At 63.4% G+C, this 57,261-nt stretch carries 48 protein-coding genes (2 of these 48 running past the window's edge); 13 read left to right on the top strand and 35 right to left on the bottom strand.

Translation table 11 applies throughout. The features are described from left to right. On the bottom strand, positions 1–1,284 hold the 5' end (the start) of the coding sequence (locus tag IC234_RS14540; RefSeq protein WP_190925875.1) for a 2-oxoglutarate dehydrogenase E1 component. Its footprint begins 1,635 nt before the window's first position; 1,284 of the gene's 2,919 nt are visible here — the first part of the coding sequence; the start codon lies at positions 1,282–1,284; its stop codon lies off the left edge, out of view. A 553-nt stretch (positions 1,285–1,837) separates the two neighbouring features. On the opposite strand from IC234_RS14540, the gene IC234_RS14535 reads away from it, so the two are divergent. Next, positions 1,838–2,266, top strand: a complete 429-nt coding sequence (locus tag IC234_RS14535; protein WP_190925873.1) for an RlpA-like double-psi beta-barrel domain-containing protein — start codon at positions 1,838–1,840, stop codon at positions 2,264–2,266. Positions 2,267–2,371: 105 nt separating this feature from the next. On the opposite strand, the gene IC234_RS14530 is transcribed toward IC234_RS14535, so the two are convergent. From IC234_RS14530 to IC234_RS14515, 4 genes are all read right to left on the bottom strand, one after another. Next, positions 2,372–3,553, bottom strand: coding sequence for an SMP-30/gluconolactonase/LRE family protein (locus tag IC234_RS14530; RefSeq protein WP_190925870.1), 1,182 nt, complete (start codon positions 3,551–3,553; stop codon positions 2,372–2,374). Between the two features lie 118 nt (positions 3,554–3,671). After that, a complete protein-coding gene (locus IC234_RS14525; protein ID WP_190925868.1) occupies positions 3,672–4,436 on the bottom strand; it encodes an SHOCT domain-containing protein in 765 nt (254 codons plus the stop codon). A gap of 26 nt (positions 4,437–4,462) precedes the next feature. Further along, positions 4,463–5,191: a hypothetical protein gene (locus tag IC234_RS14520; RefSeq protein ID WP_190925866.1), complete on the bottom strand. Its 729-nt coding sequence runs from the start codon at positions 5,189–5,191 to the stop codon at positions 4,463–4,465. 27 nt (positions 5,192–5,218) lie between these two features. Further along, complete coding sequence (locus IC234_RS14515) at positions 5,219–5,473, bottom strand: hypothetical protein (protein WP_168672096.1); 255 nt, start codon at positions 5,471–5,473, stop codon at positions 5,219–5,221. Between the two features lie 136 nt (positions 5,474–5,609). Between IC234_RS14515 and IC234_RS14510 the strand changes: the two genes are divergently transcribed. The 3 genes from IC234_RS14510 (at position 5,610) to IC234_RS14500 (ending at position 10,082) form a co-directional block, all read left to right on the top strand. After that, entirely contained in the window at positions 5,610–5,798 is a 189-nt protein-coding gene (locus IC234_RS14510) for a hypothetical protein (RefSeq protein WP_190925864.1), read from the top strand. Positions 5,799–5,919: 121 nt separating this feature from the next. Beyond that, entirely contained in the window at positions 5,920–7,980 is a 2,061-nt protein-coding gene (locus tag IC234_RS14505; protein WP_190925862.1) for a S9 family peptidase, read from the top strand. 161 nt (positions 7,981–8,141) lie between these two features. Next, positions 8,142–10,082 (top strand): sensor histidine kinase, encoded by a 1,941-nt coding sequence (locus tag IC234_RS14500; protein WP_190925860.1) that lies wholly within the window; start codon positions 8,142–8,144, stop codon positions 10,080–10,082. Between the two features lie 25 nt (positions 10,083–10,107). On the opposite strand, the gene IC234_RS14495 is transcribed toward IC234_RS14500, so the two are convergent. The 4 genes from IC234_RS14495 to IC234_RS14480 all read right to left on the bottom strand — a co-directional run bounded on the left by IC234_RS14495 (position 10,108) and on the right by IC234_RS14480 (position 14,162). Further along, on the bottom strand, positions 10,108–12,294 hold the full coding sequence (locus IC234_RS14495) for an FUSC family membrane protein (RefSeq protein WP_190925858.1): 2,187 nt from the start codon (positions 12,292–12,294) through the stop codon (positions 10,108–10,110). An 87-nt stretch (positions 12,295–12,381) separates the two neighbouring features. Further along, positions 12,382–12,672, bottom strand: a complete 291-nt coding sequence (locus IC234_RS14490) for a hypothetical protein (protein ID WP_190925856.1) — start codon at positions 12,670–12,672, stop codon at positions 12,382–12,384. 39 nt (positions 12,673–12,711) lie between these two features. After that, on the bottom strand, positions 12,712–13,602 hold the full coding sequence (locus tag IC234_RS14485; RefSeq protein ID WP_190925854.1) for a cyanophycinase: 891 nt from the start codon (positions 13,600–13,602) through the stop codon (positions 12,712–12,714). Positions 13,603–13,673: 71 nt separating this feature from the next. Continuing rightward, positions 13,674–14,162: an FAD-dependent oxidoreductase gene (locus tag IC234_RS14480; protein WP_190925852.1), complete on the bottom strand. Its 489-nt coding sequence runs from the start codon at positions 14,160–14,162 to the stop codon at positions 13,674–13,676. 352 nt (positions 14,163–14,514) lie between these two features. Between IC234_RS14480 and IC234_RS14475 the strand changes: the two genes are divergently transcribed. Then, the gene (locus IC234_RS14475; RefSeq protein ID WP_190925850.1) at positions 14,515–16,221 is read left to right on the top strand and encodes a T9SS type B sorting domain-containing protein; all 1,707 of its coding nucleotides are present in this window, start codon (positions 14,515–14,517) and stop codon (positions 16,219–16,221) included. A gap of 97 nt (positions 16,222–16,318) precedes the next feature. On the opposite strand, the gene IC234_RS14470 is transcribed toward IC234_RS14475, so the two are convergent. Both IC234_RS14470 and IC234_RS14465 read right to left on the bottom strand, forming a co-directional pair. Next, positions 16,319–17,251: a bestrophin family protein gene (locus tag IC234_RS14470; RefSeq protein ID WP_190925848.1), complete on the bottom strand. Its 933-nt coding sequence runs from the start codon at positions 17,249–17,251 to the stop codon at positions 16,319–16,321. Between the two features lie 75 nt (positions 17,252–17,326). After that, positions 17,327–17,749: a RidA family protein gene (locus IC234_RS14465; protein ID WP_190925846.1), complete on the bottom strand. Its 423-nt coding sequence runs from the start codon at positions 17,747–17,749 to the stop codon at positions 17,327–17,329. 172 nt (positions 17,750–17,921) lie between these two features. On the opposite strand from IC234_RS14465, the gene IC234_RS14460 reads away from it, so the two are divergent. From IC234_RS14460 to IC234_RS14450, 3 genes are all read left to right on the top strand, one after another. Beyond that, complete coding sequence (locus IC234_RS14460) at positions 17,922–18,734, top strand: energy transducer TonB (protein ID WP_190925844.1); 813 nt, start codon at positions 17,922–17,924, stop codon at positions 18,732–18,734. Between the two features lie 57 nt (positions 18,735–18,791). Continuing rightward, positions 18,792–20,291, top strand: a complete 1,500-nt coding sequence (locus IC234_RS14455) for a DNA integrity scanning protein DisA nucleotide-binding domain protein (RefSeq protein WP_190925842.1) — start codon at positions 18,792–18,794, stop codon at positions 20,289–20,291. Positions 20,292–20,356: 65 nt separating this feature from the next. Continuing rightward, on the top strand, positions 20,357–20,671 hold the full coding sequence (locus tag IC234_RS14450; protein WP_190925840.1) for a hypothetical protein: 315 nt from the start codon (positions 20,357–20,359) through the stop codon (positions 20,669–20,671). Here the strand turns inward: IC234_RS14450 and IC234_RS14445 are convergent. From IC234_RS14445 to IC234_RS14410, 8 genes are all read right to left on the bottom strand, one after another. Next, on the bottom strand, positions 20,604–21,182 hold the full coding sequence (locus tag IC234_RS14445) for a PaaI family thioesterase (RefSeq protein ID WP_190925838.1): 579 nt from the start codon (positions 21,180–21,182) through the stop codon (positions 20,604–20,606). The genes IC234_RS14450 and IC234_RS14445 overlap by 68 nt on opposite strands. Positions 21,183–21,325: 143 nt before the next feature. Next, positions 21,326–23,305, bottom strand: a complete 1,980-nt coding sequence (locus tag IC234_RS14440) for a DUF3857 domain-containing protein (RefSeq protein WP_190925835.1) — start codon at positions 23,303–23,305, stop codon at positions 21,326–21,328. Positions 23,306–23,460: 155 nt separating this feature from the next. Then, complete coding sequence (locus IC234_RS14435) at positions 23,461–25,401, bottom strand: DUF3857 domain-containing protein (protein WP_190925833.1); 1,941 nt, start codon at positions 25,399–25,401, stop codon at positions 23,461–23,463. A 70-nt stretch (positions 25,402–25,471) separates the two neighbouring features. Beyond that, on the bottom strand, positions 25,472–28,771 hold the full coding sequence (locus IC234_RS14430) for a tetratricopeptide repeat protein (protein ID WP_190925831.1): 3,300 nt from the start codon (positions 28,769–28,771) through the stop codon (positions 25,472–25,474). Between the two features lie 112 nt (positions 28,772–28,883). Continuing rightward, positions 28,884–29,438 carry a PPC domain-containing DNA-binding protein gene (locus IC234_RS14425; protein ID WP_190925829.1) on the bottom strand — a complete coding sequence of 185 codons (555 nt, stop codon included), beginning with the start codon at positions 29,436–29,438 and terminating at the stop codon, positions 28,884–28,886. A 38-nt stretch (positions 29,439–29,476) separates the two neighbouring features. Continuing rightward, on the bottom strand, positions 29,477–30,691 hold the full coding sequence (locus IC234_RS14420) for a hypothetical protein (protein ID WP_190925827.1): 1,215 nt from the start codon (positions 30,689–30,691) through the stop codon (positions 29,477–29,479). Continuing rightward, positions 30,688–31,428 carry a hypothetical protein gene (locus tag IC234_RS14415; RefSeq protein WP_190925825.1) on the bottom strand — a complete coding sequence of 247 codons (741 nt, stop codon included), beginning with the start codon at positions 31,426–31,428 and terminating at the stop codon, positions 30,688–30,690. Before IC234_RS14415 ends, IC234_RS14420 begins: the two co-directional genes overlap by 4 nt. Positions 31,429–31,566: 138 nt before the next feature. Further along, positions 31,567–32,139: an RNA polymerase sigma factor gene (locus IC234_RS14410; protein ID WP_190925823.1), complete on the bottom strand. Its 573-nt coding sequence runs from the start codon at positions 32,137–32,139 to the stop codon at positions 31,567–31,569. A 118-nt stretch (positions 32,140–32,257) separates the two neighbouring features. On the opposite strand from IC234_RS14410, the gene IC234_RS14405 reads away from it, so the two are divergent. The 4 genes from IC234_RS14405 to IC234_RS14390 all read left to right on the top strand — a co-directional run bounded on the left by IC234_RS14405 (position 32,258) and on the right by IC234_RS14390 (position 35,832). Next, on the top strand, positions 32,258–32,833 hold the full coding sequence (locus IC234_RS14405) for a hypothetical protein (RefSeq protein WP_190925821.1): 576 nt from the start codon (positions 32,258–32,260) through the stop codon (positions 32,831–32,833). A 99-nt stretch (positions 32,834–32,932) separates the two neighbouring features. Next, entirely contained in the window at positions 32,933–34,003 is a 1,071-nt protein-coding gene (locus IC234_RS14400; protein WP_190925819.1) for an NAD-dependent epimerase/dehydratase family protein, read from the top strand. 21 nt (positions 34,004–34,024) lie between these two features. Further along, entirely contained in the window at positions 34,025–35,095 is a 1,071-nt protein-coding gene (locus IC234_RS14395) for an NAD-dependent epimerase/dehydratase family protein (RefSeq protein ID WP_190925817.1), read from the top strand. Then, positions 35,092–35,832, top strand: a complete 741-nt coding sequence (locus tag IC234_RS14390) for a glycosyltransferase family 2 protein (protein ID WP_190925815.1) — start codon at positions 35,092–35,094, stop codon at positions 35,830–35,832. Before IC234_RS14395 ends, IC234_RS14390 begins: the two co-directional genes overlap by 4 nt. A gap of 79 nt (positions 35,833–35,911) precedes the next feature. Here the strand turns inward: IC234_RS14390 and amaB are convergent, their stop codons facing one another. From amaB to IC234_RS14315, 16 genes are all read right to left on the bottom strand, one after another. Further along, positions 35,912–37,516, bottom strand: a complete 1,605-nt coding sequence (gene amaB, locus IC234_RS14385; protein WP_190925813.1) for an L-piperidine-6-carboxylate dehydrogenase — start codon at positions 37,514–37,516, stop codon at positions 35,912–35,914. Between the two features lie 122 nt (positions 37,517–37,638). After that, the gene (locus IC234_RS14380) at positions 37,639–38,100 is read right to left on the bottom strand and encodes a hypothetical protein (RefSeq protein ID WP_190925811.1); all 462 of its coding nucleotides are present in this window, start codon (positions 38,098–38,100) and stop codon (positions 37,639–37,641) included. A 158-nt stretch (positions 38,101–38,258) separates the two neighbouring features. Then, a complete protein-coding gene (locus IC234_RS14375) occupies positions 38,259–39,449 on the bottom strand; it encodes an AAA family ATPase (protein ID WP_190925809.1) in 1,191 nt (396 codons plus the stop codon). Between the two features lie 304 nt (positions 39,450–39,753). Continuing rightward, positions 39,754–41,247 (bottom strand): S1C family serine protease, encoded by a 1,494-nt coding sequence (locus IC234_RS14370; RefSeq protein WP_223827680.1) that lies wholly within the window; start codon positions 41,245–41,247, stop codon positions 39,754–39,756. A 243-nt stretch (positions 41,248–41,490) separates the two neighbouring features. Next, positions 41,491–42,030 carry an Hsp20/alpha crystallin family protein gene (locus IC234_RS14365; protein ID WP_190925807.1) on the bottom strand — a complete coding sequence of 180 codons (540 nt, stop codon included), beginning with the start codon at positions 42,028–42,030 and terminating at the stop codon, positions 41,491–41,493. A 246-nt stretch (positions 42,031–42,276) separates the two neighbouring features. Then, on the bottom strand, positions 42,277–43,083 hold the full coding sequence (locus IC234_RS14360; protein ID WP_190925805.1) for a hypothetical protein: 807 nt from the start codon (positions 43,081–43,083) through the stop codon (positions 42,277–42,279). 36 nt (positions 43,084–43,119) lie between these two features. Further along, on the bottom strand, positions 43,120–44,316 hold the full coding sequence (locus IC234_RS14355) for a M20 metallopeptidase family protein (protein WP_190925802.1): 1,197 nt from the start codon (positions 44,314–44,316) through the stop codon (positions 43,120–43,122). Between the two features lie 146 nt (positions 44,317–44,462). Beyond that, a complete protein-coding gene (locus tag IC234_RS14350) occupies positions 44,463–45,029 on the bottom strand; it encodes a hypothetical protein (protein WP_190925800.1) in 567 nt (188 codons plus the stop codon). Beyond that, on the bottom strand, positions 45,010–45,678 hold the full coding sequence (gene deoC, locus IC234_RS14345) for a deoxyribose-phosphate aldolase (protein WP_190925798.1): 669 nt from the start codon (positions 45,676–45,678) through the stop codon (positions 45,010–45,012). Before deoC ends, IC234_RS14350 begins: the two co-directional genes overlap by 20 nt. Positions 45,679–45,711: 33 nt before the next feature. Continuing rightward, positions 45,712–47,520: a T9SS type A sorting domain-containing protein gene (locus IC234_RS14340; RefSeq protein ID WP_190925796.1), complete on the bottom strand. Its 1,809-nt coding sequence runs from the start codon at positions 47,518–47,520 to the stop codon at positions 45,712–45,714. 181 nt (positions 47,521–47,701) lie between these two features. Beyond that, positions 47,702–51,103, bottom strand: coding sequence for a preprotein translocase subunit SecA (gene secA / locus IC234_RS14335; RefSeq protein WP_190925794.1), 3,402 nt, complete (start codon positions 51,101–51,103; stop codon positions 47,702–47,704). 189 nt (positions 51,104–51,292) lie between these two features. Further along, positions 51,293–52,192, bottom strand: a complete 900-nt coding sequence (locus IC234_RS21875) for an SDR family oxidoreductase (protein WP_223827679.1) — start codon at positions 52,190–52,192, stop codon at positions 51,293–51,295. Continuing rightward, a complete protein-coding gene (locus tag IC234_RS21870; protein WP_223827678.1) occupies positions 52,182–53,564 on the bottom strand; it encodes a family 1 glycosylhydrolase in 1,383 nt (460 codons plus the stop codon). Before IC234_RS21870 ends, IC234_RS21875 begins: the two co-directional genes overlap by 11 nt. Positions 53,565–53,685: 121 nt before the next feature. Then, positions 53,686–54,864: a UDP-galactopyranose mutase gene (gene glf, locus IC234_RS14325; RefSeq protein ID WP_190925792.1), complete on the bottom strand. Its 1,179-nt coding sequence runs from the start codon at positions 54,862–54,864 to the stop codon at positions 53,686–53,688. Positions 54,865–54,922: 58 nt separating this feature from the next. Continuing rightward, positions 54,923–56,224, bottom strand: coding sequence for a glycosyltransferase family 1 protein (locus IC234_RS14320; protein WP_190925789.1), 1,302 nt, complete (start codon positions 56,222–56,224; stop codon positions 54,923–54,925). Between the two features lie 174 nt (positions 56,225–56,398). Beyond that, positions 56,399–56,932, bottom strand: a complete 534-nt coding sequence (locus IC234_RS14315; protein ID WP_190925787.1) for a GNAT family N-acetyltransferase — start codon at positions 56,930–56,932, stop codon at positions 56,399–56,401. 193 nt (positions 56,933–57,125) lie between these two features. Between IC234_RS14315 and IC234_RS14310 the strand changes: the two genes are divergently transcribed. Then, positions 57,126–57,261: the 5' portion of an MOSC domain-containing protein gene (locus tag IC234_RS14310; protein ID WP_190925784.1), read on the top strand. It continues 593 nt past the right edge of the window; 136 of the gene's 729 nt are visible here — the first part of the coding sequence; it begins with the start codon at positions 57,126–57,128; the stop codon falls past the right edge of the window.

Here is a 57,261-nt window from a genome sequence, read left to right as displayed (position 1 = left end):
CGAGTAAATCGACGAGCGGGCGTCCTCAAAGTCGGTGGTAAAACCAACCTGGTTGTTAATCACGAAGTGGATGGTGCCGCCCGTTTTGTAGCCCTCCAGCTGCGACATCTGCGTCACCTCGTAGCCAATGCCCTGGCCGGCCAGCGCGGCGTCGCCGTGAATGAGGATGGGCAGAATCTGGTGGTAGTCGCCGCCGTACTGGTGCTCGATTTTGGCGCGCACGAAGCCTTCTACCACCGGGTTCACGGCCTCGAGGTGTGAGGGGTTGGGGGCCAGCTTCAGGTTCACTTTCTGACCGCCGCTGGCTTCCACTTCCGAGCTGTAGCCCATGTGGTATTTCACGTCGCCGTCGCCCATGGTCAGGTCGGGTACCGCGGTGCCTTCGAACTCCGAGAAAATCTGCTCATAGGTCTTGCCCATGATATTGGCCAGCACGTTGAGACGGCCGCGGTGGGCCATGCCAATCATCACTTCCTTCACGCCCAGCTCGGCGCCTTTGCCGATGATGGCATCCAGCGCCGGAATGGTCGTTTCGCCACCTTCCAGCGAGAACCGCTTCTGCCCCAGAAACTTGGTATGCAGGAAATTCTCGAAGACAACAGCCTCGTTCAGCTTCTTCAGGATGCGCTTCTTGTACTCCACGCCGGGGTTGAAGGCCAGCGAGTCCTTCTCCACTTTGGCGCGGAACCAGTCCAGCACCTGCGGGTCGCGGATGTACATGTACTCGAAGCCGATGGCGCCGGTGTAAATCTTCTCCAGCGCCGCCACGATGTCGCGCAGCTTGGCCTGCGGGCCCAGGCCCAGGCCTTCGCCGTTTTTAAACACCGTGTCCATGTCGGCTTCGCCCAGGCCGAAGTCGCTCAGGTCGAGGCGGGGCTTGCGGTCTTTGCGCTCGCGTACCGGGTTGGTTTTGGCGCGCAGATGGCCGCGGCTGCGATAGGCGTGGATGAGGTTGCGCACGGCCGTTTCCTTATCGGAGGCCGTCTCGCCACTGCTGATGCCGGGCGCGTTGTTGGTAGAAGCCGCCGTTTGGAGCACGCCGTAGTCGGCTGGCTGCGGGGCAGCTGGCGCGGCGGCCTTGGGGCCTGCGGCGCCGTTGCCGTTCGTGGTGTTGCCACTGCCGGGCACTACGGGGGCGCCTTCCGGAAACTGCTGCGAGAAATCAAACCCTTCAAAGAACTTGCGCCAGCCGTAATCAACCGATTCTGGATTCTGCTGGTAAGCATGATAGAGGGTTTCGATAGCCGCGGCGTCGGCGTTGGCGATATACGAGTATGCGTCCATGAGAGAAGGAGCTTAAGTAAAGCTCAGCAAAAGTAACAGGCCTAATACAGAGCCAAAAACCTGAATTCGGGTTTACAAATAAGCCTTATAGTCAGGCATATTTACCCAAACGTGGTGCTACGCCTACCGGGCGGGCGAAGGGCAATTTATAGAATTTCGCGGGCTTGCCGTAGCAAGTAGATACGGGTGGGCACCGGCGATGTCTGAGTGCGACAGAAGAATTTGTTTCGCCGGCGGGCGTTTCGCGGGTCTCGGACGCCGCTTCTTCTATAAACTTTTTGCTATGTATGGGCCGACAGCTACTTCCAAGGCCGTTAGCAATTGGATAATTTATTTTTAGCAAACTTATCCAACGTGTTCAACGTTAACCTTTTTCGCCCTTGCCCAAAAAGCAAGGGTTTTGCCCATTCCGCCGGGCTTAACAGGCGGTTGAACGAACCCTGGATAAATGTATAATGCACGGTTATTTATAGATGTATTTCTAGCAGTTGCGACGCTTGCAGCGCCGCTTTTTAATTCGGCCAATTCGGCGCCCGCCGCCACGGCCACGGGCATGAAGGCCTTCCTCTCCACGCGCGGCATGGCCCGCCACACGGCCACCGTGAAGGCCAAAAAGGCAAAAGCGCTGGTGCCCCGCAGCCTCACCTACACGGTGACGGCCACCATCTACGAGGCCGTGCCCAGCCAGACGGACAACGAGCCGTTCATCACCGCCGACAATTCCCACATCAAGCGCCACTACGGGACCAAGAAGCGCTGGATGGCGCTTTCCCGGGACTTGCTCAAGCCCTGGGGTGGCAAGTTTGACTTTGGTGATAAGGTGCGGGTGCGCGGCATCTCGCCCGAGCTCGACGGCGTTTATACCATTCATGATACCATGAACCGGCGCCACCGCCACTGCATGGACATCCTGGCGCACCCGAGCGAGAACCTCGACATTTTTACCAAGGGCGTGAAGATTCAAAAAGTGGCCTTGCAGTAAGTTAAGCTAGCTCTATCCTATTTTATTCGCATGCTTATAGCAGAAAGCCCCGCCATTGCTGGCGGGGCTTTCTGGTTGTAGAGGAGGTTAAATCGAGCCCAATTTTTATTTGGGCAGGGCCATTTTGAAGATGCGGAACGGCTGGCGGGGCTGGCCCACGCCCTTGTTCCAGTTTGGCGTTTTGTGAATGCCGGAGTTGGTGACGTATAGCGTGCCGTCGGCGGTGAAGCTGTAGGTATCGGGCCACTGCAGGCGCGGGTCTTTCACGAGGGTTTCGATTTTGCCGGCCGGGGTGCGGCGCAGGAGCGCGCTTTGCTCGAAGGAAGTGAGGTAGACGTTGTTGGCGGCATCGATTTCCAGGCCATCGGTGCCGGGGATTTCGCCCACGGTTTCGACCTGCTGGCCCAGCTGGGCTTCGGTGAGGGCCGGGTCGCGGAGGGCGGCGGTTTTGATGCGGTAGAGCGTATGGCCGGTGAGGGGGCAATAGTAGAGGTAGGCATTGTCGGTGCTCAGGGCAATGCCGTCGGCGTTGAACTGGGCGGGCTTGCCCTGCAGGTCAATCATGGGGTGGCCTTCGGCTTTGATGACCAGGCCCTTCACGGCTTTGGTAGAAGGGTGCTTATCGAGCAGGCGGCGCGATTTCAGCGTTTTTAAGTCGACCACGACCAAGGCGCCGAGGCCCGATTCGGTGATATAGGCGTAGTTGTTTTGCAGGTCGATGCGCACGTCGTTGAGGTAGGACTTGCGCGGGGCCACCGCTTCGGGGAAGGGAATGGTGAGCAGCACTTGGCCGGTTTTGGGGTCGGTTTTGACGAGCTTGGGGCCGCCGGGCACCGTGAATTTCAGGCCGGGCGAAGCCGGGTCGAGCACCCACACCATGCCCGATTTATCGGCAAACACGCTTTGCGGGCAAATCCAGTGCTTGAGCGGCTCCGATTTCACGGAGTCGTTCCACATGCACCAGCTGGCGTTGGGGTACGGCGTGAGGGTGTTGTTGGCCCCCACTTTGGCAATGGGGTAAGACGGGTTCCAGTCCCAGCGCGGAAAGCAGGCAAACACCTGCCCGCCGGGCGCCACGGCCACGCCCACCATTTGCGGGTCGTTGAACTCGGCCACCACTTGCAGGGGTGAGTTGCCCGGGGTGGCACTGCCGGTAGTGGCGGTGGTATCGGATGCGGCCGAGGTGGCAGCGGTACCAGAGTTGCTGTCGGGCGACGAGCAGCCGCCGAGTAAGGCAGCCGCCAGCGCCGCCGACAAGCTCAGCGGATGAAAGCGGAGAGACGTCATCAAGGAAAACATTGGGATGGAAAGGAAACAGAAAATCCCGGCCGTGAGGACCGGGATTTTCACATACGCCCTTTCAGCCCGTGCGTTGAGGCAGGCCACTAAAAATCAGCCAGCGACTCTAGATGCCACCTGCCGAATCGGTGGGCGCCGTGACGGGGGCCGCCACCGAATCGCGCGCAGGCGGCGCCGGGCGGGGCTGAATAACCGGCGCCGGGTTGGCCGGGGCCACCCGAATGGTTTCGGGCGCGGCAGTAGCGGGCAGCTCCGCGGCCTGCGGGCCGGTTTCGATGGGCGCGGCCAGCGTATCGGCGGGCGTGAGGCTGGTGCTGGAAATGCGCTCAGAAGGCCGACGGTTCAGCGACAGGTACAGCACCAGCGACAGCAGCGCCAGCAGGCCGCCAATTGACAGAATCAAGGCCAGCGGGCTTTTGGCGGCGGGTGCCTGCGCCTCGGGAAATTCGTCGGCCACGTAGGCGGAATTCATTTCGGGTTCGGGCATGGGCTCGGGAACAAAAGCGGCCGGAGGCGCTACCGGCGGTGTTTCAGCCTCGAAAGCGCGGCGCACCACGGGCGGCACAAATTCGGGCTCCGGCTCGGCGGCATCGGAGGCGAGCGGATAGAACTGCGGCTGCACCGGCTCGGCCGGCGGAATGAATGGCGCGGCCGGCGGCGTGGCAGGAGGTGCCGGAGGCAACAGGCTGCTAGTGGCCGGGGGCGCCACGGGCGGCACGGCCGGCGGAGCCGGGGGCCCACTGGCCGGGGCGGCCTCCTGAAACACCAGCCGCTGCTTCAGCGCTTCGAACTCGGTGGGCGTGAGGGCCCCGGCGTCGAGCATTTCCTTGAGCTGGCGCAGCGTGTCGAGGGGCGAAGAGGGGTTGTCCATGAACCTGAATACGGCCGGCGGCGGGGCTAGTTTTTGCGGTCGAGCGCGGAGAGGCGGTCGCGGCGGCGCTGCAGGCGCAGGCGGCTCTCGTCGAGCAGCACCCGGTTTTTGGTTTGCGCCGCCGAGTCGGCGCGCGACTGCAACAGGTTTTCGGCGTTCTTTTTCTTCAGCTCCTCAATGCGGGCCAGGTTGGCTTCGGTGTTGGTTTTCAGGTAGGCCTGCTCTTTTTCGAGGCGCTCCTTTTCCTTTTCCACGGCCTTGAGCTTTTTCTCGGCTTCGGCAATCATGTCGCGGTAGGCCTTGAGGCGGGCGGCGCCGGCAAAGTTTTGCGCGATGGCGCGCAGGGCGTTGTATTCGGTGGCGGTTTTATCGGGGTCGAAGAAAGTGTTGTCGTCGAACCCGCCGAATAAAGACACTTCCGACACCGAATCAGACGGCGCAATGACGGTGGCGTACAGGTCCACGAGCTTGCCCGAAATGGTGCTGGCTGGCGTTTGCTTGGCCATCAGCACGTCGCTCTTGCCCATGCCCAGCACGCCGCCGGTTTTAAATTTCACGTTGTAGCTGCTCTTCATCCAGTCCTGGAAGAACTCGCGCACGTCGGTGGCTTTGCCGTCTACCTGCACCTTGAGGGCCGGGCGGGGCTTTTTGTTGTAGTTCACCTCGCCGGGGCGCACGTCGTAGAGCTGGGCCGAGGCCAGGGCCGGAGCCAGCCAGCCGGCCAGCAACAGCAGGAGGAAATAGACTTTTTGCATGAGAAAAGGGCGTGTGTGGCGTCGGAGTTAGCGCAGCTCGTGGCGGTCGAAGGCGGCCTGCAGGTCGGCGCGCATGGCCTGAAAGCGGGCAATGGCGGCGGCCAGAAATTCGTCGTCGAGCAGTTCGCGGGCTTCGGCATCGGTGCCGGTCAGCAGGTCGAGCTCGGCCACTTTGTAGGTCTGCTCCAGGTTGCCCTGTTCCAGTTTTAGCAGAAACTTGCCGTTCCAGGCCAGCAAGGTGATTTTGACGGCGGGGTGCGGAATGTCGGCAACGTGGCGCATAAACAACGAAAAAAGGCCGGGAGCCGGGCACGAAGATAGTAAGCTCAACCTAACTCCTCCCCCGCCCCGCGCGTAAAAAAATGCGTGGTGCGGCGCCCCGCACCCGTTCCTTTCCACCTTATACCTACTTATTGCCATGCCCCAGGGAGATAAGTCGAAATACACCGACAAGCAGAAGCGCCAGGCCGAGCACATCGAAGAAGGCTACGAGAAGCGCGGCGTGCCCAAAGACGAAGCCGAAGCCCGCGCCTGGGCCACGGTGAACAAAAACGACGGCGGCGGGAAACAACCCGGCGGCTCGGGCCGTAAAAAAGACAGCAAATGATTCTTACCTGCGCTTATGCGCTAGCAGGTGGCTGTAACCCACAGGAAGAAGCCCCGCCAATGCAGTTGGCGGGGCTTCTTTTTTGGCCGGTGCGGGCCGGGATGTTGTGTATTTTTCGGGCATGAACAAGCTCCTCACTGTGGGGTTGGCGCTGCTCCCGCTGGCCGCGTCTGCCCAAACCCCCACCGCCGTCCTCACCCCGGAAAAGCTCTGGCAGCTCGGCCGCCTGGGCGAAATGCAGGTCTCGCCCGATGGCAAAACCGTGGCCTACACCGTCACCAAGTACAACCTAGCCGAGAACAAAGGCAACGCTGACATCTGGACCGTGCCCGTGGCCGGCGGCGCGGCGCGCAAGCTGACCGACACGCCCGGCTCGGAAAACACCCTGAACTGGCGGCCCGACGGCAAGCTCACGTTCCTCTCGGGCGAAGGCGGCACCGACCAGCTGTACGTGATGAACGCCGACGGCAGCGGCAAAACCAAGCTCAGCGACTTCCCCGACCAGGGTCTGAGCAACTTGAAATACGCGCCCAAGGCCAATTTCATCCTCTACACGCAGGACGTGAAGGTGACGCCCACCACGCTGGACCTGTTTCCGGACCTACCCAAGGCCGACGCCAAAATTATCGACGACCTCAACTACCGCCACTGGAACGTGTGGGACGACCACCTGGCCAGCCACGTGTTCTTCCAGCCGCTGAATGCCGACGGCCGGCCCGAGGGCTACGGCAAAGACCTGATGCCCGGCGAGAAGTTCGACTCGCCGCTGATGCCCGACGGCGGCGCCGAGCAGCTGGCCTTCTCGCCCGACGGCTACCGCATTGCCTACACCAGCCGCAAGCTCACCGGCAAGGCCGAGGCCGTGAGCACCAACTCCGACATCTACCTCTACGACATTCACAACGCCCAGACCGTGAACCTGAGCGAAGGCCTGGGCGGCTACGACACCGAGCCCGCCTTTGCGCCCGACGGCCGGCAGGTGGCCTGGCTGAGCATGGCCACGCCCGGCTTCGAATCGGACCGCAACGGCATCGTGGTGTATGATTTCGCTACGAAGAAGCGCGTCGACGTCACCAAAGGCTCAGAGCTGAGCGCCAACAACGCCCGCTGGAGCGCCGACGGCAAAACCATCTACTTCATGGCCGTGGTGGCCGGCACCGAGCAGCTGTATTCAGTGCCGAGCAAGGGCGGCAAAATCAAGCAGCTCACCACCGGCGCGCAGAACTACAACTCGTTTGAATTGGTGGGCAACAACCAGGCGGTGGCCAACCGCACCACGCTGTCGGCCTTTGCTGACATCGTGCGGCTCGACCTGAAAACCGGCAAGGAAACCCCGCTCACCACCATCAACAAGGAGGAACTGGCCGGCATCCGGCTGGGCAAGGTGGAAGACCGCCGCGTGACCACCACCGACAACAAGCAGATGCAGGTGTTCGTGATTTACCCGCCCGATTTCGACCCCGCCAAGAAGTACCCCACCCTGCTCTACTGCCAGGGCGGCCCGCAAAGCCCCATCACCCAGAGCCAGAGCTACCGCTGGAATTTCCAGCTGATGGCGGCCAACGGCTACATTGTGGTGGCGCCCAACCGGCGCGGCCTGCCCGGCTTCGGGCGCGAATGGAACGACGCCATTTCGGGTGATTTTGGCGGGCAGCCCATTCGGGACTATCTCTCGGCGATTGATAAGATTTCGGAAGAGCCCTACATCGACAAGGACCGGCGCGGCTGCGTGGGCGCCAGCTACGGCGGCTACTCGGTGTACTTCCTGGCCGGCCACCACGAGGGGCGTTTCAAGACCTTCATCTCGCACGACGGCATGTTCGACCTGAACAGCTTTTACACCACCACCGAGGAGATGTTTTTCGTGAACCACGACCTCGGCGGCGCGCCCTGGAACGTGCCCCAGCACCGCTCCTACACCGAGTTCAACCCCATTAACTTCGTGGGCAAGTGGGACGCGCCCATCCTCGTCATCCACGGCGGCAAAGACTTCCGCGTGCCCGAAAGCCAGGGCATGGAAGCCTTCGGCTCGGCCCAGATGCGGGGCATTCCCAGCCGCTTCCTCTACCTGCCCAACGAGGGCCACTGGGTGCTGAAGCCGCAGAACGCCGTGCTCTGGCAGCGCGTGTTTTTCGACTGGCTGGGCCGTACGCTCAAGCCCGACGGCACAGCGGCGAAGTAGTTGACAGGCTTTATGTTCTATGCCGGGGTGTTGTAGTGGCCAGTGGTGGCCGCAGCACCCCGGTTTGTTTTTTGAATAATTTTAGGGCGAAACCAGATGAAATGCAGATAAACCTATAGTTATTTGTCGGCTCTGTTGCCAGCGGTTTTCATTTCTTGCCTATGCGGTTTTGCTACTTCGCGGTGCTGATGCTGGGCTTGTGGGCCGGGACGGCCTGGGCTGCCCGGGCGGCCGACAACCCGCCGCACCGCCTGCGCGACACCCTGCTGCTGAAAGACCCCAAAGGCGCGCACCTCTCCGAAGCCTACCGCTACTACACCGAGCCCTTCGGCCCCGCGCCCGACCCCGAACGAGCCGAAGCCCAGTACCGCGCCGGTCGCTTCCGCCCCGGCCCCTGGCACAAAACCCTGAACCTGGGCCTGCTGCACCGCCGCGTGTGGCTGCGCCTGCCGGTGCGCAACACCGAGGCCCGGCGCCTGCGCTTCCTGTGGAGCATCTTCAACTTCACCGACAGCGCGGCCCTCTACATCCGGCGCCCGGGCGCCACGCGCTTCACGCGCCTGGGCGCCGCCAGCTCGTGGGCGCCGGCGGCCGAGCGGCAGTTCCCGGCCCGCTCGCTGAGCTTTCCGTTTGAGCTGGGCCCCGGCGAGGCGGCCGTGCTCTACCTGCGCGCCGACGTGCACACCGGCGGCGTGTACCTGCCCACTTACATCGAAACCGCGGAGCATTTTCTGGCCTGGGAAATGGGCTTCCCGTTTGAGCGGCACTGGGTGTGGCTGCTGGGCTTTTACCTGAGCAGCGCGGTGTTCAGCCTGGTGCTGTTTGCGTTTCTGCGCGACCGCATCTACCTCTGGTACGTGGCCTACGTAGCGGCCGTGGCGCTGTTTCTGATGATGGAAGACGGCCTCGACGCCCTGCTGCTGCCGGGGCCACTGTACCGCCTGCTGTGGTCGGTGGGCCAATACAACTTCCTGATTCTGGCCGGCGCAGCGGGCATTCGCATCATGCAGCTGTTTTTGCGGCTGCCGAAGACGGCGAAGCTGTACCGCGCCGGCGTGTGGCTGGCCGGGGCCGCGGGTGGGCTGGTGGCGGCCTACGCGGCGGTGTTTCCGTGGGCCGTGCGCCACAGCCTGCCGCTGGTGGAAGGCCTCAACTATGGCCGGGAGGTGCTGATGCTGCTGGTGTTCGGCTACGGCTGGGTGACGCTTATTGCGGCCTTGTTGTCGCGGCGCCGGCGGCGGCTGGCGGCGTACTACTCGCTCACGTATTGCTGCTTTTTTGTGGGGTACGCGGTGTTTTGGCTAAACCACCTGGGGCTGAGCAGCTTCAACCCCATCTACCCCAACACCCTGGCCTGGGGCCTGTTTGCCGAGCTGCTGGTGCTGAGCGCCCTGCTCACGGGCCGCTTTCGCTACACGTTGCGCCAGAATGCGCAGCTGCGCATCCGGCAGCTGCAGCAGCGCAACGAGGAAGGCGGGCGCCTCATTGCCGCGCAGGATGCCGAGCGCGAGCAATTGGCCCGCGAGCTGCACGACGCCCTGGGCCCCAACCTGGCCGCCCTGCACATGGCCTGGCAAAGCCACGCCGTGCGCGACGCGCTGGCCGCCGCCCCCAACGCGGCTACCATTGGCTTGCTCACCGAAGAAATTCTGGGCCAGCTCTACAGCCAGGTGCGCCAGCTCAGCCACTCGCTGCTGCCCATGGAGCCGGGCACCAACCGCCTGCACAATTCCATCGGGGCCCTGTGCGACGCCTTCAACCTCAACGGCCCGCCCCACGTGAACACCCGCCTCGACCCCGGCCTCGACGCCCTGCCCCAGGCGGTGCAGTCGGCCGCTTTCCGCATCGTGGCCGAGCTGGTGAACAACGCCGTGCGCCACGCCCAGGCCCGCCACGTGCAGGTGCAGCTGCGCTGCCACCCTGCCCACCTCGAGCTGTGCGTGGAAGACGACGGCCGCGGCTTTGCCCGCGGCGAAGACACGCCGGCCACCGGCATCGGCCTGCGCGGGGTGCGCACCCGCACCGCCTACCTGGGCGGCAGCGTGCGCATCGAAACGCCGAACGCAACCGGCACCCGCGTGGTGGTGCAGCTGCCGTTCTGAGGGTTTGCGCCGCGAAAGCGGTTCGTCAGGCCTCGGCCGCGCTCGGCGCTACGAGCTGGGACTGCTTTTGCTCCACCAGCACTTCGGAAATCTTGCTGATGTCGGTGCTCACTTTTTGCAGGAAGCTGAGCTGCTCCAGCAGCGTTTTATCGTCGGCGGCATCCGCTTCGGCAGTGCCCAAGCCTACTTCGGGAGCGGGGGCCGCGGTGGCGGGCGCCATGCGCGCAAGGCTTTTTTGCAGGGCGGCCAAGGCGCTGGTGAGGGCCCGGCGGCTTTCGGCAGCGAAGGGGGGCACGGCGGGCGCGGCCTCGCGCAGAGTGGCGGTGAGGGCGGCGATGTTGGAAGACAAAATGTGGTTCAGCACCACAAATTCGTGGGTTTCGGTGGGGCGGTACTGCTTGCTTTTGGGCTCGGTGAGCATGCGCTGGAAGGCGGCCGCGAGGTTGGCGCCGCTCACGTACACGTCCTTGCGCAGCAGGCGATACTCGTTGGGCGGCAAGGGGCGGCCGGCGAGTCGGTTGGCCAGCTGGCGCAGATACGCCAGGTTGGCGCGCAGGGCGGCGGCCATGTAGTCGGTGAGCTGCTCCGACTCCCAGTTGGGAAACAGGAAATATCCGGCCGAAAACGCAATGGCGCAGCCCATGAGCGTGTCGGTGATGCGCTCCTCGGCCACGCCAATGTAATTGAAGCCCAAAAAGCTGAACATGATGAGCAGGTAGGCCGTGAGGAAGATGACCGTGGCCAGGTACACGGTGCGCTGGAAGCTGTAGGCCAGCACCATGAACACCACCAGCACCCCAAACCGGGCCTCCGTCCAAGGCAGCGCCCACAGAATGACTCCGCCCAGCGCCCCGCCCACTAGCGTGCCGATGATGCGCTCCTGGTTGCGCTGGCGCGTGAGACTGAAGCCGGGCTTGAGCATGATGGTCACGGTCATCAAAATCCAGTAGTTGTGCTGGCCGTGCCAGAGGCTTTCGGCCAGCACAAAAGCCGCCAGGCAGGCCAGCGTCATGCGCACCGAGTGGCGGAACACGCTCGATTTCAGGGTGAGGTTTTGGCTGAAGGCCTGACGCTCGATTTCCTGGTGGGCCACAAACCGGGCGTGCTCGGCGGCGCGGCTGGGGGCGGGCGCGTCGGTGGCCGCGAGGCTTTCGTCGAAGTAGCGGCGGATGTTGCCCACGCGCCGGATGATGTCGCGCAGGTTCACCAGGATTTTCTTCAGCACCCGCGTGTGGCCTTCGCCGTCGGCGTCGAGGGCGCTGATGCGGGCCTGCAGGCGCCCCCACTCCTGGCTGAGGTCGGGGCTCGGGCCGGCGTAGCGGCGGCTGGTCTGGATGGCCACGCCGAGGTGGTCGAGCTCGGTGGCAATGTGGCGGATGAGGGCGGCGATGTCGGGCAGCACGCCGCTCTTGCCGAAGGTGGCCCGCACCGTGCCGTAGTCGTAGTACCCGGCCGTGATGCGCTCGTACAAATCGACGGTTTCGACGAAGGTGAGCACCAGGCGGCGGCCGGTGCTGGTGGTTTCGTTCACTATCTGGCGGGTGCGGAAGAGGAAGTCGCGCGCGGCTTCCTGCTTTTCATTCACCACCACCTGCTGGGCCACCAGCTCGCGGTAGTCCTCATCAAGGGCGGTTTCGGGAGAATAGAACTTGGCCTTCAGCTCCAGAAAGCGGGCCAGGGCGTGAATGCACTCGCCCAGCGCCTGCTGGGCCGGGCGGTAGGGCAGCACCTGGTAGGCCACCATGGCCAGGCCGGCGTACCACAGCCCGCCCAGCGCCAGCAGGCCCACGTGCGGCAGCACCTCGCGGAGGGCCGGCGGGTGGGCCAGCAGCAGCACCACGTTGAGCAGGCCCGCCGTGCCCACGGCCCCGGCCCGCGCGCCCCACACCAGAAACATGGTGCACAAGAAGCTCAGCACCCCGATTTCGAGCCCCAGCAGCCACACGCTGGTGGCCGCCAGGCTGGTGAGCAGGGCCGTGAGCACCACCACGGCCAGGGCGGCCAGCATGCCGTTGCGGCGGTGGGCGGCGGGGCCGGGCGTGTCGGTCACGCTCACGCACACGGCCCCGGTCGACACGGTGAGGCCCAGGTCGAAGTGGCCCCACTGGGCCAGCAGCAGCGCCGGCAGCAAAATGGCCACCGTGGTGCGCACGCCGTCGGAGAAGTTTTGCCCGGACAGGAAGTAGCGGAGGCGACGGGAGTGGGTGTTCATTCGGAGGAAGCGCGGACTGGCTGCGAATAAACGGGAACCCGGCCAATTTGATTGGGCCGGCCTAGGCTTCCCTTCGGGCCGGGGCGCCTAGAGCAGCGTGGTGCTGGGCCGGCTGGGCTCTTCGTCGTCGGCGGTCGAGTCGTCTTCGTACACGGTGCTCTCCAGGTCGTCGACGCAGTTTTCCAGCTGCTGCACCTCTTCGTCACGTTCTGCCAGCTGCTGGCGCAGGCGGGCCAGCTCGCGGGCCTGCTGCTGCTGCACGGCTTCGAGCCGGGCCAGGCGGGGGTCTTGGCAGGCGGGCAGCGCCAGGGCCGCGGCCAGCACCAGCGCGGCCCGCGCGCCCCACGCAAGTACAAACGCAGAGAAAGAGGGTTTCATCGGCTCAAAAATACGCATGCGGCCGGCGCCTGCCCTAGCCTAGCGGTGCAGGTCTTCCTGCACGGGCAGCGTGTATTGCTCGCCGCAGCTGAGAATGTGCATACGCAAGTCGCGGATGGTGATGGCCTCGCCCGATTGGATGCGGTAGATGTTGGTGTCGGTGCAATCCTGGCCGTCCACCACCGTCACCACGCCGCTCCCGATGACTTCAAGCTCGCGCCCGTCGCGGATGACCACGGCGGTGTCTTCCTCCAGGCCCAGGCCGATGCAGCCGGGGTTGGTGGCAATAATCTGGGCCATGCGGATGATGCGCCCCCGCGCCACAAAGTGCGTGTCGATGGCCACGTCGTGCACAAACTGCAAGCCCGTCGTGACGTGGATTTCGTCTTTGAGCATGCCCTGGTTGTCGCGGCCCTGGTAAATCATGGGCGTGCTCATGGCCGCCGCGCCGGCGCTGGTGCCCGCAATCACGATGTCGTCGTGGGTGAATCGCTCTTTGAGGCGCTTGAGCCAGGGCGTGCCGCCCAGCAGGGCCGTGAGGCGGAGCTGGTCGCCGCCCGTGAACATAAAGCCGTCGGCTTCCTCCAGTTGGCGCAGGGCCTCGTCGCCGTGGCCCTGGGCGCGGGTTTGCAGGTCGAGCACTTCCACCTTGCCTGCCTCCAGGCTGGTGAACACGTCGATGTAGTCTTTGGCCGCGGCTTTGGGGTCTTCGGATGCCACGGGCACAATCAGGATGTTTTTGTTGCGGCCCACCTCGCTCACGAAGCGGCGCAGAATGGAATCGGGAGCGTATTCGGCGTCGGGGTCGGTGCCGGGCTTGGGCGATTTGTCCTCGTGTCCGCCAATGGCGATGAGCACGCCCTTGGGGGGCAGGCAGGTCGATTCGGATTGTTGGGCTTTGGCAGGCGTTTTGGGTTTGCGGGAAGGCATGGGAAGGGTGGATTTAGAAAAGGCAAACACCTCTGGTCATCCTTCGCGGCGCTCGGGATGACAGCGGTTTTCTAAGCCGGGGCCAGCCCGCCGGCGGCCGGGCCGTTCAGCAGCTCGGTGTATTTCAGGGCCACGTTCACGTTTTCCCGGATGAACTCCTGGGCGCTTTCGCGCTTCACGGTGATGCGGCCGGGGTCGTAGAGGTCGGCCCAGGGGTTGGGGCGGCCCTGGAGGAGGTCCGTAATTATCATCGGACCCAGCGTGCCGTGCGTCATGCCGTGGCCCGAGTCGCCGGTGATGATGAACACATGGCCGGAATCGAGGGGGTTGCGGCTGCTTTCGCCGCTCGCCAGCTCGCCGTCTTCCAGCAGCAGCACTTTCACGCCTTCCTGACTCAGCGGGTACGCCGTGGTGAGCCAGGCAATGCCGCCGCCCACCACCACGTCGGCGTCGGTGTTTTCGGTCAGCGGTTGGAATGTGGGCAGGGCCGGCGCGGTGCCAGACCACGAAGTGGACGTGGCCCCCGAGGTACGGGCGGCATTGGGAAGCTTGGTGGGCATGAGCGAAAGACAGGAGAGGGAGCCTGTGCTTACGCCCGGCCGCGGCTTGGCGTTAGGTCGAGCTTAGTTGGCGGCAGCGATGGCGGCGTAGCCTTTGGCGCTTCCGTGGCACTGGCTGTCAGCGCATTCTCAAAATGCCGCATCAGAAAATGGCTATAATGAAGGCCCTTTTTTTCGGACATCAACGAGCACGTCACACTCATTTAATAATTTCTGTATCTACCCGGTTTATTGTGTTTAATTTACCCCCATGTAGCCACCCATTTACTTTTTTCCTTCACCACCCCTTCATTTTTTACCCCCTAACCGCCCAATGAGAATACTTTTTACCCGTTTTACCCTTGCGTTTGCCATGCTTGGCCCATTGGGCTGGCAAGGTGCCCGCGCCCAAACCACCTACGTGCCTGTGGCCGTGACCGGCTACACCGACGACGTCATTGCCAACGGCAACGACCCGGTGGTGGCCAACTCCACTACCAACACCGTGGACCGCGGCATTCCCACGGTGCGGTGGTGTTTTGCCAACGCCACGTTTCCGGGCCTGAACGCCAGCAATGCGCTGCCCGCTTCCGGCACAATCAACAGCATCAGCACCCCGGGGCTGACCTTTCAGATGGCGTCGGCAACGGGCAATAACTCGCTGCGCATTGCCGGAAATAACGTGAACACCCCCAGTGTGCTCACCCTGACCAACCCGCAGCCCTGCAGCGAAGTCATGGTGCTGGCCACCGAAGGCAACGGCACCACGGCCGCCGACAAAACATTCAAAGTCACTTTTACCGACGGCAGCTTCCAAACGTTCACGGACGTAGTGGTGCCCGACTGGTTCAATGGCACGATTACGCCCGCCATCAACGTGGGCAGCCGGGTCAGCTACGTGACCAATGCCGTCGACTTCACGCCCGGCAACCCGCGCCTGTACGAAGTGCGCCTGAGCCTGGCGGTGGCCAACTACAGCAAGTCGGTGCAAAGCATCACGATAACCAAAACCGCCATCGACCCGGTCCTGAACGTGATGGGCATCAGCCTGGGCTCCAACTGCCTGGGCGTGCCCACCGGCGGCACGGCCACGGCCAGCACGCCCAGCGTGTGCCCCGGCCTGCCCGTGGTGCTGAGCCTGACGGGCGCCACCGTGTCGGGCAGCATCACCTACCAGTGGCAGGCTTCTACCGACGGGGGCACCACGTTCACCAACATTGCGGGCGCCACCACCGTGCCCTACACGGCCCGCCCCACCGTCTCGACGCAGTACCGGGCCGTGGTGACGTGCCGCGTGCAGTCGAGCAACTCGGCCGCCGTGCCCGTGACCGTGCTGCCCGCTGCGGCCACCGTGGCGTACGCGCCTGGCCCCATTTGCCTGCCGGCGCCCGGCACCGCGCTCACGGCCACGCCCCTCACGGCCACCCCCGCCGGGGGCACGTTCAGCAGCACTGCCGGCCTGGTGCTGAATGCCGGCACGGGCGCCATCGACCTGGGCGCGTCGGCGCCGGGCACCTACACCGTGACCTACAACCTGCTGAATGCCTGCCAGGCCGTGGGCACCACCACGGTCACGCTGGTGCGCAACGCGCCCACGCTGGCTTACCCGGCCACCACTTTCTGCCGCACGGGCAACAGCGGTGTTCCCACGGCCACGCCGACGGGCGGCACGTTCGGCAGCACCGCGGGGCTGGCCATCAATGCTTCCACGGGCGCCATCGATTTGGCCAGCTCCTCGGCGGGCACCTACACGGTGAGCTACACCAGCGGGGGCACGTGCCCGGCCGTGGCCACGGCGCAAGTAGTGATAAAAAGCGACGCGCTGCCGGTTTTCCCCACCGTCATCACTCCCAACAACGACGACAAGAACGAAGCGCTGCGCTTCAAAATATCCGACGTGACCGGCTACCACATTCGCGTGTACAGCCGCTGGGGCCGCAAGGTGTACGAGGGCTACGACGCCGCCCAGGGCTGGACCGCCGCCGACAACAGCGCCGGCACGTATTACTACCACGTGAGCTACACCGACTGCGCCGGCCGCCTGCAGGAATACAAAAGCTGGGTGGAAGTGGTGAAATAACCGCTTTCCTAGAAAAAAAGGAACGTCCCGCCGTGCCTTGGTGCAGCGGGACGTTCCTTTTTTGTGTCATTTTCGGCCTGCCGGGCGCCAGCCGCCGCTAGTACAGCACGTCGTCTACGGGCTCAATCCTGGCGGGCAGCTCGGTTTCGCCCAGCAGCTCGCGCAGGTCGATTTCGATGCTGCGGCAGATGGCCGTCATGGGCACGTCGTTCATCTCGTTCTCGAAAGGGTTTTCGCTGGTGTGGCCCACCAGCTCGATGGTGTTGAACACCCCCGACACCACCACCGCAAACGGCACCATGAGCCAGATGTGGCCCGGCCCCATTTTGGCAAATTCGGCCACCAGCCCCAGCGGCAGCACCACCGCAAACACCCACACGAACACGAAGCTGTAGAAAGCATACTGCCGCGGAAACGGCGTGTTCTTGATGCGTTCGCAGCCGCCCTGGGCGTTGAACAGGTCCTGAATGGTGTCCATCAGGGCCACATGGCGGAATTCGGTGAGCAGGCCGCGCTGGTGCAGCTGGCGCAGCTCGTTGCTTTGCTGGCGCAGCAGGTGCGTGGGCGGGTTGCTAAGGCGGCGCACGTCGGCGTCCTCGGCGGGGTCGAGGAAGGGCGCTACGTCGGTGTCCCAATGTTCGGCGGTTTGGCGGCGCAGATGCAGGCGCAGGGCATTGGTCCAGGCCAGGTGGCGGTGCACCAGGCGCCGGTGCAGGCGGCGAAGGTCGGCGTCGGGCGCTTCCACGAAGTCGAACGCCCGGATGGACCAGATTCGGCTCAGGTTCACGATGGAGCCCCACAGCTGCCGGCCTTCCCAGAAACGGTCGTAGCTGGCGTTGTTTTTGAAGCCGATGTAGAAGGCCACCGCCGCGCCTAGCGTGGCCACCGGCGCCCACGGAATATCAATCCAATGCGCCCCGCCAAACTCGTAGAGCAGGCAGATAACCGAATCGTAGATGGTGAACACCAGCAGGCTGCGCCACACCAGGCGCCACACCACTCCGAAGCGTATATTTTTCCGAACGTACATGCAAAGTCATCGTGATTTGGCTATGCATACGGAAGCCGGCCCGTTATGTCGAGCTTACCGGGGCAGCCAGCGGCTTCACCCCTGGCTGCTCAGCGCCGCAATGCACTTCAGCTCGATGGCAATGGGCGTGGGTAGGCAGTTGATTTCGAGGGTGGTGCGGCAAGGCTGGGCCGTAGCAAAGTACTCGGCGTATAGGCGGTTGTAGACCGGGAAGTCGTCTTTCATGTTGGTCAGAAACACGGTCACGTCCACCAGGTCGTCCCACTGCGCGCCGGCCTCTTCCAGAATGTAGCGCACGTTCTGAAACACGGCGTGGCACTGGCTCTCGAAGTCGTACTGCAGAACGTTGCCGTCTTCGTCGACTTCGACGCCGGGAATGGCCTTCTGGCCGCGCTGGCGCGGGCCCACGCCGGACAGAAATAGCAGGTTGCCCACGCGGCGCGTGTAGGGGTAGGCGCCCACGGGTTCGGGGGCGCGGGAGGGTTGGGGCTCGGTCATGGCGGGGGCTTAAAGGGGCGGGAACGGCAGCGAAAGTAACCGCTGGCCGCAACGCAAACCATGATAATTGACGCAAATGGCAAGGTTTTTTCAGCGGGCTGCGTTCTCTGTATCGTTATTTGCACACATTATTCCTGAATTTATCCATCAGCTCGCCCCTACGTTCATCGATATGAAGCGCTTCCTTCCTCTACTGTTTGGCTGCCTGGTGGGCTTTGGTGCCCACGCCCAAAAGCTCAAGATGCCGCCCAAGCCCTCGGCCACCACCGTGTATGACTCGGTGGCGCAGCCGGCCGTACCGCTTGGCGGCACCGAGAAATACGCGCAGTTTCTGGCGGCCCACCAGAAATACCCCGCCAGCGCCATGCAAAAAGGCATTCAGGGCACCGTGAAGGTCAGCTTTGTGGTGGAGAAAACCGGCACCGTAAACGAAGTGAAAGTAGAAAACCCGTTGTCGCCGGAGCTCGACGCCGAGGCCATTCGCCTCATCAAGAGCGGGCCGAAATGGACGCCGGCGCGGCACCACCGCAACGAGGTGGTGCGCCAGCGCGTGGTGGTGCCGGTGTCGTTTGTGATGTCGCCGGGCAGCACCACCACCATTACCACCAAGGGAAAGGACACGCCCATTGCCGCGCCCGCCGCCGACATTGCCGCCTCGGCCAACCCCAACGTGCGGCCCGTGGTGGCCCCCGACCGCCCCACCCAGCCCGTGGGCGGCACCCAGGCCTTCTTCGACTGGATTGAGAAAAACCAGAAATACCCCTTGCTGGCCAAGCAGCGCAAGATTCAGGGCAAGGTGATGGTCGAATTCATGGTGCAGCCCGACGGCAGCCTCACCGACATGCGCGTGGTGAAAAAGATGGGCTCCGGGCTGGATGAGGAGGCCCTGCGCCTCATCAAGGCCGCGCCCAAGTGGGAGCCGGCCATGTTTCAGGGCAAACCCATCAAGCAAAAGATGCTCCTGCCCGTCTTGTTTCAATTGTAAGGCCTTCTTTCCGACGCCGGAGGGGGGAGCTTTTCGCTCACCGCTTGTTGTGTAGTCATGACGCCCACCCTCGCCCCTGCGCCCACCCTTCTCTGGCCCTACCAAACGCGCTACCACCGCGCCGCCCAAACCCTGGCGCACGACCTGTTTTCGGCCCTCGACGACGACCTGCAGCCCCACGTGGTGCTGCTGGCCCTGCCCACCAACTCCGACCTGCCCGCCCGCTGCCTCGAACCCACCGACTGCGACCTGCCCGCCGACGCCTTTGTGGGCACCGTGGCGCGCGGCCGCGTCATTCAGCTCACCACCCCGCGCCCCTTCTCCGAGCGCAGCGACGTGACCCCGGCCATGATTCGGCGCAAGCACGAGGGCATGGGCGTGCGCGATGCCGTGCAGGAAATCCTAGACGGGCTGGACGAGCACGCCCCGCACCAGCACTTTGCTGGTTGGCCGGTCGAAATCAACGGGTATTTTGTGGCCACCGTGCTGCGCCTGCAGCGCAAGCCGCTGCGGGCCTACCCGTCATTGCGCCCGCACCGGTTTTACACCGACGGGCGGCCGCTGGCGCCGTCGCTGCTGGTGGCGGCCATGTACCGCTTCAACGAAGAAAGCGTGAAGGCCCTGACCGAAGCCGAGCCCGGGGCTAGCATCTTCGCGCGTCCCCGCGAAAGCGAGGAATTGCTGCGCAGCGCCGGCAAAGCCCTGCTCGACACGCCCGCCCAGGCCCTGGGCCTCGACCCGGCGGCCGCGACGCTCTTTGCCACCTGCAATACCATCAGCAGCCTGCGCTACGAAGGGGCCGAGGGCGTGGGCAAGCTGCTGCTGGCCCGCCGCGGCCACCCCAACATCGAGGAAATCTTTGCCCTCACCTGCCCCACCGACCTGACCGACTACCGAGCCGTGCGCAAGCTGCTGGAGATGACCACGCCCGACGTGCACCTGCTCGCCGACGGCGAAAACGTGTACGCCCTGGGCCGCCTCACCGGCAAATACGACGCCGAGCGCGAAGATTTGTTCACCATCAGTTTCGTGACGCACTACGCCTGGGAGTTGCAGCACGACGGCCACGTGCTGCTGCGCTCGCACTACGGCCTGCCCGGCCTGCCCCGCACCCGCCTCAACCGCACCGGCTTCCGCAAAGCACTCAAGCGCACCTTCGCCCTCACCGACCACACCAAAGTGGAGCGCCTCTGGGACGTGGTGCTCGAAGCCAGCCGCCAGAAACACGGCACTTTATTGGTCATCACCACCGAAGCCCTGGCCGAAGCCGACCGCCTCAAGCTGCAGTGCACCCTCATCGAGCCGGTGCCACTCACGCCGCTCATCACGCGCCTCGTCACCAGCATCGACGGCGCCGTGCTGCTCGACCCGGAAGGTTACTGCTACTCCATCGGCGTCATTCTCGATGGCCGTGCCTCGGGCCGCGGCGACAGCACCCGCGGCGCCCGCTACAACTCGGCCCTGCGCTACGTGGAAAGCTCGGACTACCCCTGCCTGGCCGTGGTGGTGAGCGAAGACGGATTGGTGGATGTCATTACGTCGGAGAAGGAGTTGTAGCTTCGCGAATAGCCGATGCCGCCCGGCCCTTACTCATCCTGCGTAGTTCACAAACCGCTGATGTCATGACCGATACGCTTACATTTCCTGCATGGGTGCGCCTTGTCAAGCTGCAAGCCTGCGCTGATGCGCAACATCCGGACAAAATTCGCAACGGGTTTTCCTGCTACGGGCTGGCACCGCTCGCCCCGGCAATCGGCCGGCGGTTCGAGTTGTTCGAAGACGAACACAAGGGCCGGCGGGTAATCAGCACGTCTCCGGTTCGTGAACGGCTGAACCCCTGGCTTTTTATGACCCGCAACAGCTTCTACCTCATTGAGATTGTGGGGGCCCCCACGGAAGCCGAGGTGCTGGCCGAAGTGCTCGACGCCGCTTATTAAAGGGCGACTCATCCATTATTTTTTTGGCCCGAAACGACCACGTGAGCCGGAACACGGCCACCACGTCGCCGGCCTCATCCACGCCGGTGCTCACGCATTCTACCACGCGGCCTTCGCCGGTGGCGCGGCTTTCGGCAACGGCTTCGGCGATGCGCGGCCCGTCGAGACAGGTGAAAGTGATGAGGCCGACGGCCTTCTTGGTGAAATCGCCCTGCAGGCTCACCACCAGCATCGAAACCGGCCCGCCGGCCTGCACGTGCATCATGGCCTGAATGCCGCTGGCAAACTCCGCCGCCATGGCCAAACAGGCGAAATAGAGGCTGCGAAACGGGTTTTGCGTGAGGTATTTGTAGCGAATGGTGACCGTGGCCGACTCCGGCGTGAGCTGCGTGAGGCGCAGGCCGGCCAGCCACGCCATGGGCAGCTTGCGCATCAGGAACAGCCGCAGCTTCATGGGGTTCAGGACCTGGCGGCGGAAGTCGGCGGCTTTGGGGGTGTCGGCGGTGGGCATGGCTAGCACGTTGATGAATGCCTAAAGAACGTCATGCTGAGCTTGTCGAAGCAGCTCGCGTGCAGCAGTAATCAGTTACCACAACACGCGAGCTGCTTCGACAAGCTCAGCATGACGTTCGTTTTCTGTAAGTAAGCGGGAAGCTAGCTTTTCTTGTCCAGCACCAGCACCACTTTGTTCCAGTTGGCCGAGGCGTTCACCACGGCGCGGAAGGCCTCGAAGTCGGCTTTGGGCCAGCGGATTTGGCGGTAGTTTTCGTCCACCGTCACGGTGATGGTCTGGCCCTGCTGCACGTACGACGACTTGAAGTCGTAGTCGGGCTTGGCAGCGTCGCCGCCGGCTTTCACGTCCACGTTCAGGTCGTTGAGGTTGCGCACGGTGTAGCCGGCCGGCACCTCGAAGCGAATGGTGCGCAGGTAGCGCCGGTTGTTGTCGTTTTCCACGTCGAACTGCCGCTCTTCCTTCTGGTAAAGCTCGGTTTGCGGGCCCAGCAAGGTGCCGATTTTGAACAGGTAGCGCGGGCCGGCCTTGTCGAGCAAGGAGGGCGAATCGAGCTGGCCTTCGATGATGAACGGCTTGTCGAGCGGGCTCAGGCCGCGCTCCACGTTGCGCACGGTCGTTTTCTGAAAGTTGGTGGCATCGGCTACCACGCCCTTTTGGAGCTGCTGCATCAGCTCGGTGCGCTTGGCTTCCGGAATCATGGCCCAGAAGGGCTGAATCTGCAGGGCCGGGTAGCCGCCCAGGGTCTGGCGCAGCTGCAGGGTGCTGTTGCTGAGGTCGGGCGCGAAAGCCACGGTCACGTCGATGTTCTGCGGGCTCTTGTCGGCGTCCAGGGCCGGAATTTCTTTCACCTTGCCCACCGCCGATTCGATGGTGCCCAAGGTCACGCCCTTGATGAACAGGCCCGAGTTAGCGGTCCATTCGGCCGGCAGCATGCCGTAGCGGTAGTCGGGGCGGCCGGGCGCCAGGTACTGGCCGGTGCCGGGGAAGTAGAGGGCAAAATTGTCGAGGTAGTCCCAGGTGTCGAAAGAGCTGTCGAAGGGGTTGGTGGCGCGGCTGCTGGTCACCACCAGCTCGTAATCGATGCCCAGGGTGCGGTAGATGGCGGCCAGCAGGTGCACAAAGCCGCCCTCCGGCGCGTTGTGGGTGGCCACTACCTGCGTCAGGGACGGGCTGGCGTTTTCGTCGAGGTTAAAATTCAGCTTCACGTAGTTTTCGGCCGCGGCAATGCGCTCCGGCAGCGGGCCCGACGTGGGTAGCTTGGCAGCGGCCAGCACCTTGGCCACCGCCTTCACGTCGTCTTTGCTCAAGGACGTCATGTTGCGGTACACAAACTGGCTGGCGTCGGCCCAGGTGAACTGGCGTACCTGGCCCTTGTTGGCCATGTAGGCCAGCTTGTAGTGCACGCGCATGCGTTGGGCCTGCACGTTGGCAAAGGCTTCTTCGCGCAGGGCCGGCACCGATTTCAGCGTCAGGCGCAGGGCGCGGCGGCCGGCCATGGTGGTGTCCACGGTCACGGCGGGGCCGTGGTACACGCGGGCTTCAAAGGTCAGCGCCTCGGGCGAAATCAGCTCAAATACCACGTCGCGGGCCGCGGTTTCGCTTTGCAGCACCTCGTAGCCGAAGTGGTTGAAGTTGCGCTCGCGGGTGTAGAAGTACTCCACTTCGCTGCCCTTCTCCACGCCATCGACGGCAAACACGCGGAAGCCGCGGCCGCCCTCCTGGTCCTTCAGCTCTTTCATGTCGGCCGCTTTCACCTCATGCACCTCGCCCCGCGGGCTGATGGTGCGCGCCTTGATGTCGACGGGCGCACCCGACTCCAGCACCGGCACCACAATTTTGTTGAAGCGCTCGATGCCGTCGGAAGTGTTGACGCGCACGATGCGGTGCTCGGTGGTGAACAGGCGCAGGTCCTTGCGCGACTTGTCGTAGTAATACTCCAGGCTGGTAAAATCGCGCAGAATAATGGCCGGCAGCTCGGCGTCCTCTTTGGTGATGGGCAGGCGCTGCTTGCGGCCCACATCCCAGTTGTAGCCGGCGTGTACGAGGTCGGGCGGCAGGGTTTGGGCCTGGGCCAGGCCGGCGAAAATCAGCAGAAAGAGAGAGAGGAGGAAGGGGCGCATTAGGTAGGGTGGTTATCAGTTTTTTGTCGTTCTGGTGTAGCGCCTCACCCCCGGCCCCTCTCCTCAGGGAGAGGGGTGCCAGTCGCAAGAGCAAAACCGGTGCCCCCTCTCCCTGAGGAGAGGGGGTCAGGGGGTGAGGCCCCACGTCAAAACGACTAAGTCTTTTTCTTCTTCAAAATCACCACCTCTCGGTAGGCGCTGCCCAGCTTGTTCACCACCGAGTTCCAGCTGCCGAATTGCTTGGGCTGGAGCAGCAGGTAATTCACGTACACCTCGCGGTCCTGGATGATTTTGTCGCCCTTGCGCTCATAGCTCACCTTGAAGCCGAGGGCGTCGCCCTGGGCCTGCACGGTGGGCGGCAGGTAGCTCACCTCGTAGCCGGCCGGCACCACCAGCTCGGTGCGGGTGTGGTCGGTGTGAGCAAATTCGTTGTAGCGCGGCAGCTTGCGCGTGGTCGAGTCGATGCGGTCGGTGGCGTAGGGGCGCTCCAGGCTCAGGTTCACGTACACTTCGTCGTCCACCTGCTGCACGTAGTCCTGCAGGCGGTAGTCGTAGCTGATGCTCAGGGGCTGGTCGCGGGCCTCCAGGTTGGCAATGCTGTATTTGTCGACGAAGAACTTGTTGTTGCCGCGCTCCAGCAGCGCCTTCACGTATTTGGGCTCGGCCGTGCGGTCCAGCCCGTCGAGGCCGTAGCTGTGGTTGACTTTGGTGTAGCCGGCCAGGTTCAGCTTGCCGGTGCCGCGCAGCGTGGTGCCGTCCAGGGTCAGCACCGAGGCGTCGTCGAAGCCGCTGCGGGTTTTGTCCATGGCCGGAATGGGCACCACCAGGCTATTCTTGGGGTCGAGGCCCAGCAGGCCTTCCTTGCCCTGAATCATGGCCGAGGGCATGCCGTAGGGCGTGTGCTTGCTGGTGGCATCCAGGAAAACGTACTGGCCCGGCTTGGGCTCGTACGTGGCAATCATGTGGTTGTCCACGCCGGGCGTGGCCAGCTCGGCGTACTTGTAGGGCAGGTCGCGGGTGCCCACCCAGGTCAGGTAGGCGGTTTTCACGCCGGCCAAGTGCAGCATCTCGTTGGTGAGGTTGGCCATGTCCTTGCAGTCGCCGTAGCGGCGCGCATACACCAAGCCGGCATCGTGCGGAATAAAGCCGCGCAGGCCCTGCTCGAAGGCGATGTACTTCACGTTGTCCTGCACCCAGTAGTAGATGCGGCGCACCTTTTCCTCCTCCGTCTTGGCGCCGGCCACCAGCGAATCGACGCGGTGCTGCAGCGCCGTGCTGGGCTGCCGGTCGATGCGCCGCACGAAGTCGGCGTACATATTGTACAGCTCCGGCACGCCGGCCAGGAGCTTGCGCGCTTGCCCGTTCACGGTGGCTTCCTGCACGAAAAACACGATGTGCGGCAGGTAGTAGCTGGCCTCGGGGCCGTCGTCTTCGCGCGGCGGGCTGGCGAGGTTGTCGGCCGTCCAGCGGTAGATTACCTGGCTGCCCTTTTCCTCTTTGGTGTACTTGATGGGCGTGTTTTCGGCGTGAAACGTCTTGTAGCCAATCACCACGCCTTTGGGCGCCGTAATGGTGAGCTCGGCGTGGCGCACGGGCACGTAGGAACCCACAAAAAATGGCATCACGAAGCGGGCGTCCACGTGCTTTACCGTGTAGTCGGTGATGGTGCGGGCGCCCGGCGACACGGCCGGAAACGAGAACGAAGTTGACCGGGTATCGTCAAAAAACACCCCGGACTGAATCTCAAACTTGTCCTTGAAATCGGTCACTTTCACGGCCTTGAACTTGTCGCCGTTGGGCACCATGGTGCGGGCTTCCAGCTTCTGCAGGCGGTTGAAGTGCGAGCTGAACACCCGGTCGTTGGCGTAGGCGCCCGACTGCTCGTCGAGGTGCAGCATGTCGGCGTGGTGCCGGGCCAGCACCTGCACCGAATCGTTGCGGATTTCCACGGTCAGGTCCTGGCGCATTTCCAGGTACACCGCTTTCTCGCCGGGGTACTGCTTTTTCATCTCAGCCACCGTTGCGCCAGGCGCCTGGGCTTGCGCCGCCAGGCCCACGAGCAGGAACAGCGGCAGGAATAGAGTAGAGGAATACATGTACAAAAAATAAGAATTGACTAAGTAAGTATCAGGCCACTACAAGGTACACACCGAACGCCGGTTCACCTTATTTGGTATCGTACACCATCAGGTTCCAGTAGGTCTCGGTGCGCAGGGGCTTGCCGGCGGCGTCGAAGTAGGTGGTGGGGCCGCGCCGCTCGCCGCTGCGGTAGGTTTCCTCGCGCTCCAGGGTGCCGTCGGGGCGGTAGTAGCGGCAGCGGCCGTGCAGCTCGCCGTGCAGGTAGTTTTCTTCTTCCATGCGCTTGCCGCCGGGGTAAAAGCTTTCCAGCAGGCCCGTGCGCAGCCCCTTGGCAAACGCGGTGCGCCGGAACACCTCGCCCGAAGCGTAGTAGTAGGTGGCCGGGCCGGTGGCCTGGTTGTGGTCGAAGCTTTCCGAAGCGGCGGGCTTGCCATTGGCAAAGGCCACGGCAATGGTGCCGGTCTGGTTGGCCAACGGCTGGAAGGCCGCGCCCGCGCCCGGCCCGCGGAAGCTCACCAGGGAGCCATACTCGTAGGTTTTCTCTTCCAGCAGCTCGCCGGCGGGGTTGTAGCGCTTGCTGCTGCCGTGCAGGTTGCCGCCGTCGTAATGCTCCACAATGGCCACCTGGCCGTTGGGGAAGTAATACGTCCACTCCCCTTCTTCCTCGCCGGCGCGGTAGCTGCCCTTGCGCCGCAGCTGGCCGTTGGCGTAGTAGCTGAGCCACTCGCCTTCGGGCCGGCCGTCGCGGTACTCGCCCACGCGGTCGGGCTTGCCGTTGGCGAAGGTGGCCCGGTAGGTCCCGTGGCGGCGGCCGCTCACCTGCCCAAACGACGACTCGGTGCTGCCATCGGGCCGGAACCACATGGAAGGCCCGTTGCTGCTGTAGCAGGTCAGGGCCGCGCGATACAGGGGCTTGCCGCTGGGGTAGCGCAGGTTGATTTCCTTGCTGTCGGGCTTGAGTTCCACGCGGCTCAGCTCCTTGCCCACCGAGTCGAAGGTGACGATGCGGCGCAGCGCCCCAAACTCGTTCAGGCGCTCCTGGGTGAGCTTGCCGCCGGGCTCGAAGCTGCGCGCCGGGCCGTTGAGTTCGCCTTTGAAGTACTCGTACTCTTCGCTCACGCGGCCGTCCACGTAGTAGTCTTTCCAGGGGCCGTGGCGCTCGCCGGCCAGGTAGTAGCCGGTCACGGCGGGCTGCCCGTCGAGGTAGTACTGCTCATAGTAGCCGTCTTCCTGGCCATCGGGGCCGAAGCGGGTGCGGCGCTGCAGCTGCCCCCCGCGGTAGTAGAATTCGGAGGCGCCGCTCTTGTTGCCCTTGTCGTCGAAATGCGTGATTTCGCGCACGCCGCCGTCGGCGTAAAACCATTTCCACTCGCCGGCCATCTGCCCGTCCACAAACGTGCCCACCGAGGCCTTGCGGCCCTGCGGGTCGAGGCCCTGCATGGTCACACGGCCTTTTTTCACGGCCTGGTCCACCAGGGTTTTGCCGGCCTGGTCGTAGTAGCGAATGCGCACCACGCGGCCGTGGGCGTAGTCGGTGTCGGCGTAGAGGTGGCCTGTGTCGTCGTAGTCGTGGTACACGCCGTGAAACTCGCCGGCCTCGTCGTAGTTCTTCTCGGCATTGGGCTTGCCGTTGAGGTAGAAGCTGCGCCAGGTGCCCGTGCGCTTGCCGTGGGCGTAGCGGCCTTCCTCGCTCACGGTGCCGTTGGAGTGGTATTCGGTGTAGGCGCCGTCGTGCTCGCCTTTGTCGTTGGCGCCCTTGTTCAGCGGCGTTTTATCGGCGTAAAACGTGGTAAACGGCCCTTGTTTCACGCCATTGGCGTAGGTGGTGGTGTACTGCAGGGTGCCGTCCTGAAAGAAGCCTTCCTCCAGGCCGTCCTGCTTGTCGGCGTGCAGGGTGGCGCGCAGGTGCAGCTGGCCGTTGTCGTAATAGGTGGTGTAGGGCCCTTCCAGGTTGCCGGCCGTGAAGGTGCGGGCGCCGGTGCGGGCGCCGCACTCGTTATAAGCCGTCAGCAGGCCGTCAATCTTGTCGGCCTTGTAGTTGATGTCGTACGACGGCTGGCCGTTGGCGTGGAACTCACGGGCCAGCCCTTCGCGCTCGCCTTTGTCGTTGTAGACAAACGTTTTCTCCACCGTGCCGTCGGGGCGCAGCACCTTCCAGGGGCCCACCCGCTGGCCGGCCGCGTTGAAGCGCCCCACGGCGTCGACGGCGCCCTGGCTGCTGAGCGAAATCCAGTCGCCGGTCGAGCGGAACTTGCCTTTCTCGTTCACGGCCGGCCCCAGCCCGTCGGGCTTGCCGTTGTCGTTGAACCACGCTTCCAGGCGCTGGCCCGCCGAACCGCCCGCCACCAGCTGCTGCCGCCGCATTTCCATCAGGGCCGGCACGGAGGCGTTCAGCATGGCCTGCACCTTGGCCTTGTTGCTTGTCACCCACGGGGCGCCCTTGCTTTCGTCGGCCGATTGCAGGATGAGGTAGGTGAAGGGCGTCAGGTTGTTGTCTTTCCGCAGCACGGCCACCATGGGACCGTAGGCCCGCACCCAGAAGTCGTCGGCCGCGCCTTCGGTCGGAAATTTCTCCACCAGCAGCTGGGTTTGCTTCACCACCGCGGCCTGAAACTTCACCTTCGACACGTACTCCTTTTGCAGGGCCACCTTGCTTTCCAACAGTTGGTCGAGCTCGGCAAACGCGGCGTTGGGCGCCACGGGCTTCACTTTTTCGTTGTCTTCCACCACGGCCACGCCCTGCGAGAGGCGCTCGGCCTGCACCAGCACGTTGTGGCTGGCCGTGCCCGCGTCGGTGAGGGCCAGGTAGGTCAGCCAACTGATGAGGGCGTGCGCGGTTTGGCCCTGACGGGCGGCGGCCACGGCCAGCAGGCGGTGCGAGCCGGCGTGCGTGGGGTTGAGCTCGGCGCTGTGCTGCAGGCTGGCCAGGGCTTCGGCGGTGCGGCCCTGCTGCAGGTACGTCACCCCTTGGTTGAAGTACAGGTTCTGGTTGTAGGGAAACAGCTGCAGGCCCTGCTTGAACGTGGCCAGGGCGGCGTCCACCTGCTTCAGTTCGTCCTGGGCATTGGCCAGGGTGTTGTAGGTGACAGGCTCGAAAGGATTGAGCGCTAGGGCGCGCTTAGCGGCGGCCACGGCTTCTGCGTGCTTGCCCGACACGTAGTAGCTCAGCGCCAGCTCGCTCTGGGCCAAGGCGTAGGACGAGTCGCCGGGCGTCACGGCCTGGTATTTGGCAATGGCGCCGGCGTAGTCCTCCTTGTCGTGCAAGGCCACGCCTTCGTTCACCAATTGGCCCGGCTTGGGCAGGGTGGTGGGAGTTTGCTGGCCCATCCCGAGCAGGGGGGCCGCCACGAGCAGCGCCAACGAGGCCCCGCGGGTAACAGTAGACATAACGATGATAGAGGAAGACGGAGAAGGCAACTCCCCGGCCTCCGGCCGTAGCAGCGGCGCCTACAGTACCACAAGTATAAGCATGTGCCGCTATGCCTTCATCTTCGCGTTCTCATTTTTTTGGCTGCGCCCGGTTTTTTTTTGCGGGCCCCGAAACCGGCTCATTTTTAAGCTCGACCGTAGGACGGACCACCAGCTCCTGGTAGCCAAACGTGGGGTCGGTTTCGCGCCGGAACTCCAGCTCGGGCAGCTCATTCAGCACGATTTCGGCCGTGGTGTACACGCGGCACCCGTCCAGCAAATGCCCGCCGATGGTGCGCCCCGTGCTATCCGAAACGGCCAGGTGCAGGTGGGAGCCGTTGGTGGAAAGCGTGCCCACCAGCGACACAATCTCGAAATGCCCGCGGTACACGGCGGGGCCCTCCTGGTTGGCCAGCCGCAACGTGGCCACCGTGAGGCTGCCCACGCACGTCACCATGGCACCCGCCCGGATGTGGTGGGCCTGCGCATACGCCGTCAGGGATTGGCGCAGGTCGTCGCCGGGGCGCAGGCGCAGCGCGTGGGCTTTGGGCGCGGAGGTTTGGGCGGCGTGGGGCACGGCAGGAGCAACTTGGGCCGCGGCGGAGCTGGCCAGCAGGCACAGAAAGGTGAAACGAAAGAAAAGCATCGTTTCAAAGAACGGCACGCGGCCGCGAAACGCCTCCCCTACCGGCTAAACCGCACCGTGCCGTAGCGCACCTTGATGTTCACATTGCCGCAGTTGGGGGCCGGCACCGGGCCGCCAAACACGCCCAGCACATCGCTGGTTTGCGGGCCGTTTTCCTGCGACAGCACGCGCACCGCGCTTTTGTCCACCAGCAGCTGGCCCTGCTCGGTGCTCACGTCGAACCGGAACACCGGCGCTTCGGCAAACCCCAGCCGAATGGTGCTGAAGCCCCCGTCCAGGTTCACCTGGCGGAAGTTGGCGCCCATGTCGCGCACCACAAAGTCGGGGCAGTAGCGCACGGCCATGTCGAGGGCCTCGCCGATTTTGTCGATGGTGAAGCGCGAGTAGCCCGACGAGCCGCGCAGGTTGCGCACGCTGCCCAGGGCCACGTCGCCGTACTTGCTGTGCACGGTCAGGTCCTGCACCGTGCCGATGTCGATGTCGGAATAGTTGTTGCGCAGGTCCACGGTCGTGCCCTGGTCGAGGCGCAGGCGGGCGTAGCTGGCGTCGATGCTGGCGCGGCCGGCAAACGCCACCGTGCAGTCGCCGTTGCCGATGCGCAGCAGGTTGCGCGGGCCGTCGAGGCGGCCGGTGCGCAGGGCGCCGTAGTCCACGGCCAGTTCAGTGGGGCCGATGAGGTCGCCGGCAATGCTCACTTCGCCAAAGTTGTTGTGCACGCGCAGCGCCGTGGTGCGGGGCAGCCACACGGTGTAGTTCACCTCGTAGCGGCAGCCGCCGGGCCGCCCGCGCAGCAGGGGACCAAACTGCGTGCTCACGGCCACGCCGCCGGTTTTGGCGTCGTAGTCCAGCCACTGCACGCCCAAGGCGTCGAGCACCTGGCGGGCGCCCTGGTCGGTTTCGGAGCGCGCTATCAACTCGGCTTCCACCTTGATTTCGCGCTTGTTCCAGGGGTTGATTTGCACCCGGCCGTAGCGCGTGTCCAGCGAGAACGGCCGGCCCGCCTTGGGCACCGCGTAGCTGCGGCTGAGGCGGCGGCGCTGCTCTACCTGCAGCATGGTTTCCTGCTGCTCGGTGGCCTGTTCCGGCAGCGGGTTTTGGGGCCCGCCCGAAGCAAATTCCACCGCAATAAAGGCTTCGATGGCCAAGCCCTGCGAGCCGCCACCGGTCCAGTGCGTGGCCTGCGCCCGCGCACCCAGCGTCGCGAACAGCGCCGCGACCAGGGCCAGCCGCCAGCAACGAATCAGCCTTTTCATTCCGAATCGTGGCGGCTGTCGGCCAAAACGAACGAGCCCGTGCTGTGGTCCTCGGCGGCGCTGGCGCCTAGGTTCAGCTGCTGGTCCAGAATGTCGAGCCGCACTTGCAGGTTACGGTTCATGGCCGTGAGCACGGCGTCGGGCTGCGGGTGGTGCAGCAGTTCGGCCTTCAGCTGGCGGTAGCTCGAATCGAGCGACACCAGTTCGCGCTGCCAGTCGGCGGTCATGCCGGCGGTGCCGGGGCCGCGCATTTCGGTTAGTTCGCTCTGGCGGCGGGCCAATTGATTGGTGTAGTATGCTTCCATGCCGCGCACGGCTCGCACGAGCTGGCTGTCGGCGCCGGTGGTGCGCTCGGCGGCGGCCAGGGCCGTGGGATTGCCGCCCTGGTACAGGGCCGCATCGGATTCAGCCGAGACGCCGGTGCTGGTTTTGGGCGTGGCAACGGCCGTGAGCACGGGGGCCGGATGGTTCGATTTCCAGGCTTCGCTGGCGCCGGCGGCAAACACCAGCAGGGCCAGCGAAGCGGCCACGCCATAGCGCTGCAGCCAACCGGCTGGCGCGGCGGGCACTGGGGGTGCAAGGGGTTCTGGGGCCAGGCGCAGGGCCGGCGGGGTCAGGGGTTCGGCAAGCTGCTGCTCGAGGGCGGCCCACAGGTCGGGGCGCGGCTCGTGCGCGTCGAAGTCGGCGCGGTGCCGGTCGACGAAGTTTTCTAACGAATTGGGCTTGTTCGGGTTCATGGATGGTTGCAAACGCACGGTTCGTCCAGGTTCCAAAGGGGCCGCGGGGATAATGGGGTGGCTGCCGCGGCCGGGCGAAAGAGGATGAAGAGTAGTGAGGGAATAAGAATAACGGATGGTAACACGAATGGATGTGGCTTAGCTCAAGCCGCGCTGGGCCGCCAGCTCGCGCAGCCGCACCCGGGCCCGGCTGTACTGCGACTTGGAAGTAGACTCGGAAATGCCCAGAATGCCGGCAATTTCGAGGTGGTCGTAGCCTTCGAGCAGGTAGAGGCTCAGCACCACGCGGTAGCCGTCGGGCAGTTCCTGAATGCAGCGGCGCAGCACGTCGGCGCGGTAGCTCACGTCGGCTTCTTCTTCGGGCGAAGGGCCGGCGCCCTCGGCCGGTTCGTCGTGGTGCTGCTCGCCCAGGGGCACCAGCGCCAGGCGCCGCTGCCGCAGGCAGTTGATGCTCTTGTTGACGACGATGCGCTTGAGCCAGGCCCCAAACGACGAGTCGCCCTTGTAGCTGCTGAGCTCCCGGAAGGCGCTCAGAAACGACTCCTGCAGCACGTCTTCGGCCTCGGCGTAGTCGCCGGTGATGCGCAGGGCCGCGTTGAACATGGCCTTGGCGTAGCGCCGGTAAATTTCGGCCTGGGCCTGGCGGTCGTTCAGGCGGCAGCGCTCCACCAGCGGAGCATTGATGTCAACGTAGGCAACGGCGGCTTCCATGTGCAGAGAAAGGCGAAGTGTTGAAAAGCTATAGCGAGCGAAGGACCCCACTCGCAGGGACAGGGTTGCAGCCAGGCCCAACGGCCGTAACTTGTTCGCAAATTAACCCTTTTCCGCCATGCCTCTACCACTCCGTTTGCGGTCCTTCGGCCTCGTGTTGCTTGTTCTCGGAGCCAGCCTGTCGCTCAGCAGCTGCTCTAAAAGCGACTCGGATGCGTCGTCCAGTCTGTTCATCAATTTCGGGCCCGGCGCAGGCTACGACATGCGTACCGGCAACAACCTGCCCATGGGGCAGGGCGACGAAACGGACTGGAAGCTCGACGGCAAATGGAACACCACGGAGCAAAAGCTTTTCCAATCGCTGGGGCTCGACCTGAACGGCCCCGTGCAGAACCCCGGCAAAATCTACACGGCCGGTTATCCCAACCCCGCCGTCGGGGCGTTTAGGTTCTCCTATTCCTCGGCACAAAACGCACCCGCAGTGCGCTGCAAAGTGGTGGTGGTGAACCAGGTGTATCAGTCTCTTATCGAAGCCACTTCGCCGGGCCTTTCTCCTAATCAGGATTTTCAGTTCGACATCAGCGGCAGTTCGTTTAAGCGTGGCCAGCTCTACCGGGTGTACTACGTGATGTATAGCGGCACCACGCTTTACCACAAAGGCCACGGCGATATCAAGGTTGAGGACCCTCACTGAGCCAGCCCTCAAACACAACTACTTGATTTAAAGAACGCTGCAAAACAACGCAAGTCCTTTGCGCCCTTTACCCTTAATTTTACAGCATAATCCCTCTGTATGTCTGTAAAATCTCTCCTTATCACCGGTGGCGCTGGCTTTGTGGGCTCGGCCCTGGCCCTTCGCTTCCGCGAAGCCTATCCCGAGTGCCGCATCTTTGCCCTCGACAACCTCAAACGCCGCGGCTCGGAGCTGAACCTGCCCCGCCTGCGCGAAGCCGGCATTGAGTTCGTGCACGGCGACATTCGCAACAAAGAGGATTTCGACGCCCTGCCCGCCGTGGACGCCGTCATCGAAGCCTCGGCCGAGCCCTCGGTGCTGGCCGGCCTCACCTCGGCCCCGGACTACCTGATTAACACCAACCTGACGGGCACGGTGAACTGCCTGAACTACGCCCGCCAGCACAACGCGGCGTTTGTGTTCCTGTCCACGAGCCGGATTTATCCGATTAACCAAATCGACAAAATCCAGACCGTGGAGGCCGAAACGCGCTTCGAGGTGAGTGCCGAGCAGCCCATTGCCGGCATCTCGCCCGCGGGCCTGGCCGAAGACTTTCCGCTGGAGGGCTACCGCTCGCTCTACGGCGCCACCAAGCTGTGCTCGGAGTACCTGATTCAGGAATACCACCACTTCTACAACATGCGCACGGTGATAAACCGTTGCGGTGTGCTCACCGGCCCCTGGCAGATGGGCAAGGTCGACCAGGGCGTGATTGTGCTGTGGGTGGCCCGCCACTTCTGGAAGCAGCCGCTGGGCTATTTCGGCTTCGGCGGCACCGGCAAGCAGGTGCGCGACATCCTGCACGTCGACGACCTGTTCGACCTGGTGAAGTACCAGCTCGAAAACCTGGAACAGGTGAACGGCAAGACCCTGAACGTGGGCGGCGGCCGCGACATCAGCGTGAGTTTGCAGGAATTGACGGCCATTTGCCAACGCGTGACCGGCAATACCGTACCCATCAGCTCGCAGGTCGAAAACCGGCAGGCCGACATCCAGCTCTACCTCACCGACAACGCCCGCGTGACCGAGCTGACCGGCTGGACGCCCAAACGCTCGGCCGAGCAAATCGTAACCGACGTGTACAACTGGCTGCGCGAAAACGAAGCGCAGCTGAAACCCATCCTGGGCTAAAAGGCCTGCATTTTATCTAATATGAAAATCGCACTCATCACGGGGGCCGGGGGCCTGATAGGCTCGGAAGCGGTGGAATTCTTCGCCGACAAGTTTGACCTGGTGGTCGGCATCGACAACAATATGCGGAGCTATTTCTTCGGCGAGCAGGCCAGCACCGACTGGAACCGCGCCCGCCTGCAGAACACGTTCGCCAACTACCGCCACCACACGGCCGACATCCGCGACGTGGAAGCCATCGGGGACATCTTCCGGGAGTATGGCACCGACATCGCCCTGGTGGTGCACACGGCCGCCCAGCCCAGCCACGACTGGGCTGCGCGCGAGCCCTTCACCGATTTTTCGGTGAACGCCAACGGCACGCTCAACCTGCTGGAAATGACCCGGCAGCACGCGCCGGAAGCGGTGTTCATCTTCACCTCCACCAACAAGGTGTACGGCGACAACCCGAACTTCCTGCCGCTGGTGGAGCTCGAAACCCGCTGGGAAATCGACCAAAACCATCCGTACTACAAAAACGGCATCGACGAGCAGATGAGCATCGACCACACCACGCACTCGCTGTTCGGGGCCAGCAAGGTGGCGGCCGACGTGCTGGTGCAGGAGTACGGCCGGTACTTCGGCATGAAGACGGCCGTCTTCCGCGGGGGCTGCCTCACGGGGCCGCGCCACTCCGGGGCGCAGCTGCACGGCTTTTTGTCGTATTTGATGAAGTGCGCCCTCACCGGCGACCACTACACCGTCTTCGGCTACAAGGGCAAGCAGGTGCGCGACAACATCCACTCCCACGACCTGGTGAACATGTTCTGGCACTTCTACCAGCAGCCGCGCACCGGCGGCGAGGTGTACAACGCCGGCGGGGGGCGCTTCGCCAACTGTTCGATGCAGGAGGCCATCGCCCTGTGCGAAACCATCACCGCCAACAAGATGAACTACTCCTACTCGGAGCAGAACCGCATCGGCGACCACATCTGGTACGTGTCCGACGTGAGCCGCTTCGAGCAACACTACCCGGGTTGGCAATTCAAGTACGACCTGACCAGCACGCTGACCCAGATTTTCAACGAATTGCGGGAGCGCCAGCCGGCATGAAGCTGAGCGTCGTCATTCCGGCCTACAACGAGGAAGAGAGCATCGGCGAGACGCTGCGCACGCTGCACGCGGCGCTGGTGGCCGAAGGCATCGACCACGAAATCGTCGTCACCAACGACAACTCGAAGGACAACACCCTGGGCGCGCTCGAGGCCCTGGCGCGGGAAATCCCGGCGCTGACCTACTACACCAACCCCGGGCCCAACGGCTTCGGCTACGCCGTGCGCTACGGCCTCGAGCGCTACACGGGCGAGTGCGTGGCCGTGATGATGGCCGACCTCAGCGACGACCCGGCCGACCTGGTGCGCTACTACCGCACCATGCAGGCCGGCGGCTACGACTGCGTCTTCGGCTCGCGCTGGATAAAGGGGGGCCGGGTGGTGGACTACCCGGCCCACAAAAAGACGCTCAACCGCGTGGCCAACGCCATCGTCAAGACCTTGTTCGGGCTCAAGTACAACGACTGCACCAACGCCTTCAAGCTCTACCGCCGCCGCACCATGGACGGGCTCAAGCCCTTCCTCTCGCCCCACTTCAACCTCACCCTCGAACTGCCGCTCAAGGCCATCGTGCGGGGCTATTCCTACGCCGTGGTGCCCAACTCCTGGACCAACCGCAAGTACGGCGAGAGCAAGCTCAAAATCAAGGAGATGGGCTCGCGCTATTTCTTCATCATGATGTACTGCCTCATCGAAAAACATTTCTCCCGAGGCGATTTTCGGAAGAAGGAAGCGTAGCAAAGCAGCTTCGCCAAGACGCAAAAAGCCGCTCAGGTTCCTGAGCGGCTTTTTTGTGCGGTTGCCTTAGTCAGTTCGATTAAATATCGAACTTGATGCCCTGCGCCAGGGGCAGCTCGGTGCTGTAGTTGACGGTGTTGGTCTGGCGGCGCATGTAGACCTTCCAGGCGTCGGAGCCGGACTCACGGCCGCCGCCGGTTTCCTTCTCGCCGCCAAACGCGCCGCCGATTTCGGCGCCGCTCGTGCCGATGTTCACGTTGGCAATGCCGCAGTCGGAGCCGGTGGCGGCCAGGAAGGCTTCGGCTTCGCGCATGTTGAGGGTGAAGATGCTGGACGACAAGCCTTGGCGCACGTCGTTTTGGAGCTCAATGGCTTTTTCGACCCCGCCGCTGTACTTGATGAGGTAGAGAATGGGCGCAAACGTTTCTTCCTGCACCGTGTGGTAGTGGTTTTCCACTTCCACCAGCGCGGGCTGCACGTAGTGACCGCCGTGCAGCTCGGCGCCGCTCAGCACTTGGCCACCGGTGAGCAGCTTGCCGCCTTCGGCCTGCACGTTGGCCAGGGCTTCGCTGAACATGCGCACCGCGTCGCCGTCGATGAGCGGGCCCACCAGGGTGCCTTCCTGCAGCGGGTGGCCAATGGGGAGCTTGGGATACACGGCCAGCAAGCGGCTTTTCACCTCCTCAAACACGCTGTCTTCGATGATGACGCGGCGGGTGCTGGTGCAGCGCTGCCCAGCTGTGCCCACCGCCCCAAACACAATGGCCCGGATGGCAATGTCGAGGTCGGCGTTTTTGGTCACGATGATGGCGTTGTTGCCGCCCAGCTCCAGCAGGGCGCGGCCCAGGCGGGCGCCCACCACCTCCCCTACTTTGCGGCCCATGCGGGTGCTGCCCGTGGCCGACACCAGCGGCACGCGCTTGTCGGCGGCCATGGCGGCGCCAATGTCGGCCCCGCCCACAATCAGGCTGAACACGCCTTCGGGAATGTCGTTTTCTTCCAGCACCTCGCGGATGATGTGCTGCACGGCCACGGCCGTGAGCGGCGTCTTCTCCGAGGGCTTCCAGATGCTCACGTCGCCGCACACGGCGGCCAGCATGGCGTTCCAGCTCCACACGGCCACCGGGAAGTTGAAGGCCGAAATGATGCCCACCAGGCCCAGCGGGTGGTACTGCTCGTACATGCGGTGCGCCGGGCGCTCCGAGTGCATGGTGAAGCCGTGCAGCTGGCGCGAGAGGCCCACCGCAAAGTCGCAGATGTCAATCATCTCCTGCACTTCGCCGAGGCCTTCCTGAAGAATTTTGCCCATTTCGGCGCTCACCAGCTTGCCCAGCGGCTCCTTGTACTCGCGCAGCTTGTTGCCAATTTGGCGCACGATTTCGCCGCGCTTAGGCGCCGGCACCAAGCGCCAGGTCTGGAAAGCTTCCTGCGCGGTTTTGATGACGGTGTCGTAGTCGTCGAGGGTGGCGAAGGCCACGCTGGCAATGCGGCGGCCGTCGGCGGGCGCCTGCACGGTGTGGCGGGTGGCGTTGGCCTGGCCGCCCCAGGCGCGGCCGGTGCTGTAGGCGGCGTTGTCGGAAGCCACGCCCAGCTGGCGCAGCACGTCCTGAATGCCGTGGGGGTCTTCGTGCGGATGGGCCACGGTCACGTCGGGCGCGGTGGCTTCTTCGAGGGCTTGCTTCATAAGAAAATCGGGGTGGGATGTTGCGCCGGCAAAGCTACAGCGTGCCATCCAACGAAGCGCTTACTTCCCCGCGGCCAGCCGTGTGGCAACGCTGCGCGCCCCAAATACCAACCCGCAGCTGCTTATCGGGGTCGTTTCTCTTCTTCTGGCGCAGGCAGCATGCCGGCGCGCTCCTGCTGGTCGCGCAGCCATTCCATGGCGTCGGCTTCGTTGTCGTAAAACAGCGGGTAAGAATCGATGCTCGCGGCTTGGCGCAGGTGGGCTTCCATCTCGGCGCTTTCGGCGGCTTGGCGCTGGTGCGGGCCCGAGAGGTAGGCCGTGAACAGCGGCCCGCCCAACGCCGCCGCCACCTGTGGCGAAAACTGGTCCCGAAACCACTCGTTCAGGTCCGGGCCGTCGAGCGGGCGCCGGCGCAGGTCCAGCAGCCAAAACCGGCAGTTGCCGTGCTCCTTTGCCGCCGCCAGCATGGCTTGGTAGGTGCCCTGCACTTCGGGCGGTGGCATGGCCTGCAGCCAACGGCCAATGAGCACGCCCAAATCGGAACGGTATTCTAGCGAGAAAGCATCGGTGGGAAATGCTGGCATAGGCAGAAGAATAATTGCGGACATTTGCTTATACGTCAGTCCCAAAGTGCGGTTAGGCTAAAACGTCCTTCCAGGGCATTTTTGGGCATAAACAAGCCAACAAAAAGCCCCTTGCAGTTTGCTGCAAGGGGCTTTTTGTTGGCTTGAGCGGATTGGGGCTAGCCCACCTTGCGCAGCGCCATGCGTTCCTGCTCAAGGTCGCCAAGGTTATTGAACACTTCCAGGCTGTCGCGCCGCAGGCCGCGCACTTCTTCGTCCGACAGCTGCCGGACTTTGGTTTGAAAATCTTTGTAGTACGCCACAAACACGGCCAGTTCGGGCACGCGGTTTTCGTAGGGCACCATGTTTTCCAGCACTTCGCTGAAGAAGTGCGGGTTGTGGGTGGTCACAAAAAACTGGTTTTCCTGCTGCGTGGCAATGCGTTCGGCCAGCTGCGACACGTACTGCGGATAGGAATGGGCCTCCGGCTCTTCCAGCAGAATCACGGTGTCGCGGTTCGATTCCATAGCCGCTAAGTAGAAGCCGAAGCGCTGCAGCGTGTCGCCGCTGCCCGAATACGGATAAGCAAAGCTCAGCCCGTCAATTTCCTTCATCACCTCAAAGCGGCCGGCGTCGGGGCGCACCCGCAGGCGCAGGCCACGCTCCGCAAACAGCCCGGCAAACTCCTGGCGCAGGTCGGCGTGCTGCTCCAGCACCTGCACGAGGTTGTTGCCATAAGGCGGGCGCAGCGAGGCGTCGGGCTGGCGCCGGTCGATGCGGCCGCCGGACTTGTAGCGGTACGACTTCACGGCGCGGGGCTGCCAGGCGGGCGTCGAGGCCACGTAATGGCCGGGTTCGCCGGGCCGGTCCATGGCGCCGTGGCGGTCAAACTCGGTGTAGAGAAAGCCCGGCTCGGGCAGCAGCGAGGCCGTGGACAGGTGCGGATAGAGGCGCTCCAGCAGCAGGGCGTCGTCGCCGGACCGGGTTTTATTGCGGCCTTCCAGCAAGGGCAGGCCCATCTGGGCGCGCAGCAAGCGGTAGGCAGCCTGGCTGAACACGCCATACCGGAATCGTTTGCTTTTGGCGTCGTGGCCCAGCAAGCAGATGTCGCGGTCGGTTTCTACCCGAAGCGGCTGCGTCATCACGCCGTCGTGGAACAGGTGCGCCGACTTTTCGTAGCGCACGAAGCTGCCCATGAATTTTTTCTTTTTACCGTACGGAAAACCACCCAGCAAGCTCATGGCTTCCAGGACCGTCGATTTTCCCACATTGGGCTGGCCAATGATGAGGTTGACGCGCCGCGGGTGCAGCACGGCGCTCCGAATCGACTTAAAATTCTGGATGTAGAGGGTGTTAATGACGTTTTCCATGCACATGTAGTGGCAAACAAGCCGGACTGTTTACCGTTCAAAACCCTAAACAAGAATTCCCACAGTGGGACTTCTTACTTACGTGCGAGCCAGGCAAAAGGACTTGTTGAGGAAGCACAATTGCCAGCTTTTTCAGGGCTATTTTGGCCGAAGTTATGCCCATAATTCAATCTTTTCTACCAGGCTTACCAAATAAATTTTTCGGTTTGCTATTGCCTTTGCTCCGGCCCAAATCATCGTCCCGCCTCAGTGCAAAAAAAAGCCCCTGCCAAGGCGGCAGGGGCTTTTTTAACGCAGAAAGATGTTATTCGGCGCCGATGGGATAATAGGCTTTGCGGCCGTCCGGGTATACGCCCTCCACCAACACGCCGCCGCCGTTACGGGCCTGGTCGAGAATGTTTTTCACGTCCGAGGGCTTGGTCACCTGCGTCTTGTCGATGCGGGTGATAATGAAGCCGTCGGCCATGCCCGTCTCGCGCAGGTTGCTGCCCTTGATACCGGTGATTTTGGCGCCGCCTTCCAAACCGAGCTTGGCCAGGTCGCGGGCAGGAACGGCCGAGATGGTGGCGCCCTCATACTTGATAGATGCCACGACGTTTTCGCGCACCACGCCGGTGGTACCGGTCGAGTTGCGCAGGATGGCCTCGGTGGTGCCGGTGCTGCCGCCGCGCAGGTAGCTTACTTTAATCTTGTCGCCGGGGCGGAAGCGGGCCACCTGCTCTTGCAGCTGCGAAGAGGTATTCACGTTCACGCCGTTGATTTGGGTGATGATGTCGCCCGTTTTCAACCCGGCGGCAGCAGCCGCGCTGTTTTCGCTCAGGCCCTGCACATATACGCCGTTCAGGGTGTTCAGCTTTTTCTCCGAAGCCAGTTTGGCGTCCACTTCCTGGATTTGCACGCCCAGCAAGGCGCGCTGCACCACTTTGTACTTCAGCAGGTCGTCGACCACCTTGCTGGCCAGCGAGCTGGGGATGGCGAACGAATAGCCTTCGTAGCTGCCGGTGTGCGAGGCAATAGCCGAGTTGATGCCGATGAGGTCGCCGTTGAGGTTGACGAGGGCGCCGCCCGAGTTGCCGGGATTCACCACGGCGTCGGTCTGGATGAACGACTCCAGGCCCATGTTGTCCTTGCGGTTCAGGATGCCGATGTTGCGACCCTTGGCGGAAATAATGCCGGCCGTCACGGTCGAGTTCAGGTTGAAGGGGTTGCCCACGGCGAGCACCCACTGGCCCACTTTCACGTCGTCGGAGTTGCCATACTTCACAAAAGGCAGGTTGTCGGCCTTCACCTTCAGCACGGCGAGGTCGGTGTTCGGGTCGGCGCCCACCAGCTCGGCGTCGAACTTGCGCTTGTCGTCGAGCACCACCTCAATCTTGGAGGCTTTGTCGATGACGTGGTTGTTGGTCACGATGTAGCCGTTGGCGGCGATGATGACGCCCGAGCCCGAGCCCTGGCCGCCGCCGCGCGGCTGCTGCTGAAACTGGTCAAACTGGTCGCCAAAGAACTGGCGCAGGAAGGGGTCCATCTGCTGCTGGCGCTGGGCGGGCTCCGCAGCATATTCGGTCATTACGTGCACCACGGCCGGGGTCACGGCGGCGGCGGCGGCTACGAAGTTCAAGCCTTCGGGCACGACGTAGGGCGTGCTCCGCATCTCGGACGTGTAACGCACCTGGGGGTTGGCGGCTACAGCCTGGGGCGCCACGGGGGCGGGCTCCAGCAGCTTGTACCCCCCCACGGCCACGCCGCCGCCCAAAATGGCGGAACCGAGCAGGCCGAGCATCATTTGTTTTGCTTGCATGGGGTAAGGGAAATTTGAAAAAGGTGAAACCAGTGAATGAAGAGCCTAATTTATCATTCCGGGCATGAAAACCGGATGAGCCGGCCCGGTGATATTTCTATCAACGCGAGAAGGATTCAGTTTAGCGCCTCAGGGTTGCTTTTAGCAGAAAACAGGCCAAATCGAGCTGTATACGTACGCAACAAGCACGACTGCAAAAAAGGCACCCGAGCGGGTGCCTTTTTTGCAAATGCTCACTCGCCCTTAGCGAATTTCGATATGCTGCTTGGTCACTTTTTCCGTGTCGAAGGGCAGCGTGACGCGGAGGATGCCGTCGGTCAGCTCGGCGCCAATAGCCTTTACGTTCACCGTGTCGGGCAGGCGGAAGCTGCGAGTAAAGGTGCCGTAATTGGTTTCGAGGCGGCGGAACTTGGGCGCGGCCGGCGCGTCGGGCGTCACCACAGCGGGCTTGTTGTCGTCGGCTTTGGCTTCGTCGGTGGCGTGGGCCTCGGTGGCGGTGGCAGCGGCTTCTTTGGCGGCTGCGGCGGGATTGGCGCGCTCGCCGGAAATCACCAGCTGGCCGTCGTGGAATTCGATGTGCACGGCCTCCTTCTTCAGGCCCGGCAGGGCCAGGTGCAGCTCAAAGCCTTCGGCCGTTTCGAGAATGTCGGCGGCCGGGATGAACGTGGGCGTAGGCTGCGTGGTGGGGGTGGTTTGCGGGTCGCGCAACATGTCGGCAAGCATGGTGCTCAACGCACGGCTCGGACGCAGGGAAGGACGGGTGTTATACAGCAACGTGGCCATGGTTTGTATAGAAGTTGAATGTGGAAGTGAAAGAACAAGCGCCGTTTGGCGGCACACTTGTCTTTCATTCAAATTCATACCAAACCTATTTGCGTCACATTTTTAAGACAAATTGTCCTGTTTTATAAAAACACCTTTTTGCATTTGTCACCGCCACTCGAGTAAAACTTGACATACCCTTCGCAGGTGGCAAAAATAGAAAAATTATCAGCCTGCAATTTTGTCACTCCGCCTGCTGCGCGCAGCTTAGTGCTGGGTTGGTAGCTGCTTGCGAGCGGCGGCATCTTGCCCGTTGAGGAAGGTAAACCGCACATCAATCCCTACCACCGGCGACACGGCGTTGGCCCTCCCGGCCGGCTCTATCTCGTTGCCGTCCTTGTCGTACCGCGCCAGCCCGAAGCTGTACTGCGTTTGGTAAGCCACCCAGGGCGTCACGTCGAGCAAAGGGGACAAACGCACGCCCACTTCGCCGCGCAGGCTGGTGAAATCGATGGTGCGCTCCTTGGGGTCGTCGTTGGAGTGCAGCAGGCGCACGCGGGTAGTGGCTTCGTAGCTCAGGCGTGGGCGAATGCTGAAGCTGCTCACCGGCACTATTTTCTCCAAATCGACGCGCAGACGAGCATTGGTGCGGCCCGTGGCACCGCTGGCCCCCGGAATGACGCGCTCTACGCTCAGGCGCTGGCCGAAGGTGAGCGGGCCCACGGGGCTGCGGTGGCGCAGCAGCACCTCGGGCAGCAGGGCGTAGCTGTTGTAGGCCGAAACGTAGGCCGCCGTGGCGCCAATGCTCCAGTGCTCGTTCCAGAAATGCTCGTAGCCCAGCGTGAGGCGGCGCTCATCGAAGCCCAACACGCGGTTGGGGTCGCTGAAGCCGTTGTTGTCGGTGAGGTGCTGGCCGCGCACGGCCACCAAGAGGTAGTCGTTGGTGGTGGGCAGGGCCACTTCAGCCTGCACTTCGGGCCATAGCTGCCAGCCAAAAACGGTGCGGCGGGTTTGGCCTGCTGCCGGCAGGGCCAGCAGCATGCTCCACAGGGCCGCAAGCAAAAACTGTTTCATAGGGCAATGAGCAAAGGAAATGAAACCGGGCGCGGCCTAGGACTGCCCCGCCAGCTCCTGCACGGCCAGCCAGGCCATCAGGCCCGGTCCGGTGGCAAGGGCCTTTTCGTCGATGTCGAAGGTAGGCGTGTGCACGGAGGAGGCAAAGCGGCCGTCTTCGTGGCGCGTGCCGAGGCGGTAGAAGCACGCCGGGGCGGCCTGCGAAAAGTAGGCGAAGTCCTCGGCGGCCATCCACTGGTCGAGCTCCACCACGTTTTCGGGGCCGAGGTAGGCTTCGGCGGCGGCGCGCACGCGGGCCGTGAGTTGGGGCTCGTTTTCCAGGTACGGGTAGCCGTGCCGGATTTCAAGCTCGCACACCGCGCCCATGCTTTCGGCCAGGCCCTCGCAGAGGCGGCGCAGGTGCTGGTGGGCTTCGGCGCGCCACTCCTCGTTGAGGGTGCGGAAGGTGCCCTCGATGTAGACCTCGTTGGGGATGACGTTGGTGGCGCCGTTGGCGATGACCTTGCCAAAGCTGAGCACCGACGGAATTTTGGGGCTGGAGCGGCGGCTCACAATCTGCTGGGCGGCCACGATGAGGTGGGCGGCCACCAGCACGGGGTCGAGGTTCATTTCGGGCATGGCGCCGTGGCCGCCCTTGCCCTTGATGGTGAGGTACAGCTCGTCGGTGCTGGCCATGTAGCGGCCAGGGCGCAGGCCAATTTTGCCGGCCGGCAGGTGCGGAAACACGTGCTGGCCCAGCACGTTGGCCACGGCCGGGTTTTCCAGCACGCCTTCCTTTATCATGAGCGAAGCGCCGCCGGGCAGCCGCTCCTCCCCCGGCTGAAACATCAGCTTCACGGTGCCCTTGAATTCGCTTTTCAGCTCATTGAGAATGCGGGCCGCCCCCAGCAGCGAGGCCGTGTGCACGTCGTGGCCGCAGGCGTGCATCACGCCGGGGTTGGTGGACCGGTAGGGCACGTCGTTGGCCTCCGTGATGGGCAGCGCGTCCATGTCGGCGCGCAGGGCAATGGTGGGGCCGCCGGGCTGGCCTTCTATCAGGGCCACCACGCCGGTGTTGGCGATGGGCTGGGGCGTGAGGCCCAGCTTCAGCAGCTCCTGCGTGACGTAGGCGGCCGTGTTGGTTTCCTCGAACGACAGCTCGGGGTGGGCGTGCAGGTGGCGGCGAATGGCCACGGTGTCGGCCGCGTACTGGGCGGCAAGCTGTTGGATGCGCGGGAGGAGGTCGAGGGGCATGGAAGGAGGGACAAGGGGCCGCGACGGCCCGTCATGCAGAGCGCAGCGAAGCATCTCGCCTACTCAACTAATTCTTACGATTCGGTCACGGCCACCAGCGAGATGCTTCGCTGCGCTCTGCATGACGTTCTTTCACCGCTCTGCTCTTACGGGTTCTTGTTCAGCAGCACCTGCGTGGGCTCCAGCTCCAGCTTGGGCGTGAGGCCACGCAGCCGGGCCAGGCCCCGCGCCGCTTCCAGCTTGGTGAGGTAGTCGCCGATGTAGAGGCGGTAGACGGGCGATTTGAAGACGATGTAATCGGTTTCGTCGGGGTAGCGGCTGATGATGCTGCGCCGGATGGCCATCACCTGGTCGCGCTCCAGGCCGAGGTACACCAGAATGCGGTAGCCCTGGGCATACTTCACGTTTTGGTTGGTGTAGGCCTGGTCGCGCAGGCGCTGCTCCACCTGGGGGTTCACGTGGTTGGTGGGCGGCACCACGGTTTTGGGCGCGGGCGTGGCGGCTGCCACGGGGGCCGGTTTGGGCACCGTGAACACCGGCCGGTACTTGCTCACGTCCTCGGCCGGCATGGATGCGGGCGCGGCCGTGGCGGTGGGCTTGCGGGTGGTATCGGGCGAGGTGCTGGTTTGGGTGGCCTGCTGGGCCGTGCTGGCGCAGGCCACCAACGAAAGCAGCGAGGGCAGCAGCAGGGCCTTAAGCAAGGGTCGAATCATCGGTTTCAGCAATCAGGGCCAGGCTATTGGACGAGCCGATGCGGTCGGCGCCGGCCGCCACCAGCGCCTCGGCGGCGGCGCGGGTACGGATGCCGCCGGCGGCTTTAATGCGCACGTTTTCGGGCAGCACGCGGCGCATCAGTTCGATGTCGGCCACGCTGGCGCCGCGGCTGGCAAAGCCGGTGGACGTTTTCACAAAATCGGCCTCGCCAGCCACGCAGAGCTGGCAAGCCAGTTCGATTTCTTCCTCCGTGAGCAGGGCGGTTTCGATAATGACCTTGAGCAGGGCCTGGTGCACGTGGCAGAGGTCGGCCAGGTCCAGGATTTCGGCCTGAATGGCGGCCGTCTTGCCCGACTTCAGCGCCGAGATGTTGATGACCATGTCCAGCTCGTGGGCGCCGTCATACAAGGCCACTTCCGCCTCCTTAAATTTGACGCTGGACGAAGCATAGCCCAGCGGAAAGCCAATCACCGTGCACACGGGCACGGTGGTGCCTTCCAGCCTAGCGGCGGCCAGGGCCACGTAGCAGGGCGGCACGCACACGCTGGCAAAGCCGTGCGCGGCGGCCTCCTCGCACAGTTGGAGGATTTGTGCTTCGGTGCAGTCGGGGCGCAGCAGGGTGTGGTCGATACGGGCGGCGAGGTTCATGGGGCAAAGGTAGCGGGTAAGGCCGCCCCTCCCCTACTCCACCACCAAGCGGCGGGTGGCCGATGCAGCGCCGACGGTGACGCGCAGGGCATAGATGCCGGGGGCAAGGCTTTTCAGGTCCAGCTCCGTGCGGGCGCCGACAGCTCTTTGAGTGAGCACAGCGCGCCCCACAGCATCGAACACGGTGAGCGTGGCTGCGACGGTTCCGGGCCCGGGGGGCAACTGTACTGTGGCACCGCCGCGGGTAGGGTTGGGAAACAGACCCATTTCGAAGCTTGCAGGCGACGCAACCGCAGTGACGAGCGCAGGGTCGGTGAAGGACGCCAGAAAAGTGGTCTGGGAACCCAAAGCGCCCGTTACCACTTGGCTGCCAAAGGTGGCTGCCGCCCCCACAGTGCCCGTCACCTTGACCGTGCTACCCGATATGGCTAGCGCCGTGGCGTAGTCATTGGCAGAACCACCGGCTTGCTGCACCCAAGCCAGCGCGCCGGCACTGCCCGCATCGGTGAACTTGACCACTACCACATCGGCCGAGTTAGCTGTTGAGGTCAGTGCCGTACTTCCAAAATTGACGGTTCCGGTGAAGCTGCCGGCCAAATAGAGGTTGGGCCCGCTTGCAGCCAAGGCCTGGAACTGGCTCTGATTGGCGATGCCTTGCACCCACGCAAAGCTGCCCGTGGTGCCAGCGTCGGTGAGTTTGGCCAGGAAAGGATATGGGCTTGCCCCGCTGACGTCGGGATTGGTCAGCGAAGGGAAAGGCCCCGTGAAGTAGCCGAAGTTGGCCGTGCGCCCCGTCATTTGCCCGGCCAGATAAAGATTCGCTCCGTTGGCTGCCAACCCCGTCACCTGAAAGGAGCTCGCCGTCGAGACCCTCTGGAACCAAGCAAACCCGCTATTGAACTTCGCCACGTAAATCGATGTGCCGGCGCACGGCATTATCACAAAGGCTCCGGCATTAAATCCTCCCCACCACATTTCAGAGCCCGATACCACGCCTGACACGTACACATTGTTGCCAGAAACGGCCAAAAACTGTTTTCCGCTTAGCGTTATTCCCGAACTGGTCGCCATGTTTGGCCCCGTGGCACCGTTGGCCCATCCGAGCGTCGACGTACTGCCCGAATCGATGAATTTTGCGACGAGCAACCGGTGCGACCGGACATAAGACGTGCCCGTGTTATCGGTAAAAGCCACGCTGCCGTCAATCGACGCAACGCCCCCTTCAAAAATACTGCTCGCATACACGTTGGCGCCGTCTACCAGCAGCGTCGACACCAAGTCATCGGCCACGTTGCTGGGCGGCAACACCGTTCCGCGGGCCGTGGTGGCGCTGCCGATGCGGTGCGCCCAGGTGAAAGTGCTAGCAGCGCCGGCATCCGTGAGTTTGGCGACAAAGGCGTCCTTGCTGGCGTTGGTGGCGTCGGTATTGGTGAGGGTGAGACTACCCAGCGCCACCGTGCTGCCGCCCAGGCCATAAGTGCCGCCCACGTACACGTTGGCGCCGCTCACTGCCAGCGCAGTCACGGCTTCGGCGCCCGGGCCGCCCGCCTGCTGCACCCAGGCAAAGCCGATGCCGGTGCTGTTCCACTTAGCCACGAAGCCGTCCTGACTGCCTGCGCTTACCAGTGCCACGGTGCCGAAGCTCACCGTTCCGGAGAAGTAGCCAGCCAGATACACCGCGCCGCTGGCGTCCACTTTGGTTTCCGTGACAGTGTAGGCACTGCTACCCGGCCCCAGCGCCACGGCCGTTTGCCAGGCCGGCGCCTGGGCCTGGGCACGCAGGCCAGCCAACAGTCCTACTGCGAGTTGCCACCGACGCAGATGAGAGAAGAGTTGTTTCATATTAATTACTTGCGTTTTAAACTAATTCACAAGGGGTTGTCACCAACATTTTGTTGCCGGAAGTACGGGCAATATACCCATTTTTGTTGCCCTATTTGTTCATTAAAAAAGCTTCACCCCTAAACCAAAAACGCCCCGACCAACCGGCCGGGGCGTTATTATTTTCATAAGCAAACCAACGTTAGTCTACCAGCACGGCGCGGCCGCTTTCCACGTCCTGCTCCACGGCTTTGTACTTCACGTCGCGCTTGATAGTGCCGTCCATGTACTGCACGTTCACCTTGTCGTTGCGGTTGGCCACTTTCTGGCTGCGCACCGGGGTTTGTTTCACGGCGGGCACGTCGGCGGGGCCCATGTCTTCGGGGCCGGCGCCGAGCGAGTCGAGGCTGGACTCGTGCTCCACGGTGAAGTTGGTGTGCTGCTCCTCGTCTTCAAGGTAGTAGTCGGGCTCCTCGTTGGTGCCCACCATGTTTTGCTGCACCGGCACGTCGGCGTGGAAGAGGAAGCTGGTCGTTTCCTCGTTCACCTTGCCAATCATGCGCTTGAAGAGCTCGAAGCTTTCAAACTTGTACACCAGCAGCGGGTCTTTCTGCTCGTACACCGCGTTTTGCACCACCTGCTTCAGGTCGTCCATCTGGCGCAGGTGCTGGGTCCAGGCCGTGTCGATTACCGACAGCACCACCACTTTCTCCATCTGGCGCAGAATGTCGTGGCCGCCGGTGGCCTGGGCGCGCTTCAGGTTGGCAATGGCCTGCACCTGCTTCTTGCCGTCGGTGAAGGGCACGGCGATGTTCTCGTAGGGCGCGTTCTGGCCCAGCAGGTCGTTCACCAGCGGCAGGGCATTCGAGGCAATGTGCTCGTTCTTGCTCTGGAAGTAGCCCAGGGCTTCTTCGTAGAGCTTTTGGGTGAGCGCCGGCAGTTGCAGGCCGGTGAGGTCCTGTTGGGTCAGGAAGGTGTCGTAGCCAAACACCCGAATGATGGCCAGCTTGAAGTCCTCAAAATCCCCCGTGATTTTGTGGCCCGCGGCGATGTCCTCGCTCACGTCGTAAATCATGTTCAGAATGTCGACTTCCATGCGGTCGCCGAACAGGGCGTTGCGGCGGCGCTTGTACACCACTTCGCGCTGGGCGTTCATCACGTCGTCGTATTCCAGCAGGCGCTTGCGGGTGCCGAAGTTGTTTTCCTCCACCTTCTTCTGAGCGCGCTCAATGGAGTTGGTAATCATCGAGTGTTGAATGACTTCGCCCTCTTCCATGCCCATGCGGTCCATCAGCTTCGCAATCCGGTCGGAGCCGAACAGGCGCATCAGGTTGTCTTCCAGGCTCACGAAGAACTGCGAAGTGCCGGGGTCGCCCTGGCGGCCGGCACGGCCGCGCAGCTGGCGGTCGACGCGGCGGCTTTCGTGGCGCTCCGTGCCGATGATGGCCAGGCCACCCGCATCGCGCGAAGTTTCGCGCAGCTTGATGTCGGTACCGCGGCCGGCCATGTTGGTGGCAATGGTCACGGTGCCGGGGTAGCCGGCGGCGGCCACAATCTCGGCCTCGCGCTGGTTCTGCTTGGCGTTCAGCACCTGGTGGTTGATGCCGCGCAGCTTCAGCATGCGCGACACCAGCTCCGAGATTTCCACGCTGGTGGTACCCACCAGCACCGGGCGGCCGGCTTCCACCAGCTTCTGGATTTCCAGGGCCACGGCGTTGTATTTCTCACGCACCGTCTTGTACACCTGGTCGTCGGAGTCTTTGCGCGAGATGGGGCGGTTGGTCGGAATCACCACCACGTCGAGCTTGTAAATTTCCCAGAACTCGCCGGCCTCGGTTTCGGCCGTGCCGGTCATGCCGCCCAGCTTGTGGTACATGCGGAAGTAGTTCTGCAGCGTCACGGTGGCGTAGGTCTGCGTGGCGTCTTCCACGCGCACGTTTTCCTTGGCCTCGATGGCCTGGTGCAGGCCGTCGGAGTAGCGGCGGCCTTCCATGACGCGGCCGGTCTGCTCGTCCACGATTTTCACCTTGCCGTCCTCGGTCAGGATATACTGGTCGTCTTTTTCGAAGAGCGTGTAGGCTTTCAGGAGCTGGTTCACGGTGTGCACCCGCTCGCTCTTTTCCTGGTAGTCGCTCATCAGCTTCTCTTTCTGCGTCAGCTTTTCTTCGGCCGAAAGGGCGGCGTTTTTCTCGATGTCGGCAATGGCGGCGCCGATATCGGGCATGATGAACAGCTTGGGGTCTTCGCCCTGGGCCGTGATGAGGTCGATGCCTTTTTCGGTCAGCTCAATCTGGTTGTTCTTCTCGTCGATGGTGAAGAACAGCGGCTCGTCGGCCTTGGGCATCTGGCGCGAGTTGTCGGCCAAGTAGTGGTTTTCGGTGGCTTGCAGCACCTGCCGGATGCCGGTTTCGGACAAGAACTTGATGAGCGGCTTGCTCTTGGGTAGGCCACGGTAGGCGCGGAACAGCAGCAGGCCACCTTCGCCGTTTTTGTCGCCTTCTTCCACGCCGGTTTTGCCGGCGGCAATCTGCTTGCGGGCCTCCACCAGGTAGGATTGCACGAGCTTCTTCTGCTCATCCACCAGGCGCTGAATGCGCGGCTTGAGCTGGTAGAACTCGTGCACGTCGCCGCGCGGCACCGGGCCCGAGATGATGAGCGGCGTCCGCGCGTCGTCAATCAGCACGGAGTCCACTTCGTCCACCATGGCGTAGTGGTGCTTGCGCTGCACCAGCTCCTCGGGGTCGCGCGCCATGTTGTCGCGCAGGTAGTCGAAGCCGAATTCGTTGTTGGTGCCGTAAGTGATGTCGGCCTGGTAGGCGGCGCGGCGCTCCGGCGTGTTAGGCTGGTGCTTGTCAATGCAGTCCACCGTGATGCCGTGGAACTCGAACAGCGGCGCGTTCCATTCAGAGTCACGCTTGGCCAGGTAGTCGTTCACGGTTACCAAGTGCACGCCGCGCTTCGACAGCGCATTCAGAAACGACGGCAACGTCGACACCAGCGTTTTGCCTTCGCCCGTGGCCATCTCGGCAATTTTGCCCTGGTGCAGCACCACGCCGCCGATGAGCTGCACGTCGTAGTGCACCATGTCCCACACGATTTCGGCACCGGCCGCCAGCCACTTGTTGTACCAAATGGCCTTGTCGCCCTCAATCACGCAGTTGGGGTGGGTGGCGGCGTATTCGCGGTCGCGGGCGTTGGCGGTCACCACCAGCTGGCCGTTTTCCTTGTAGCGGCGGGCCGTGTCCTTCACAATGGCAAACGCCTGCGGCAGCACTTCCAGCAGCACGGCTTCGAGGTCCTTGTTGCGCTGCTTTTCCAGCGCGTCAATCTGCTCGAACAGCACTTCTTTCTGGGCCACGTCCAGCTGCGGCTGGGTGTCGATTTGCTGGTGCAAACCGGCAATCTGGCCGTCCAGCCCGGCGAGGCGCTCGGCAATGCGAGCCCGCACCGCATCGGTCTGCTCGCGCAGCTGGTCATCGGTCAAGCCGGCCAGTTTGGCATATTCGGCATTAATCAGCGCCACGTAGGGCACGATTTCCTTTAAATCGCGCTCCGACTTGGAGCCAAATATTTTGGCGACGGTCTTGCCTAGGAATTCAAACATCAGGTAGTTTTTTAGCGAATAGCGCCGGGGCGCACCCCAAATTTACGGAGCCTTCCGCTAAAACCGTCCCAAAAAGGAAATTGTGCCAGGCTGGCAGATTGTGGCGTGCACGCTGCGAGTCCGTGCCCCGCCTGGCATTCCCGTCTTCCCGGGCCGCCCCGGCGCGGGCTCGCGGCGGCCACGCCACGCTCAAGCCGGATGCGCGAAATGCCGTTCCATTTCCCCCACACAACGGCCCAACGCATCTTCCAAGGATGGCAGCACCATGCCTTTTTCGCTCACCAATACGCTTTGTGCCGGCCGGGCGGCGGGCCAACCAAAGTCGGCCATGGGGCGCGGTGCCACGAAGTCGGGCGAGAGCCCAGCGTGCCGGGCAGCCAGGCGGGCCAGCTCGGCCCAGGTGCAGGCCCCCTGATTTGTGACGTGCCAGAGGCCGTGGGCTTCATCGAGCAGCAAATCGAGCGAGGCATTCACCAAGTCGGGCACGTAGGTGGGCGAAATGCGCACGTCATCGGCCGCCGCAAACGCTCGCTGGGCACGGGCGGCCTGCAAGGCAAAATGCACGAAATTGTACTCGTCCCACCCGCTGAAAAACGCACTGGTGCGCACCACCAGCGCCTGCGGGTGCACGGCCAGCACGCGCTGCTCGGCAGCCAGCTTGCTGCGGCCGTACACGTTCAGCGGGGTGGGCTTCGAGGATTCCGTGTAGGGTTCGGCCTGCTGGCCGTCGAACACCAAATCTGATGAGAAGGTGAGGAAAGGCAGGTGGCGCGCGGCGCAGGCCGTGGCCAGCACCGAGGGACCGGTGGCGTTTTCGCGGAAGCAGTCGCCGGCATTGCTTTCGGCTTCGTCCACGCGCACGTAGCCGGCGGCGTTCACCACCGCCCAAGGGCGCAGCGAGTCCAGCGCTTGCTCCACCATGACGGGGCTGGTGACGTCGAGTTCGTGCCGGCCCATCGCGGCAATGACAAGCCCCCGGGTGTGGCAGATGCGGCCGAAAGCGCGGCCCAGCGTGCCGTGCGCGCCCGCAATGAGCAGGGGCCGAATGTCCTGGTCGGCGATGTGGGCGGGAATGAAATCAGGCCGCATGTTGCAGTTTCTCTTTGGGTGCGGAGCGTGCCGCTTGGGGGGCTTTCGTCCGGCGGGGCTCAATGGATTTGTCGGGGGTGGTGCTGGGCTGGAAGTGCACGCGGCCGGGGCGCTGCCACCAGCCCAGGCTTTGCAGCACGGGGTGGCCGAACGTTGCGCCGTGGGCGAGGGCCCGCACCTGCTTCGCCAGCAGCGTGGGCCGCAGCTGCCCGCTGCGCACGTCGAACACGCCGGTTTCGTAATGGCCGGTGTCGCGGGTGAGCAGGTTGACCCAGTCGTAGGCGCCTAACACCGACCAGACGGTGACGGCGCGCACGTCGGCGCCCTGCTCGCGGGCGGCCCGGGCCGATTCCCACACGTACTGCAGCCAGCGCACCTGCTCCTCGCGGGTGCAGTTGAGGTGGGCCTCGGTGATGGCCACGGGGATGCCGTAGCGCTGCCAAGCCTGCAGCAGCAGGCTGGTCACGCCGGCCAGGCGCACGCCACCGCCCACGCGCACGGCCTCAATGTCGGCGTAGCGCTGGCGGCCGTTGTCGGCCACGTGGCAGGGCCAGTAATGGTCGGTGGCCTCGTCCAGAAACCGCTCGCTGGTGAGGTAGTGGTTCAGGCCCAGCACATCGGGCGGGCAGGGGTTATCGAGCCAGCTTTGCAGCTCTTCCTCGCTGGCGCCGTGCTCGGTGAGATAATTCCAGAAAAAGTGCGTGGGCGTGACCTTGCCGCACAACATGTCGAAGCTGAGCCAGCGCCGGTGGTTTTCGAAGTCGGCCTGGTAGCGCATGCCCGGCGTGCTATGAATCTGGGCCAGGTCCTCGGTTTGCACCAACTGGGCGTGCGGGATGAATTGCCGAATGGCTTGCATGGCCTGCCGCGTGGCCTCCAACTGGTTGAGCAAGGCGCGCACGAAGGTGCGGTCGTCGGCGGTGTGGGGGTACCAGTGGCCGTAGAGGGCGCTGAAGCGGGCGGTGGTCAGCGGCTCATTCACGGGCGTGAAGTGCGTGAGCCAGGGGTAGCGCTGGGCCACGTTGCCGGCGTGGCGGGCCAGGCCGGCGGCAAAATTGTTTTCGTGCAACGCCGTGTAGCGGGGCCCGCTGCCGTGGTGCACCAGCCCGATGATGGGGTTGATGCCGAGCTCGCGCAGGCGGGGCAGGCGCTCATCGGCCCAGGTCCAGTCGCAGGCGTCGGGGCCATCGGGGCAGGTGTGCTCCCACAGCACGGGGTAGCGCAGGGTTTTCAGCCCCAGCTCGGCCAGGGCATCCAGGTCAGAAACGCGGTGGCGGTGGCCGCTGCGCGTCATTTGGTCCGAATAATGGTCGCCCACGCGGCAGTGGCTGCATTCAACGCCGCCCCAAAGTTCTGGTTCTGATTGGTTCATAGCTGCAGGAATAAGTAGAACAATGGCCCGAAACAGCGTTGAGCTTGGTTCGGGCTTAAATCAAACTGCCACCCCGGCACATGCGTGCGAGGTGGCAGCTGGGCTTGGAAAGCGGAAAGGGTTATTCTTGCTTCGGCGAGCGGCTCACTAGTTTTTCTACCAGCGAAGTGCTGCCCGAAATGGCCGGGCGGGCGGGTTTGGCGGCGTTTTCTTTTTCCGTCAGCTTCTTGTAAAGCGTCAGGGCCTGGGCCACCACCTGGTCCATGTTGTAGTACTTGTAGGTGGCGAGGCGGCCCACGAAGTGCACGTTGGGCGTTTCATCGGCCAGCTTCTTGTACTTGTTATACAGCTCGGCGTTTTCCGGCATCGGAATGGGGTAGTAGGGGTCGCCCTCGGCCTGCGGGTACTCGTACACGATGGCCGTTTTGGGGTGGTCCTGGCCGGTGAGGGCCTTAAACTCTGTGATGCGGGTGTAGGGGTGCTCGTTGGGGTAGTTCACCACGGGCGCGGCCAGGTGCTTTTCCTTATTCAGCGTCTCGTGCTTGAACTCGAGCGAGCGGTAGGGCAGCTTGCCGAACTTGTAGTCGAAATACTCGTCGACCGGGCCGGTGAAGATGATTTCCTTATAGGGAATGAAGTCGATTACCTCGTGGTAGTCGGTGTTCAGCATCACCTTGATGTTGGGGTGGTCGAGCATTTTCTCAAACATCCGGGTGTAGCCGTGCAGGGGCATGGCCTGGTAGGTGTCGGTGAAGTACCGGTCGTCGCGGTTGGTGCGGGTAGGCACGCGGCTGGTCACCGACTTGTCGAGCTGCGAGGGGTCGAGGCCCCACTGCTTGTTGGTGTAGTTCTTGAAGAATTTGTTGTACAGCTCGCGGCCGACTTTGCTCACCACCACGTCTTCGCTCGTTTTGATGACGTCCACCTTCTCGGCCATCGACTCGAAGAACTGCTCCACTTCGAAGCTGGTCAGGTTCAGGCCGTACAGTTTGTTGATGGTGTCGAGGTTGATGGGCATGGGCACCATCTGGCCATCCACCGAAGCCAGCACGCGGTGCTCGTAGGGGCGCCACTCGGTGAAGTTGCCGAGGTAGTCGAACACGTCCTTCGAGTTGGTGTGGAAAATGTGCGGACCGTACTTGTGCACCAGAATGCCGTCCTCGTTGTAGTGGTCGTAGGCGTTGCCCGCAATGTGGCTGCGCTTGTCGATGATGAGGACCTTCTTATTGCTGCGGGTGGCCAGCCGTTCGGCGAGCACGCTGCCGGCAAAACCGGCCCCAACGATGAGGTAATCGAACATGGTGCGTAGGGTATGGAAGTTTGTTTAGAAGGGACTACTTGAATAGAAGGCAGGCGAATTAGTTGGCCGAAGCCGGCGGCAGCGGCACTTCCGACACTTTGGTTTCGACCAGGGGCGCGCCGGCCTGGGTCGTGGTGGCGGCGTCGGGCGTTTTGGCCGCCAGGCGCTGCTGCATGAGGCCCACCATGGCCTGCCAGGTTTGGTCCCAGGAGATGGTGGCGAGGTACGCGTCGGTGCGCTGGCGCCAGTCGGCGTCGTCGCGCTGGGTGAGGGCCTTCTCGATGGCCTTGCCGAAATCGGCGGGGTTGTCGGCAATCTGCACCAGGTTCAGGTCGCCGTAGGGGCGCACCACGTCGCGAATCGGGGTGCTTACCACGGGGTTGCCGGCGGCCAGGTATTCGGGGGTTTTGGTCGGCGAGATGAACTTGGTGCTTTCGTTATCAGCAAACAAAAGCGTTGCTACATCCCAACCCTTCAAATAGGAAGGCAGTTCCTTATAGTCCTTACCGCCGAGGTAATGCACGTTGGGCGTGCGGGGCAGAATGGCCGGGTCAATCTTCACCACGGGGCCAATAATGACGAATTGCCACTTCGGGTGCTGCTGCGACAATGCGCGGAGCAACTCAATGTCGAGGCGCTCATCGACCACGCCGAAGAAGCCGATGCGCGGGTGCGCAATGCCGGCCTGGTCGGCGGGCTCGGCCAGCGGGCCGCGGGCCTGGCCGAAGTGCGCCTTGTCGATGCTGCTGGGGAAGGCGTGGGCGTCGGCGTGCTGCTCGCGCTTGGCCTCGTAGAGCGTTTGGCCGCCGGTGAACACGAGGTCGGCTTTTTCAAACAGCTCCAGTTCGCGCTTTTTCAATTCCGGCGGAGCAAACTTGAACGCAGCCAACTCGTCCATGCAATCGTAGACGGTGAGCACGGGCTGGAAATGGCGCGACTTGCCCAACGCCATGGGCGTGTAGTACCAAAAAACGTAGTTAGTAAGACCTTGCTCGTTAAAAAACTGGCTTAGAAGTTCAAATTGGGCCTGGTCGGCCGCAGCTTCGTCGTGGCGGAGGCGCTGGGGCAAGTGGGCCACCACCACTTTCAATCCGTTTTGCCGCTCTTTTATTTCGATGTGCGGCTCGATGAGGTCATCGGCATGGTAAAAGGCATCCTCCACGTAAAACACCCGGCCGTGCTCCGCAAAGCGGGAAAGCAAATGCTGGGGCCGCTGCCACACAAAGTCCCAATGCAAATGCGCAAAGCAAACCAGGTCGGGCAGGGTGTAAGGAGCAGAAGTTTCGGCGGCTGATGCGCTGGGCCGGGCAGCGGTGGTGGAGGCACGCAAGGGCGCTTCCACCGTCGATGAAGGTGGCATGAAAAGGGCAGGAAGATGAGTTTCGCGCCGCTCCGGAATAACAACAGGATAGAACGGCCGGGGCGCTTGTCCACGTATACGGGACCACCCGGCGGAAGGATATGGCTCAGCTTACCGGGCCAACTCTTTCTTAGCCAACCATAGATTATGGTCTATATCCAAGAAAATACGTAATTAAACACCCGTTTCTTCGGTCAGCAGGCACTGCCACTCCGCGGCATCTTCCCAACCGCTGCCCGTGCGCAGCCACTGCCGCCGGGTGCCCACCCGCCGAAACCCCGCCGCGCGAAACAGCCTCATACTGGGCCCATTACTTACCCCGACGGTGGCATAAATCTGGTGCAAGCGCAGCACCTCGCGGGCGTATTCTTTGAGCAATTCGAGGGCCTGCCGGGCGTAGCCGTGGCGCCGCTCGCTGGCCCGTATGGTGATGCCCACACCGGCCCGCTGGTGCAGCGGGTCGTACTCAAACAAGTCGACCACGCCCACCGCGGCGCCGCTAATTTCAGTAGTAACCACCTGCCGCAATTGGCGCACTACGTATATATCCGTAGTGGCATGCGCGAGGTATTCACGCAGGACTTGGCGCGACAGCGGCGCCAGGGTATCCGACACGCCCCAGATGTCGCGGTCATTCTCCAGCGCATAGAGGAAATCAAGGTCGTCGGGTTCGAGGGCGCGGAGGCGGATGGAACAAGGAGCCGGCATGGGTTGGGCAGAGGAATTGACGTGAGCTGGCCCGGTACGGTAACAAGCGTGCTGGTGCAGGCAGCGCGCCCGACTGCACGAATTAACCATAGAACGCCGAAACCGCTCGGCCGGGCAGCTCAGCAGCATTTCGCGGGCGTACTTTGGGAGCATGTTTTAGCGTTGGCCCACTAATCCAACGTTCTCGCCCCGCATGCCCATTCCCCTCCTTTCCCTTCCCGTGGCTTCGCTGCAAGTGGGCCGCCCCCGTACGCTGGGCGAGCCAGGAGCCGCGAACCCCCTGCAGCGCGCCTGGACCACGGCCCTGCTGAAAGCGCCCGTCATCGAAG

The organism is Hymenobacter armeniacus, from assembly GCF_014699055.1.
GTDB classification, from domain to species: Bacteria; Bacteroidota; Bacteroidia; order Cytophagales; family Hymenobacteraceae; genus Hymenobacter; species Hymenobacter armeniacus.
Note: the sequence above shows the minus strand (reverse complement) of the source record. Positions and strands in the feature narration are given on the sequence as shown.

Coding starts and splice junctions, on each gene's coding strand:
- IC234_RS14535 (WP_190925873.1), top strand. CDS start 1,838: ATGAAGGCCTTCCTCTCCACGCGCGGCATGGCCCGCCACACGGCCACC.
- IC234_RS14530 (WP_190925870.1), bottom strand. CDS start 3,553: ATGACGTCTCTCCGCTTTCATCCGCTGAGCTTGTCGGCGGCGCTGGCG.
- IC234_RS14525 (WP_190925868.1), bottom strand. CDS start 4,436: ATGGACAACCCCTCTTCGCCCCTCGACACGCTGCGCCAGCTCAAGGAA.
- IC234_RS14520 (WP_190925866.1), bottom strand. CDS start 5,191: ATGCAAAAAGTCTATTTCCTCCTGCTGTTGCTGGCCGGCTGGCTGGCT.
- IC234_RS14515 (WP_168672096.1), bottom strand. CDS start 5,473: ATGCGCCACGTTGCCGACATTCCGCACCCCGCCGTCAAAATCACCTTG.
- IC234_RS14510 (WP_190925864.1), top strand. CDS start 5,610: ATGCCCCAGGGAGATAAGTCGAAATACACCGACAAGCAGAAGCGCCAG.
- IC234_RS14505 (WP_190925862.1), top strand. CDS start 5,920: ATGAACAAGCTCCTCACTGTGGGGTTGGCGCTGCTCCCGCTGGCCGCG.
- IC234_RS14500 (WP_190925860.1), top strand. CDS start 8,142: ATGCGGTTTTGCTACTTCGCGGTGCTGATGCTGGGCTTGTGGGCCGGG.
- IC234_RS14495 (WP_190925858.1), bottom strand. CDS start 12,294: ATGAACACCCACTCCCGTCGCCTCCGCTACTTCCTGTCCGGGCAAAAC.
- IC234_RS14490 (WP_190925856.1), bottom strand. CDS start 12,672: ATGAAACCCTCTTTCTCTGCGTTTGTACTTGCGTGGGGCGCGCGGGCC.
- IC234_RS14485 (WP_190925854.1), bottom strand. CDS start 13,602: ATGCCTTCCCGCAAACCCAAAACGCCTGCCAAAGCCCAACAATCCGAA.
- IC234_RS14480 (WP_190925852.1), bottom strand. CDS start 14,162: ATGCCCACCAAGCTTCCCAATGCCGCCCGTACCTCGGGGGCCACGTCC.
- IC234_RS14475 (WP_190925850.1), top strand. CDS start 14,515: ATGCTTGGCCCATTGGGCTGGCAAGGTGCCCGCGCCCAAACCACCTAC.
- IC234_RS14470 (WP_190925848.1), bottom strand. CDS start 17,251: ATGTACGTTCGGAAAAATATACGCTTCGGAGTGGTGTGGCGCCTGGTG.
- IC234_RS14465 (WP_190925846.1), bottom strand. CDS start 17,749: ATGACCGAGCCCCAACCCTCCCGCGCCCCCGAACCCGTGGGCGCCTAC.
- IC234_RS14460 (WP_190925844.1), top strand. CDS start 17,922: ATGAAGCGCTTCCTTCCTCTACTGTTTGGCTGCCTGGTGGGCTTTGGT.
- IC234_RS14455 (WP_190925842.1), top strand. CDS start 18,792: ATGACGCCCACCCTCGCCCCTGCGCCCACCCTTCTCTGGCCCTACCAA.
- IC234_RS14450 (WP_190925840.1), top strand. CDS start 20,357: ATGACCGATACGCTTACATTTCCTGCATGGGTGCGCCTTGTCAAGCTG.
- IC234_RS14445 (WP_190925838.1), bottom strand. CDS start 21,182: ATGCCCACCGCCGACACCCCCAAAGCCGCCGACTTCCGCCGCCAGGTC.
- IC234_RS14440 (WP_190925835.1), bottom strand. CDS start 23,305: ATGCGCCCCTTCCTCCTCTCTCTCTTTCTGCTGATTTTCGCCGGCCTG.
- IC234_RS14435 (WP_190925833.1), bottom strand. CDS start 25,401: ATGTATTCCTCTACTCTATTCCTGCCGCTGTTCCTGCTCGTGGGCCTG.
- IC234_RS14430 (WP_190925831.1), bottom strand. CDS start 28,771: ATGTCTACTGTTACCCGCGGGGCCTCGTTGGCGCTGCTCGTGGCGGCC.
- IC234_RS14425 (WP_190925829.1), bottom strand. CDS start 29,438: ATGCTTTTCTTTCGTTTCACCTTTCTGTGCCTGCTGGCCAGCTCCGCC.
- IC234_RS14420 (WP_190925827.1), bottom strand. CDS start 30,691: ATGAAAAGGCTGATTCGTTGCTGGCGGCTGGCCCTGGTCGCGGCGCTG.
- IC234_RS14415 (WP_190925825.1), bottom strand. CDS start 31,428: ATGAACCCGAACAAGCCCAATTCGTTAGAAAACTTCGTCGACCGGCAC.
- IC234_RS14410 (WP_190925823.1), bottom strand. CDS start 32,139: ATGGAAGCCGCCGTTGCCTACGTTGACATCAATGCTCCGCTGGTGGAG.
- IC234_RS14405 (WP_190925821.1), top strand. CDS start 32,258: ATGCCTCTACCACTCCGTTTGCGGTCCTTCGGCCTCGTGTTGCTTGTT.
- IC234_RS14400 (WP_190925819.1), top strand. CDS start 32,933: ATGTCTGTAAAATCTCTCCTTATCACCGGTGGCGCTGGCTTTGTGGGC.
- IC234_RS14395 (WP_190925817.1), top strand. CDS start 34,025: ATGAAAATCGCACTCATCACGGGGGCCGGGGGCCTGATAGGCTCGGAA.
- IC234_RS14390 (WP_190925815.1), top strand. CDS start 35,092: ATGAAGCTGAGCGTCGTCATTCCGGCCTACAACGAGGAAGAGAGCATC.
- amaB (WP_190925813.1), bottom strand. CDS start 37,516: ATGAAGCAAGCCCTCGAAGAAGCCACCGCGCCCGACGTGACCGTGGCC.
- IC234_RS14380 (WP_190925811.1), bottom strand. CDS start 38,100: ATGCCAGCATTTCCCACCGATGCTTTCTCGCTAGAATACCGTTCCGAT.
- IC234_RS14375 (WP_190925809.1), bottom strand. CDS start 39,449: ATGGAAAACGTCATTAACACCCTCTACATCCAGAATTTTAAGTCGATT.
- IC234_RS14370 (WP_223827680.1), bottom strand. CDS start 41,247: ATGCAAGCAAAACAAATGATGCTCGGCCTGCTCGGTTCCGCCATTTTG.
- IC234_RS14365 (WP_190925807.1), bottom strand. CDS start 42,030: ATGGCCACGTTGCTGTATAACACCCGTCCTTCCCTGCGTCCGAGCCGT.
- IC234_RS14360 (WP_190925805.1), bottom strand. CDS start 43,083: ATGAAACAGTTTTTGCTTGCGGCCCTGTGGAGCATGCTGCTGGCCCTG.
- IC234_RS14355 (WP_190925802.1), bottom strand. CDS start 44,316: ATGCCCCTCGACCTCCTCCCGCGCATCCAACAGCTTGCCGCCCAGTAC.
- IC234_RS14350 (WP_190925800.1), bottom strand. CDS start 45,029: ATGATTCGACCCTTGCTTAAGGCCCTGCTGCTGCCCTCGCTGCTTTCG.
- deoC (WP_190925798.1), bottom strand. CDS start 45,678: ATGAACCTCGCCGCCCGTATCGACCACACCCTGCTGCGCCCCGACTGC.
- IC234_RS14340 (WP_190925796.1), bottom strand. CDS start 47,520: ATGAAACAACTCTTCTCTCATCTGCGTCGGTGGCAACTCGCAGTAGGA.
- secA (WP_190925794.1), bottom strand. CDS start 51,103: ATGTTTGAATTCCTAGGCAAGACCGTCGCCAAAATATTTGGCTCCAAG.
- IC234_RS21875 (WP_223827679.1), bottom strand. CDS start 52,192: ATGCGGCCTGATTTCATTCCCGCCCACATCGCCGACCAGGACATTCGG.
- IC234_RS21870 (WP_223827678.1), bottom strand. CDS start 53,564: ATGAACCAATCAGAACCAGAACTTTGGGGCGGCGTTGAATGCAGCCAC.
- glf (WP_190925792.1), bottom strand. CDS start 54,864: ATGTTCGATTACCTCATCGTTGGGGCCGGTTTTGCCGGCAGCGTGCTC.
- IC234_RS14320 (WP_190925789.1), bottom strand. CDS start 56,224: ATGCCACCTTCATCGACGGTGGAAGCGCCCTTGCGTGCCTCCACCACC.
- IC234_RS14315 (WP_190925787.1), bottom strand. CDS start 56,932: ATGCCGGCTCCTTGTTCCATCCGCCTCCGCGCCCTCGAACCCGACGAC.